Below are 57,671 nucleotides of genomic sequence, written 5' to 3'. Positions count from 1 at the left end.
TTAAGGGGTAGGTTTAGTCTTTATCCGGTATAATAATATTAATAAGAATAAAAGAAGAGAATTTTTGAAAATTGGTGGTCTTACTGGTTTGACTGCAATGAGCGGTTTGACATCTGATATTCAAGCAAATAATTTGAATTCTAAAAATTCTCCTAACTCTTTGGGTTTTAATATTTCTGGATATGCATTGCTTACTTTGAAAAAATTTATAGCAAAGTCCGATGACCTATAGAGAATCCGTGAATACAAGGAAAAAAATGTGTGAAAGAGTCAAAGAGCTGTAATTAACCTATATTGCAGACCCTTGCTTGCTGTAAAGTTTAAGAAAAACACCAATATTTTACCTGCTCACAGGTAAAGTACATTTATATTCTTTTAACAATTTGTTTTAGCCCAATCGGATGATTTTGGTTAAAAATAAATTCAATATCAACAAATATACCTATTAAATGAAGATTTATACTCGAAAAGACCCATCTGAAATGGGTAAGTTAGCTGGAGATCATGCTGCAGCGGCAATTTTGGAAGCGATCCAAAACAATGGTGAGGCCAATATAATTTTGGCTACTGGAACAAGTCAGTTTGAAACGATTCAAACGATTTTAACTCATGACACCATTGACTGGAGCAAGGTCACCATGTTTCACTTAGATGAGTACCTTGGATTACCGATTTCTCATCCTGCAAGTTTTAGAAAATACCTTAAAGAAAGATTTTTGGATCAAGTTAAAGGCTTAAAAGCCTATCATTTTATAGATGGAGAGAAGAATCCTGCTGAGGAAACCAAGCGTTTAAATGACCTCATTACGAAATCTCCAATAGATGTGGCAATGGTAGGTATAGGTGAAAATGGACACTTGGCTTTTAACGATCCTCCAGCTGATTTTGAAATTGAAACGCCATATTTGGTTGTAAACCTGGACGTGGCTTGTCGTCAACAACAATTTGGAGAAGGTTGGTTTCCAACTTTAGAAGATGTGCCTACAAAAGCAATAAGCATGTCTATTCAACAAATAATGAAAGCTAAGAAAATCATCTGTTCAGTACCTGATGAAAGAAAAGCCAAGGCTGTCAAAGCTTGTCTTGAAAATGAAATTAGTCCGGAATTCCCTGCAAGTATATTGCAAAACCATGCTGATTGCGGAATTTACCTGGACGAAGCTGCTGCTTCTCTTTTAGATGCTAATATTACAGTAAATTAAAATTTTATACCAGTTGTCACAAGTGCGTGATTTGAAGATGTATTTAACATTTAAACCCAAATCAATGCACTTGTGATAACTTTTTTAATGACATTACTATGAGGTTTTTATGTATACCCAAAATAAAAGCTAGCACTAATACTTAAATTTCTTGTTGCTACTAGCTATCAAAATGGCTCCAATCTGACTTTCTAAGGGCAATCAAATCCGATGGAGTATCTATATCTATTTTTCCAGCTTCAAAATTGACCAATGCCACAAGCTTTGGATTGGAAATTAATATCTTCTTAGCACCTTCTCCATCTGGCATTAACTTTAATTGATCAAATACCGACTTGTCAAATATAGCTGGGACTCCAGGAGAGTTTTGATAGTAAGAAGCCACTATTGGTAAATTGCTACGTGCTTTTGTATCAAGCAACCGGTGGATCAATTCAATATTAACCATTGGCTGATCTGATAAAAGAATCAAAACCTGATCAGGCAGGTCATTTTCCATCAGCATTTTTAGCCCTAATTTTAAGGAACTGCCCATTCCTTTTTTCCAATCCAAGTTAACTATTTTACTAAGCTTGGGATCGGAGCTGAGAGGGTAATTACTATGCCCTTCTACTACGATTACCGGCCCTTGGGTGGAGACCAAAGCGATATTTGCAATATTTTGCAATAGGGTATGGCCCTTATAATTAATTAACTGTTTGGGTTTTCCTAATCTACTGGAATTCCCGGCAGCCAATAAGATGGTACCTGTTTTCATTAAACTTAGCGTGGAAGATCATTGCCCATAAATGCATTTGGATTGGTCAATGGTATGGTACTGCCCCATTTCCCATTGATAGCCGTAATGAAATAGTTAGCCAAAGCCGCACTTCCTCTTGCATTTGGGTGAACACCATCAGTTGAGAAAACGCCATTGGGAGGACTTATGGAGTTGGTAAGAGGTACATTATTTGAAGAAACCAGCCCTTGTCCTATATCTTCCATAAATTTCCCCGCATCAATCAAAACCAGCCTATCAGTATTGGCTGAAACAGCTGCTGTTATAATTTGATTGAAGGCATTAATTTTTGCGGACATTGCATTTTGCTCAGAAGGAAGCAAAATATATTCATCACCAATAGGCACTGTGACACCATAGATTAAAGTAGGATCATTTCCGGGTGTCTGCCCCAATATTTGTCCGGTGGTAAGTGCAACCTTGTCTTCTGCATTGCTTTGCCTGATTGGAGGTAATCCAAAGCCTGAAAGGTCGGTCAGGGTTTTATCTTCCAAAACAAAACCATTTTGCCCTGAAGTGAAATTAATCATTCTAAGATTTCGTTCACTTTCCTCAATCATTCCGGCAGTTACAAGGTTGTTCAGACCTGTATTGTAACCAGCGTAGGCGCCATTGGCCAAGGAGGCCAACCCATCCGATAAGGGTAAAGCATTCCATGGTACTGTATTAAAATAAGGCAGTGCGTTGATATTAGGGATGTTCCCTATTGCCCCTTTGGCGTCAGGGTTGGCTTGAAGCATGGTTCCCAATGCAACCTGATAGCGTTGGGAAAAATCTTGTTCACTGGTTAATAATTCTGGTATTGCACCTCCTGTAAGCGCATAGGTCAACACATCATTTTTCCCTAACCAAAAAACAAAAAACGTACCTCCATTAGCCAACGCTCCTGCTGCATCTCCAATAGGCGTTGAAGTTCCTGGAGCACTAGCAAACCGGGCATAATAAGGGTTGAACAATGGGTGAGTAGGCTCTTGTAGGTTTCCAGAGGCAGGCAGAAGTGCACCTGCCAGTGCTAGTCCACTTAGTCCGAAATTATTAATGGCAGATTTATCCCCAGTGAATGGGGTTATTGCATTTCCGGGTACAATGGGTGAGGGCAATATGCTCCCAGTATTAAAATTTACCGTAAGGATTAAACGGCCTAAATTTCCACCTGTTGGTGTGAGGATTAAATCACCTACTGGGGCATTAATGTCAGGCACGTAAAAGTCGCCCCCCCCAGCTTCTTTCATTTGATTGGCAAGGATAACTACAAAGGAATTTTGCTGTGACCTATCGTACAATGCCGCATCCATTACACCTGCTGTTATAGAACTCCCAATAGCCACCATCTTAGTGAAATCTGCCTGTCCTGAATCAGGTGATGATGTAGCAGGTGCTGGAAATTCATATTGGCAGGAGAGGAGTAAACCAATGGCCAAATAGGTGAAAAACGTTTGAAATCGTTTCATGATTTTATTGGTTTAGTTTAGCAATTCATCAAATGTGATGGAGAGGTAATAAATGGCTCCTGTAGTAGGCCCACCAAAATTTAGAAAATACCTGTTATTAAGCACATTGGAACCGCCCAATTTTAGGATGGATTTCATGCTTTTCACTTTGTAGGATATCTGAGCGTCTAAATTATGAATTTCAGGAACATCTCCTCTTGCAAAGCTGGATTCCCATCTAAATGAGGTTTGGTAGCGATAGGCGATATTAAAACCCAGCTTATCTGTGAGTTTTCTATTGCCAAAAACGACATTCGTTTTATGCTCCGGGGTATTGAACTCAGAAAGGTATCCTGCTTCAAATTCGGTCAGTAGCTTGTTGTAATTGTAATTACCGCCAATGGTGTAATTACCAGGGAGATTAAAATTGACTCCTAAAACCAAGCCGTGTGCACGAACCTCTCTGTCTACAATATTGGTGTAGGTCTGAAAGGTATTCTCCTGACCTGGGGTGGTCACGGGAGTAAGAAGAGAAGGGGCATTGATGGCATTAATGGCTCCCTCATCGGAATTGGGGTCCGCACCGGGGAATACTGGTCCCGGAGCTTTTCGAATAGCTGTTTGAGAAATGAAATTATTGTATCTATTGTAATAATAGGCGAAATCTATTAGAAGTCTGTTGTCCATTAGCAAGCCCTTATAGCCAACTTCTATGGCTTTAACTTTTTCAGGACTTAATGCCGGAAGAGAAGTTACGGGTTCTAACAGTCCTGTAGCCGAGGCCCCAATTGGGCTGGCTCCTTCAGCTACGGCTGCCGTATATTGTTGGACAGATGACAATGAATAGCCATTCTCATATATTTTGTATTTGTCCCTGTAATATGGCAAGCCAGAAATTAGTCGGGCAGATATTACATTGAGGTCTATGTGTTGGGCTTGAGTAGAAGGCATTCTAAAACCCGTTTGGTAGGACAGCCTGAAATTATGATTTTTTTCAGAGAATACTGCTGAAATTCTAGGGCTAAACTGGCCTTCAAAATTCTCGTTTTTATCATACCTCAATGAGCCAATTAATCTCAATTTTTCCTGTAGCAAACGCTTGGACGCTTGAGCATAGCCACCAATTTCTGTGATGCTGATGTCGTTCCCCTCTCCATCAGCAAAAATGGTCCCATTGGATCTTAATTCATAAAGCCGGTAGGCAGCCCCTACCTGAAGGTCTACAAAATCCACCTCATTTTTGAAGTCATATTGACCTTCTGTAAGGTACATCCGTGAGCGATCATAAAACAGCGATCCACTAGGAATAAAGTCTGCGCTAATGTTTTGGGCTGTTTCATTAAACTCAGTGCTTCCTGGAAGGTACCTTCCTGTATCTGCTTGCTGCCTCGCAAATTGATGGGCGGCAGTTTGCTGCTGGGTAGATCCTAAAGTACCAGGAACCACCTGTTGATTAGCCAGTGCTCCCAGGTAATTTAGGGTATATTCCCCAAACCAAGTTGAATTGTCCTTCCAGGTATCATTGATCAGAATTCCATTTAAATCTGAGATATAGGACTTGCCTGAATTATCCCGGGTGGTATAACTTCGCACGAAATAATTGTCTCCTTTCAATTCCAGCTTGTGCTGGGTGATGAAAAATTCATTTAGAGAATAGCGCTGTGCACCAGTGTAAATAGAAGTACCTGAACCATAATTTAGGGAATAAAATAGCTCAGCATTGTCCGAAACCCGGTAATGCAAGGCGCCATTCAATTTGTAATTGCGAGCACCATAATCCACCAAAGTCTTTTCAGAGTAGCCTGTTCTTGATACTACTTGGTCAGGTATACTTCCTATATAGGCCCCTATACCAAGCGCGTTGGCTTGTTGTTGTATAGCGCTTACATTTCTCAACAAACCTATATTATTCGACACTTCATCGCCAAAGGTATGAACTAGGTTTGCTCCAGGGTTAAAAGGTAAATCTCCTTGGGAAACGGAGTTAAGATCAGTTTCATTGGTACCATACCAATCTTCCGCCCGCATCATCGATGCACTTATTTTGAAAGCCCATTTATTGTTAAAGGCCTTAGCATATCTTATTGCCCCTTCAAACATAGGTTGTGCCGAGCTTGGCTCACCAGGATTTGAGCCGATATGGTTGACTCCTTGTTTGTAATAGGCACTTAACCCTTGATAATCGAAGGGGTCTTTGCTGTTAACAAGTAGGATGCCATTGAATGCATTGGGACCGTAGAGTGCAGATGAGGCTCCTGGTATAAATTCAACGCTTTCTACATCTAGTTCTGAAGGGCCATTAAGATTTCCTATTGGGAAATTCAAGGAGGGAGCCTGCGTGTCCATTCCATCCGTGAGTTGGACAAAACGGGTATTGCCAGTAGAGTTGAAACCTCGGGCGTTTAAGATTTGAAAATTAATTGAAGAACTCGTGATATCCACTCCCTTTAAATTGGAAATGGCCTTGTAATAAGAATCCCCTGGCGCTTCCCTTATGTCAAGAATATCCATTTTTTCTATGGAAACAGGAGATTGAAGAATGCTTTCTTCTACCCTGGAAGCAGACACAACGACTTCTTGTCCCAAAAATGTTTGTTCCGCCATAATGACTTCTAAAGGCGAAGAACTGGCAGAAGAAATGAGGATTTCTTGGCTAGCAAAGCCTACCATTGAAAAGATTAAAGAAAAAGGTGGCGGAGCATTTACGGTAATAGAAAAATTACCATTAACATCGGTAATCGTACCCGAAACTTTTCCCTTAACCAGGATATTTACACCTATCAATGTTTCTCCAGTATCCTGGTCTTTAACGGTTCCAGATAGTGTAGTGGATTCCTGTGCAAAGGAAGTGGTAACAGGGATGATAATTAACCAAATCAATAGTAAATAAAAATGTAGACCCTTTTGTTGCTGGTTAGTTTTCATGGCACTTTGGGATTAGGTGTCAAATGGGGAATGCAATACAATTTTCGTTATTTCACCATATTCTATTGATTTCTAAAACAATAGGACAGTGATGCTACTCGTCTAAATTTGTTCTTTAATTTACAATAATTTTTGCTAATAAATATACTATTAAGTAGCCTAAAATACTGAATATTTAATTGGTAAAGCGAATAGAAGAAAAAAGGTTTTCATATCAAGTGAATTAAAAGGATAATTTCAACTTGAAAAAGTAAAGGTGTTCATTTAAATAATGCTAACCCTGGCTATAGGGCATTGAGGGAAGTTAGGGGAGGCTGCTGCACTGGGAAATTGTATGAAATTCAAAGCAGTGAATAACTGTTTTCTTTTGCCTTAATTTCCCCAAACTTGTTGGGGAGAAGGGCTATATTGATTTATTTAAAGTAAAGGGCTAATTCCTTTAGAATTAGCCCTTTACTTTATTTTCATTGAGAATGAAAAAAATTATTTCTTTTCGTTTTCTTCGTTGACATGTTTCACTAAGCGGTCACAAAGTGCTTTTATTTCTTCGGAATAATATTCATCTCCAGTACTATTTAATATGTTTTGACCCATACCACCCAAGATGTCAATGTAAAATCTTTTCATTTCCGCTACTGACATATCTCCTGTCCAAAGGTCAATCCTTAAGGTACTTTGGTTAAGGTTATCCCAAATATTCAAACTTATGCTTCTAGTTGATTCTTGCCCTTCGGTTTCTTTGTCAGTAGCATCCCACTCGATACTCTTTGGCAGATTACCGTCGTCAAGTGAAACGGTAAATTTGATTTCAGATTTTTTCATTTTTTATTATTCTATTAATTCATGCAAAATTAAGAAAGAATTGGCAAAAGGACTTCACTAATCCTGAGCAAACATTTCCATTTCTTTTATTTCTCCTTTGATTACAAGTCTTCCTTCCGTTTTAGCTTTTATTTCTTCAATAGTTACTCCTGGTGCTCTTTCGCAAAGTTTAAAGCCACCTTCAGGCAAAATAGTAAATACGCCCAAGTCAGTGAATATCTTCTGAACACATTTAATACCTGTTATGGGCATCTCGCAATGCTTGAGCAATTTAGAGCTACCATCTTTGTGACAATGGTGCATGGCCACATAAAGTTTGGCTTCTGAAGCTACCAGATCCAATGCGCCACCCACTCCTTTGATAAGACCGGAAGAAATTTTCCAGTTGCTGATGTCTCCATTTTCAGAGACCTCCAATGCTCCCAAGATGGACAAGTCAATATGGCCTCCGCGTATCATCGCGAATGCTTCTGCTGAATCAAATAGCGAAGATCCCTTTACCATGGTTATTGTTTCTTTACTGGCATTGATAATGTCTGGATCCATGTCTTCCTCTTCAGGATAGGGGCCTATTCCCAATAGGCCATTTTCTGATTGGAAAACCATCTCTAATTGTTCAGGAAGATAGTTGGCAATCAGCGTTGGAATGCCTATGCCCAAGTAAATGTATTGACCGTCCTTGATCTCACTGGCTATTCTCTGAGCTATTTGTTTCTTGCTTAGCATGCTTAGTAAAGATTATTTCCTCACGGTTTTATTTTCTATTCTTTTCTCATAGTTATCTCCCTGGAATATTCGCTGCACATAGATCCCCGGTGTATGAATTTGATTGGGGTCTAACTCACCAACAGGTACTAGCTCTTCGACTTCTGCTATGGTTATTTTGCCTGCTGTAGCCATTATAGGATTAAAGTTTCTGGCTGTTCCTTTGTAAATCAGGTTACCAGCTGTATCTCCTTTCCAAGCTTTAATTAGTGCAAAATCTGCTTTTATCCAACGCTCTAATAGAAACAAACGTTCGTCAAATTCTCTTACTTCTTTTCCATCTGCCACATGGGTACCTATGCCTGCAGGCGTGTAGAAAGCTGGTATGCCTGCTCCTCCAGCCCTGATTCTTTCGGCAAGTGTTCCTTGTGGTATCAATTCTAACTCTAGCGTACCCGCTTTATACTGCTTTTCAAACTCCAAGTTTTCTCCGACGTAGCTGGAAATTAATTTTCTAAGCATGTGTTGCTTTATGAGCAAGCCAACGCCAAAATCATCAACACCAGCATTGTTTGATATACAAGTCAAACCTTTTAGGTTTGTGGTAAGAAGGGCATTAATACTTGCTTCAGGAATCCCACACAGTCCAAATCCACCGATAAGTATAACAGCCCCATTCTCTATATCAGACACGGCTTCTATGCCGTCTTTTACGGTTTTATTTATCATTAGACTTCTAGTTTAAATTTGAAAAGAAATCTACCACTTGTTTTCGGTCTTTACTCAACTGCACTTTTAACGCTATGAGATCTTCGAACTTTTTTTCGGGGCGTAAAAAGGCTACTAATTGTAAATTGATGGTTTTACCATAAATGTTTTGATCGAAATCTAAAATGTTTACTTCAATATTCTTGCGCTCCCCCGAGACAGTGGGGCGCATACCAATGTTGAGCATGCCAGCATAGGATTCCTTACCTATTAGTACTTTTACGATATAGGCACCATCTGCGGGAACTAATTTATGGGGTTCTTCTAATTCGATATTGGCCGTAGGGTACCCTATTGTTCTGCCAATTTGATCTCCTTCTATCACATTTCCCCGTAGGTTATAAGGCCTGCCTAAGAATTCATTTGCCTTCACTATATCCCCTGACTCCAGTGCTTTTCTGATTTTAGTGCTACTAATACCAATATTATCTATGTCCTTTCGGGGGATTTCCTCAAGGTCAAAATTGTAGCGATCTTGCTCAGCATCGAGGTGAGCGAAGCTACCCTCTCTTCCTCTACCAAATCGGTGATCGTAGCCTATTACCAATTTTTTTGTCTTAATTTTTTCAACTAAAATTTTCTCGATAAAGTCTTTCGATTCCATTTTAGAAAATTCTTCCGTAAAAGGTATGCTTAAAAGGTGGTCTACACCAAAGCTTTCTAAAAGCGCTGCTTTTTCATCAAAACTATAAAGCAGTTTAATGCCATGCGAATTGGGAAACAAGACCATTCTTGGGTGTGGCCAAAAGGAGACCAATACAGTTTCTCCTTCAATGTTCTTGGCGATTTTATTGATTCTTTTGAGTATTTTTTGGTGACCCAGGTGTACACCATCAAAAGAGCCAATGGTCACTACAGGTTTTTCTATGTCAGGAAAATCATCAAGAGATTTATAAATTTTCATTTTGCTCTTTTTTGATTTTTTCTATCAATTGATCAAGCTCCCATGCTTTTTCAAGTTTGAAATCACCAATTGCATCACGAGTTAGTGCTGACATATAAGCCCCAACCTCCAGTGTGTCTCCCAGGTCTCTTGCCAAACTTCTAATATAGGTGCCTTTTGAACAAACAATTCTGAAATGTATTTCAGGAAGTTCAATTCCGGTTATTTCAAAAGTTTCTACCGTCACTGGTCTTGGGTCTAATATTACAGTGATCCCTTTTCTGGCTGACTCATAAACTCTTTTCCCATCCTTTTTTATGGCAGAATGATTTGGTGGAATTTGCATAATGTCACCAGTTAGTGTGGAAACAGCTTTTAGTATATCGGCTCTAGTCAAGTGGAATGGATCCGCAACAGTTATTACTTCCTGCTCTAAATCCAATGACTCAGTGGTTTTGCCCAAGACAAAAGTGCCAGTGTATTCTTTTTTTTGTGCCTGGTATTTTTCTATGTTTTTCGTTTCTTTCCCGGCACAAATGATCAACAGCCCTGTGGCTAAAGGATCAAGGGTGCCTGCATGCCCTACTTTCTTTACCTTAAGTGCATTCCTGAGTTTTTTTACAACATCAAAAGAAGTCCATTGGTAAGGCTTGTTAACAAGAAATACTTCTCCGTATGTTTTTTGTTGATTGTCCATTAATAATATGTTCCTGCAACGATGGCTATTATCCCTACTATGACACAATAGACTGAAAAATAGCTCAATTTACTCCTTCTTACCAACTGAATCATCCAAGTACATGCCGCTAATCCGGCGATAAATGCTGCCATGAATGCGATGGCCATGCTTCCAAATTGATCACTCTGATAAGTTAAGTCCCCCGATAATATGTCTTTGCCAATCTTCCCTAAGATGAGTGGCACCACCATTAAAAAAGAAAATCTGGCGGCCCTATTTTTATCTATTCCTAACAAAACGGAAGTGGAAATAGTAGCACCTGAGCGAGAGATACCTGGTAGCATAGCCACCGCCTGAGCAAGGCCTATAACAATGGCATTGACAAAAGACACTGGTTTTCCTGTGTTTTTTGCCTTATCAGCCAGGTAAAGTAAGAGGCCTGTGATCAAAAGCATGAAGCCCACAAAAACCACTTTACCTCCAAATAACTGTTCTAGTTGTTCTTCAAAAAGTAAACCTACAATCACTGCAGGAATCATGGAAACAATGATTTTTAGAGAAAACATTGTTTCCTCATTGTTTTTGAACTGAAATAATCCTGTCAATAAATCTGCTACATCTTTTCTAAATACTACGATGGTACTTAATGCGGTGGCGAAATGGACGACTACGGTAAATAGCAAACTTTCTTCCGGTAATGAGTTGCTTCCCAAAAGGGCTCCAGCTATTTCTAAATGGCCGCTGGACGAAACAGGTAAAAATTCAGTAAGGCCCTGTACAATGCCCAAAATAATTGCTTCAAAAATGGTCATTATTTTTATTTGGTTTTATAAAAAATGGCGTAAAATTCAAAAAGAAATCCCGACAATACGACGATAGGTCCTAAGGTCAAGCCCATAAATCCAAACCCATGTAGGGTATCATCCATTCCCATAATGGTGAAACCAAACACGATAATGGCTATGCCTATAAGCATAAGCTGGTAATTTTTTTTCGAAAAAGGCAATGGATTGTTTTTCATATTCTTAGTATAATTCGTCCAAAGACATGTTGAGGTATTTGTTGATAGAGCGGTAGGTGCTTAACCAGGACATGAGTGCTCCTAATAAAATTAAAGTGCCAAATAACATGGCAAGCAATTCTATATCGTAAAGTAATTGTAACCCTTCAATGAAGTTTTTGCCATATTCCAAAAGGCTAAAAATAATGCCAGAGGCAAATACACCTGCCAAAGCGCCATATAAGAAAGCACGCCATAAAAACGGTCTCCTGATAAAGCCCTTAGTGGCGCCAACCAATTGCATACTTCGGATCAAAAACCGTTGGGAAAATAAGGCTAATTTTATGGTATTGCTGATTAAAATAACCACCGTTACCAGCAGGATTAAAATCAATGTTCCTAAAACAATCCCGACTTTTAGCAGGTTCTCATTAATGGATGAAACAACATCTTGCATGTAAGTGACTTCAAAAACGCCGGGAATACCCTCTAATTCTGCCACAATTTTATCTATTTCTTCAGGAGTTTGAAATTCTTCATGAATTGAAAATGTAAAAGAATCTCTAAGAGGATTGTCGTCAAGGAATTTTGTAAAATCTTCACCTACTTCCTCAAGAAATACCTCAGCCGCTTCATCTTTACTAGTGAACTTTAGTACAGGTACTTCTTCTTTTTGTAGTACATAGGGTTTTTTACGCACCTGTTCGAGGAGCTTATCTATGTTAGCTTTCTCTATTTCTTTGTTTAGAAATACTTGCACCTCTATGTTTTCACGGATGATAGAAGTCAGTTTTTTTGCCTGAATGGCAATTACACCGAACAATCCCATCATCAGCAAAGATAGGGTAATGCTGAATAATACGCTGGTGAATTTATAACTCCCCAACCTTGTTTTTTTTCTCTTTAATTTGGCCATCACATATTAATGTGTTTGTCAAAATTAATCAGGTATATTTACTTAACCAACCTTATTATTTAATTTGATTGGAATTACCCTTTCCGGTGTGGTTACCATTATGCTTTCAGCGCTTTTTACATCCATCGAAAACAGGCCAGTAAATTGGCCAAAAGCAGGCATGATCAATGAATTGTTTTTGTAATAAAATGCAGGTAGCCTGATCCTTTGTTTACTGTTTTTTTTTATCACAATACCTGGATGAATATGGCCACAGATATTCAAAGTGTCCATTCCAAGGCTTGGCTGAGGTTCATGGCTTAATAGTAAATTCCCCAATTTTAACCCGCTAGAATGCATTTCCAAAGGACTGTTTTCATAAATATTTCCCGGTAAAATATCATGATTGCCCAATACCAGTTGAAATCTGATGTTCGGATGAAGTTCAATGAATTCAAGTAGGGTATACCAGCTTTCATTGGCATCACTATGAAACAAATCACCGAGGAAAATAACATTGGAGGCTCCAGTGCTGCCCAATAACTGATGGATGCGAGCAAAATCTTCTAAATGTATGTTTTCGGGAACCGGAATCCCAGCTTTACGGAAATGAGCGGCCTTACCAAAATGGGTATCAGCCAATAAGAGCGTGTTTTCTTTTGCTAAATATATGGCTTTTTCCTTCAACAAATGAAGGGTTGCCAGCTCATGGGTCCAAATGTATTGTCCGTTTTCGGATGCTGTCAAAGTTTTGTAAAATTTAGCTCACAAAGTTAGTTTTTTCTTCGGGTAAAGAGCCATTATTCACCAAATCTTAGGTTTTGAGGAGCATTTTAAATTTTGCTTTAAGGAAATTTGTCCGTAGAAATGAAATCCTAAGTAGGAGGTCACTTAAATAATTTGACTGGATCTTATCATTTTGGAATTTACTTTCCAGCTTAATTGGAATAGAAATTGTATTTCGCATATAGACAACTGAAAGTCAAATCATTTTAATTCTTGATACTTTGAGATTAAAACGCATGAAGAAAATAAGCCTATCCGTCCTAATAAGCTGTTTGTTAATTTTGTCCGGCAAAGCTGTTGTAGCACAACAAGTGGAAATCAGTGGTGGACTTACTCAGAAAGTACTGCTAGGTGAAGAAAAGGATGTTTTTAATCCTGCATTAGGCTATGAGTTTGGCCTTAACCACCATGTCAACGATTACCGAATGGCACATTCACTGAATTATGGCCTTAATTTCGGGATTTTTAATTTGAACAGGGTCATTAGTGAAGAAGGCTATTCTTCTCAATACCAACAATTGTTCGAAACAAAAGCACTGTTTCGATACGATTATTTTATCTATGACTACCTATCTCTTTTCTCCGGAGGAGAAGCAGGTTTCCAATTTATAAATCTAAAATCAGATCAAAAGGTGGTCATATCTTCTCAGAGAGCAACGAAGGTTTTTTCCAAAGCGATTATTGCACCTCAAATAGGCGTAAATTTTGAATTGAGCCCAAATCTGGCCATTTATTATAAGTTGACCTATGATTTGGGTTATTATCTAGGTGATCAGCCTGATTGGGGAGGACCGACCTCAAAATGGAGCTATTTGTTGACCAATTCAGCAGGTGTTAGAGTTAAATTCCGCACGGGCTACTATTAATTTATTTTTTTTGGACTTTTTAAATAGGTCATTAAATCAACCACTTCTTTGTCGGAAAGTGATTCAAATAGGCCTGGAGGCATTAAAGAAACGTTGGTAACCTCTTTGTTTTGAATCGCTGATTTATTGATCTTCACAGGTTCTTGTCCAGCAACCTTTAAAGTAAGTTGCTTGAGATTCTCTGCTACTACATTGCCAGTATAGGTCCGTCCGTCCATTGTCGTAATGACCACCAGTTTGTAGGCGTCCTGAATTTCAGCACTTGGCTCTAATACATTCAAAAGAATATAATCTGTATTTGCACGATTAGAACCAGTTAGGTCGGGCCCAATCTCAGCCCCCTCTCCAAACAGTTTGTGGCAAGTACCGCAAGATTGTGTGAAAAGCTGTTTTCCTGCATTAAGGTTTGCCTTCGCCATCGCATCTGTGGTCAAGATGGATCGGTAGCGTTCGTAAGCAGCTGCATCATTGGGTACATGTTCGATAGGACCCCAAAACTCCACAAACCCGCTTCCTATGACACGGTGAAGCTGTCTGGCTAAGGTGACAGGGATTTCTTTTTTAACAATATTCCCCGCTTTTATCTGGTCCAATAGTAAGTTACCATACTTGGGTCGTGTTGACAGTGTTTGGAGAATTGCAATTTGATTCTCGTCTGAAGCACTAGGATACATTTTTATTAAAGCTTTACCCAAAACATCACTATTAAAAGCTGCTGCAGCCCTGATGGCGGTAGTTTTTAAGCCATCGTCTTCAAATAATTGAGGAAGCAAAGGTAAAAGCTCATCTTTCTGCCTTGCGGCCAATAGTTGCAAGGACTTTATTTTGTCAGTTTGGCTTACCGAACTGTTCTGTAAATTGGCCAAGGCCTTTTGAGTGGCTTCAGCATCACCAAAAAGTGCGTTTATGTCGGCTGCAAGTTTTTCCGTGGAATTGTTGGCTTTTAATTGGCTCTCAAGTGTCTTCCAATTATCGGGTACATTTAAATCTGTTCTTCCTTCCATTCCACTGATCATTCCCTCAAGTAATAAGGTTTTATTTGCGGTGGATTTTTGAATGCTGGCAACTAGCGCATTCAATTGATCCCCATCCACAGCTCTTCTTGCCATGTAGGCAGTAAGCATTGGTATTTCTGACTTGTTGGCCAATGTTAAGAATCTTTCTGCATCCTTCTCTATAAGGTCTGATATGCCAAACCAAATTAACTTGGGGATATTGTGGTCATTGCTGTCCTCTTTTCTGGCTACTAATTCAGCTGACAAGTCCCATTTCCAGTTTTCAGGAATACGTTGTAATGCTGAAGCCAAGTAAAGCCTTACAGTGGGTGAAGGATCGTTATTAGCCATTTCCAAAAATGTTTTGCGGGCTTCCTCTGGTGGGTTTTTGGTTTCGCAGAGCAATTGAATTGACCAGGACCGAACGTAAGGATCAGCATCTCTCAGGTGCTGAATCAAATCGCTAGTTCGCCAATTGCCAGTTTGATGCAAGGTCCACAATGCCCTTAGTCTGATATCAGGATTTTTTTTATTAGCAAAAAGTACTTTTAAAGTTTTAATCGCTTTTTCATCTATTTTGCCATTGGAGGCCCTTTTTTGAAGGATACCCCTGGCTCTTCTGGAATGCCAGTCACTCTTGCTGCTTTGCAACGCTACCAGTTCCAGATCAGACAGTAAGTTGAGGTCAGCATATCGCCCTTTCCAATTTTCTGCCAAGCTCTTGTCAGGCATAATTCTGAAAATCCTACCAGTTTCACCATTAAGCACTTCTTGTCCACAAATATCTGCATCATGCCAGTCCAAGACATAAACACCGCCCTCAGGACCCACTTCCATACTAAAGCCTACCCACTGGGCATTATTGGCCATTAGAAAATTATCTGCATGTTTGCCTATAAAGCCTGACCCACTTGGGAGCAGCTTGTCCGTTAAAACCGCATGTTCATGGATATTGGCCATGAATACTTTTCCTCTTTCATCTTCAGGAAAGGCGTCTGACTGATAGATTCTTGCACCACCATGGGCTGAGCGATGACTGTGATCAGTGATTGTTTTAATGTCCTCATATATGTAGGGATTAAAATGCTGACCTCCTTGTCTATGGTAAATGCCACCAGGTACCACATGCCAGAGGTGGGGTATTACGCATGCGGACATAATGAGTTGGCCTTTTGCATCATAATCTATTCCCCAGGGATTACTGAAGCCATGAGCCACTACTTCAAAATTGTGTTTTGTTGGGTGATACCGCCATACTCCACCATTGATGTCTACACCATTTGCTTCGAGGAGATCTTCAGGGAAAGGGTCTTTGTGGTAATACAATTTTGTTTTTTCTGCCTCAGTGGGCTTTCTTATTTTGGAAGGTGTGGCAAAACCCTGCAGAGCATATAGCCAGCCATCTGGGCCCCAGTGTAAACTGTTCAATGTTTCATGGCGATCTCTTATGCCCCATCCAGTAAGCAAAACTTCGATGTCATTTATATCTGCTTTGTCATCTTGATCTTTATCAGGGATAAATAGAAGGTTTGGTGGTGCACCTACATAAACCCCGTCAAAACCTACTGCCAATGCAGCAGGGAAGGCCAAGCCCTCCATAAAGACTTTTTTTGTATCCGCTTGACCATCGCCATCACTATCTTCTAAAATAAGAATGCGGCTGTTCCCATTATTTGAAAAACCATGTTGTCGAGATTCATAATCCTTGTTTTCAGCTATCCATAATCTCCCCTTATCGTCCCAGCAAAAAGCCATGGGTTGGGTGATCATAGGTTCTGATGCAAATACATTGACCTTAAAACCTGGTTTTATTGTCATTGCAGCTATCGCTTCTTGAGGGTTTAGAAATTTAGCTTTTCTACCTTCGTCTCTGGCCATTTGCCACAAGGAGGCAGTATTGTACATTCCTTTTCTATCTGTATATTCTGCCCAGGCTTCAGTAATGGCTACATCATTGAATGTGTCAGTGTAAAAATACAAGCGGTGTTTGATGAGCTCATGCGCACCGCTATCAATTTTCCAATCTTCGTCTCTAGTATAAGAAGGGCCTATACCATATTGCTTGTCTACCCGCCACTTTTGAGGGTAGCCTTGGTTGTCAGGATGATCAAAGAGAGCAATATTGGCCATGTCTTCTCTGCCTTCTACCTGCATGCCCAAATTGATCCACATTGAATTTTTCCCTTCAGCCATTTCATTTACCTGACGAGCAGTATTGGTGATTTCAGCACCGACGCCTTCTTTCCAGGGCATTCGCACAAATAGCCCTCCATAGTCATATTTGCCTATAGTAAGGTTTTTCTCGGCCTGGCCTTTCCATTCTAAATCCAAGAGGTATTCTTCTCCTTGCGTTTTAAATGTCCAAGTTTGCGTTTCTGTCATTAAAGGATTACCTAAGCTGTCCAGCATTTCATAGACGGTTTGCCAAGACACCCTTTCACCCTCTTCTTCTAATAGGTTCACAGCAACTTTTCTCCAATAGTCTGCTCCAGGGTTATGGAAAAAATCCCTTTGATTCACCCTAGTGAAACCCCAATAAATACCCGTTTGGTGCTTGTGATGACTGGGGCTTTTTTCTGTCAGAATGCCTTTACCATCTGGAGCCACTATTGGATGGAGGTAGGGTCTGAAATCTGCTTCCACTACCTGAGTTAACAATGGTTGCTCCATTTCTCCTTTCCTAAAAATTTTTACTTGTTCAATGGATTCGTCTAATTGGACAATCAGGCTATCGACACCAGTTAATGCTTTCGCTTCTTCATTTTTATTGTTTTGTGCACAACCGAAAACAATGAACACAATAAGGATTAAAGGATAGGTTATTCGCATGGCTTTGGACTTTGTATTGACTTAATAATTGCTTTTGGGTACAATGACTCCGTATTGAGTCTTAATACGTTTTAAGCGATCCGTCATGGCAATCTTGATGGAATCATAGGCTGGTACCATATATACATTTTTCATTTCCATTGGATCTTCTTCAAGATCATAGAGTTCCCATTCGTCCAATTCATAAAAATGCATTAATTTATACCTTTCACTAGTAACACCTTCGTGTTTTCTAACACTATGAACTGCCGGAAATTCATAATAATGGTAATATAAAAAGTCTCGCCAATCTTCTGGAGTTTTACCCATCATCAAAGGTGCCAAACTGCGACCTTGCATGCGGTCGGGGATCGGTACGGCTGCCAAATCCAAAAAAGTCTGAGCAAAATCAAGGTTAGAAACCAGTTTATCACTGATTATTCCTTTTGGGATTTTCTTAGGCCATTGCATTAATAGAGGAGTTCTGAAAGATTCTTCGTACATAAAACGCTTGTCGAACCAACCGTGTTCTCCTAAATAAAAACCTTGATCTGAAGTATAAACAACCAAAGTATTTTCGCTGAGTCCATTTTCTTCAAGGTAGTTTAAAACGCGACCCACATTGTCATCCACTGACCTGATTGTGGCCAGGTAATCCTTCATGTACCTTTGGTATTTCCATCGGATTAAGTCATCCCCTTTGAGGTTTTTAGCTTCAAAATCTGCAATAATAGGATCGTAGGTGGCATCCCAATTGGCTCGTTGGGTGTCATTCATTCTTCCGTAGGTACGTTTAAATACTGGGCCATTTTTGTTTTCATCTGTCCAAATCTTTAAATCCGAAGCCAAATCCATGGTTTTATTGATGCTCATGTCTTGGGTTTTCGCTGCTGTACCTCTGCTAGCATAATTATCAAATAAGTTATCTGGTTCGGGGAAGGTCACGTCTTCATAAAGATCTAAATGCTCAGGGCTTTTTTCCCATTTTCGGTGAGGAGCTTTGTGCTGAAGCATAAGCATAAATGGCTTACCACTAGCCTTATTTTGAGCCAACCAATTCAAAGATTTGTCTGTGATAATATCCGTAACATAGCCTTCGGCAATTGTAGTATCTGTAGCTGAAATCACATCAGGGTTGTAATAGTGCCCTTGTCCGGGAAGAATTTCCCAATGGTCAAAGCCTGTGGGGACAGATTTCAGGTGCCATTTTCCTATCAACGCAGTGTTGTAACCGTTTTCTCTAAGAAGCTTTGGGAATGTGATTTGACTGCCATCAAATGTATCCCCATTTGTTCTATGTCCATTAACATGGCTATGCGTCCCTGTAAGGACCGATGCCCTAGAAGGAGCGCATATGGAATTGGTTACATAGGCTTTTTTAAAAAGGATTCCATTGGCTGCAATACGATCTATATTTGGAGTGGGAGCCAATTTTGCAAGACGACCTTGATAAGCACTAATGGCTTGAAAGGCATGGTCATCAGTGAATATAAACAGTATATTAGGTAGCTTGGGTGTTTCTTCCTTTATTTTTGTTTTTTCTGAGCAGGAGACCAGTGCAAAAAATAAGATAAAAATAAAGGGTTTTATCATCCAAATCAGATAAGGTAGACTTCTCATATTGTTAAATTTAATCTCTTTAATTACCTATATTTAAAGAAGAAACCAATATATAGATTATTGGGTGATCTAGGAATTGTTAGGTGTAAAATATTATTTCAAAATCTAATGTCAATTTTTTCTGTGGTGTATTACCCTTGCAGAATCAGGTACCTTTGTTATATTTGATCCACTAATAATTGATCCACGATGAAGTTTGCACAATTCGCTAATTTTTTAATTCTAGTCGTTTTTCTACTCAGTTGTAAGGAAAGCGATCACTTGACCCAACTTCAAGAAAGAGATGGCCTTGTAGCCGCCTGGGGTTTTAGAGAAGAAGCAGGTCAGGATAGGATGGCTGTAGGCAAGGGAGAATTCCCATTGAAGGAAATGAATGGGAATGTAGAAAGAGTTGCTGAGGGCCCTTTGTCTGGCTATTCGGCCCGAATGGAAAAGGAGGTTTTTTTCTCTCTGCCTCATGAAAACACGGGTGAACTCAATATTCATGGTAAGAATCAAGGTGTTACAGTAATGGCCTGGGTAAAGTGGGAAGGAAAGACTGGTTTTGTAGGTGGCATGTGGAATGAATATACGGATGGAGGTAAACGTCAATATGGACTTTTCGTAGACCTCCCACATTACAATGGCGCAGCTCAGGTTTGTGGCCATATTTCTTATTCTGGTGGTCCAACGCCACCTTTTCCTTACAGTTGCGATTATGCAGCGAGTAAGCAAAAACTAACCAAAGGAAAATGGCACTATATTGCTTTTACTTATGACGGTGAATACATTAAAGCGTTTTTAGATGGGGAATTTCAGGAAAGAGCACCTGAGCCTATCAATAATACCAAAGGTTTCGAAGGGCTTCCTGAGGGATTAACTCACTCTAAAAATCCCTACCTATTTGAAGATGGGATGGGAAACAATGGGTCAGACTTTACTGTTGGCGCGGTGGTACTTTCTAGAGGAATGGGGAATTTTTTTAATGGCCTAATTGGAGGCTTGGCTGTATTTGATCGGGTTTTGGAAGATAAGGAGATGGATGAGATTTTTCAGCAAACAATGGTTGACAATGATTTTGTGACTAGAGAAGATTAATTTAGTTAAAATGGCCTTATTTATTTTACCTTAAATTTAGCACAGCTATTTATTTGCTGTTTTCAACCATTCACTGAATAAAGGTTTTACGGTATTTAGACTGCTCAACTTGTAGATGAGATTGTCCCGATTTCATCAACCAAAAGCTTTTCTGAAAGTAATTTCAACTTCTTTTGCGCTACGGCTTTCCTGGTGTAGGAAAAGGTATAAGTAGGATGTTCAGAAGAAAAAAAGAGTATAATTTCATAACTCAATTTAATGTTATAAAAAGTCGGACTTATTCCATTTGGTACATTGGTGGTTTTTTGCTCTATAGGAACCAACTTAATATCTTTAACGAAAGGAAGATTTCTCCACTCTCCTGTTTTGATACCACAGAATGAAAAGTAATCTTTGATTTTATTGTCATCAAGATTAATCAATGTTCCCTCATAAGTATTGATAATAAGGAGCCCTGCAATGAATGCACTGAGGCCTACCCAAATGGTTTTTTGAAATTTTTCCCCAGCATCAATAAATAGAGGGCTTAATAGGACAAAAATACTAGTCAATACAAGGATAGCACCCAATAAATGAATACCGTTGCGAAGATCCCTTCGCTTATAATTGTATAATTGCATGTTTGGTCATTTTGGGGAAGCTGGTAGAATCAACTACTATAATAGGTTATTACTGTGGGAAAGAGAAATTTATAGCGGGAAATTTTACTTTATAAGGGCTTAATGATCATTGATTTATTAGTAAAGAAGCGTTGTTATTTGGTTTTGATGTGCCCATTTTTATAAAGCGTTATCGTAGCAGCCATTACCTCCCCGATGATTTCAATGTCAATATCCTTATTCGGATCAACACGTAGAATCTTCATTCTACTTCGTTTGCCTTTTTCAAGATTGGGATGGTGAATTTTATTCCCTTCGACAATTCCGATATAAGGTTCATTGGTTTTCTTATCCTTCCACAGGTAGCAACACATTTTATTTTTGTAGCTAAAAAAGGGCATGCCGTATTTTAAATCAGTACTGATATTAGCATCCATTGAAAGTATAAAGTTACTTAATGCCAAAAAAACACTTCTTTCAGGTTCAGGGGTATTGTGGTAAAAGGAATCAATTTTCTTCAACTGGACAGGGAATGATTTAATGGTTTGAAATGTATGAGGCAACTTATACCAATTTACACCCCAAATTGCGTCATGTGATGGTCTAGATGCTTGTAAAACATATTGTTCCATTCTACTATGCTAAGCTTACCAAAGGAATGAGATTCATTGTTGGCAAAACTGCTATCCCCTAGTTGCTGTGTTTGATTCAGGTAATCAATAAGTCTTTTACGTTCTAAAGTAAAATCTCTCGAATCAGTTATTAAGAAAGCCGGAGCAGTTTGGGAATTGCGTTTGTATGGTTTCTCGCCGACAACTATGTTTTTCACAAAGGTTTTTATAATGAACTTCATGAAAAAATTTGGTTTCGGATGTTTGTCTTCGTAGACCATTTCATAGGTCACATTACAGTGGGCAAGCATTTGAGGGGTAGTCATTTTTCCCCATTTAGGCTTTGAATCAGCTTCTAGCTTATTGATTCGTGCAATCATTTCATCCGTTACACTTTTATCAAATATATTGGGTAATGCCATTTTAAATATATTTATGTTTGAAGGTGCTATTTACGATTTTTATAACAAAGCAAGTTCTTTAAATGCGATTCTTTAGGTGCTTGGAAAAGCGCTATATTCGAATTCCTACTGTTTCTTTTAGCTATTTTATTTTTGTCATGAGAATTACCCCAGTTGACCAATCCATTTTGGTAAGGTTAAAATCTTCTCTTTTCTCTAGGTATTTAATTAGGTTTTCAGCTTTCTCCGCATGTCCTATTGGCCAATTTTTTTGAAAGCTCATGTCATCAATGATGTAAAAGCCACCTACTTTGACCAAAGACAGAATCTCATCAATTTGACTGTATTTACCTGGCCATGCATCTGCAAAAACCAAATCGAATTGCGGGCCGGAATAGTTAATTATCCAATTTTCACCCTCTTCACAAAGGATAGAAAGCCTTCGGTCTTCACCAAAAAAGCCATTTGCAATTTTCGTTAATTCAGGATCATTATCAATGCTGGTCAGTACAGAATCCGGATTCAAACCATCCACCATCCATGCCAGGGACAAGCCTATACCTGTTCCCAGTTCTAGTATATTCGCTTTTTGCTTTGAAGATATAAGCGTTTTTAATAAACTACCTATGTATAAATCTGAAGGCATGGTAAAACCAATTTCATTGGATTTCTCAAGGATTCTGGAATAGGTGGATGGTATATCTGTAAAGTGAGCTTGGTTCATAAGTTCATATTTAATCTTTTAAAATTGTTTGTTTCGGGATATTACATAGAATTTGAAATCCTTTGCTTTAGTACTTCCAATTTTTTTCAACTGTCTTTTCCAAGTTTTAAGTTTGATCTCCAAAGGACATTAAGGCTAATTCTATCAACTATTTCCCCGAAATTCTTTTAATCTCGTTGATTAACAATGGAAATGCGGGATGTGTCATTCCATGTCCATAACCATCCATTTCGTATAATACTGTTTCTTTGTGACCTACTACTTTCATCATGCGCATTAAATAAGCATTCTCTTCGTACCTGCCTAATAATTCAAGTTCACGGTCACCAGTAATTAGTAGAAGTGGGGGAGCATCCTTGCGAACATGAAATAGAGGCGCATATTTATCGATGGTAGGCTGTTCCCCAGGAATTCCCTGTTCTCCACGTACAGTGAAATGAGTAATCGTGTGGCCACTAAATGGAATCAATCCGGCGATATCATTGGCGTCAATTCCGTGGGTTTCTAAGTAAGATTTATCCAAGCCGATCATACTTGCCAAATATCCTCCTGCAGAATGTCCGGAGACAAATATTCGTGAGGGATCGCCACCATAGCCAGCTATGTTTTCAAAGGTCCAGGCAACCGCTGCTGCTGCATCTTTTATATAATCGGGTGCTTTTACCTTTGGGGAAAACCTGTAATTTACACCTATTATAGCTATACCTTTGTTTTTCAACGCTTCAGGAATTTCTTTTTCGCCGCTGGTGATTCCACCTCCATGAAACCATACTACAGTTGCAAAATTCTCAACCTCTTTAGGGTAGTAAATATCCAGGACACACCTTTCCGACAAGTAAGTGTCTGATTTTCTTATTTCATCCTCATAATAAGGGACATTGGTAACAGTTTCATATTTGTTTTCTTGTGCATTTGTAAGTATTGCCGTAAAAGCAAAACATAGCACCAGTGCAATTCTTTTCATGAGTACAATTTGGTTAATTATTGGGGGAATTTATAAATGCTAGATATTCCAATAGTTTGGAGTTGAATTTTTAAATTTCTTAAAAAAGTTAAAGATTTCTTAGCAGTACGTTCTTTCCTTTTTTCATTGAAGGATTTTTATTGGCTTAATTCACAAAGTTTTGAAACAGTTTTTAAGTTTCTGGTAGTTGCACTGGTCTTTAGTTTTCCCTCAAAAAAGTTGTTGGTCAACTTGGATTGATGGTATTTCCCATCACAATAGATAAAAATATCCTTCCCTTTAACCAGAAACTTGTCTGGAGGAAATTCCAAGGCTTGAATTTTCTCTAAATTTCCCTTTTCAGGTTCCTTGTTTAAGAATGTTATGTGAAGCTTGTTAATATCTGTATCCGCTTTCCCATAAAAAGGGTTTTCATTAAAAGTATTGTTTAATTCTTGGGCAGTTCTGACGATAACCGGAACATCGAAGCCAAACTTACTTTTTATTGCCTGTTCGATTAAATCGGCCATCTGGATATCACTCATTTTATTCTCAGCAGTGAAGATGACATTACCACTTTGAATATAAGTCAAGACCTCTTTATAACCCAAATCTTCAAACATGGATTTTAGGTCCGCCATTAAAATTTTCCTTTTACCACCAACATTTATTCCTCTTAATATTGCGATTCGTTTTTCCATATTTATGGTATGAATTTATTTAAATTGTGACCAAGCTATTTATCCTGCATGCCTTTTCCATCCAAAATATTGGAGAGATATTTATCTATTCTAGCTACCCGGGTTTTGGATTGCTTTGGTTGGGAAAAATACAAAATATAACCTCTCTGTCTTCCCGGGGTCAATGCATAAAAAGCCAGTTCAAAGTCAGGGTGCTCTATGAATCTTAATTTTAATTCTTCGGGTAAGTTTTTCGTGACTGCTTTATTCATTTTTACCTTTAACCCTGACTTTTCTACGGCCACTGCTTCAAAAATCAAAGTTCGAATTTGCTCCTCATTTACCAATATTTGTTCGATGCTAGTGAACTTGATTAGTCGTGCTGCTTGGGTGTTCTCTCCAGGTTTCTCAAGCATGCTGTCTAAATTTGTAAGTAAGGCACCCTTAAAAAAACTTATGGTGCAATAGTCTTTTAGTACACTCATTATAAGTACATTGCCTTCTGTTTTGTTGCTTTCAGGTACAGGAGTTGTGTAACATGGAACGCCCCATTTTACCTGCTCTGTTAAGCCACAGCTGAGGATGATTTTCCTTAGGAATTTCATCTCCTCCTTCCAGTTATTTACCTTACAGGCAGGAGTTGCTCCCAATGGGCAACGTCCACATCCTTCTTTTAAATAACTGTCAACACCTAAGTTCATGGATGCTATTTTATTGGTTCTATTTGTGGCAAATGGTCTTTTAATCATCCAAGCCTTTTCCATTAAGGATCTTGTCCCTGCATTTTTCAATTCTTGTGGATCGGGTCTTGGATTGCTTGGCCGAAGAGAAGAACAATAGATAGGCCCGCTGCCTTCCAGGTGTTAGCGATTTAAAGCCAACTTGTAGATTTGGGCTTTTGTCCAATTCTTCTTGAAATTCTATAGGTATAGTGTATTCAATGGTTTTTTTCTTGGGTGTTTTTAAGCCTTTTTCCTCTACTGAAATGGCTTCTTTTATCAAGACCTTCAAGGCGGGGGTAAGGTTCAATACTTCTTCTTCATTGGTAAATCTTACTTGCCTCGCTGCCTGTACATTTTCAGTTTGTTGTATAAGGAGCTTATCTGGGTCTCTTAATATTGCACCTTTGATAAATAACACGGCACAGTACTCTTTAAAAGCATGAATCAGAAGCACATTATTATATTTCTTTTCTGCGGTATTTGAGGGCATTGTATAGCAGGGGACGCCCCATTTTAATTCTTCAAATAATGGAAATTCTAAAATGACCTTTCTCAACAGTGTCATTTCTGCTTGCCACTTTTTGCCTTTGGCGAAATAAAAATCGACATCAGTATTCATAGCCACAGGTAATTTGTATAAGTGTACCCTAAAATATCACAATATCTTTAACCATGCAAAAATATAATTTATTGTTTGTGTTTTAGACTGTAAAAATAGAAATGGTTTACTAATAGGAAAAATCATATAAAAGGCATTATGCGATTAGGTGGAAATAAAAAAGGCTTATCAAATCAATTGAAAAGCCTTTTTTATCTTAGAAATAAGTATGGATCATGGTAATAATTTGCTTTTGAAGACCATGAGTTTCTCACGGGTCATTTCATGCATAGAATAAGGAATTCCTCCCATACCTTCACCCGAAGCATCTCTACCACCAAAAGGCATCCAATCTACCCTAAAGGCGGTATGGTCATTGACCATAACAGCGGTAGCATTTAATTGATGAACCGTATCTAAGGCAACGTCTAAATCTTTTGTGAAAACAGCCGCTTGGAAGTGAAATTCAAGACTGTTGGCCAAAGCGATGGCCTCCTCTCTATCGTCATAGGCATATACACAAACTACAGGGCCGAAAACCTCTAGTTTTGAGACCTTGGCATCATTTGATGGGTTAAGTAATACGGTAGGTTCATAACAAGTATCGCCAATTTTATTACCTCCACATAACAGCTCAGCTCCGCCAGATATTGCTTCTTTGACCCATTCATCTACACGATCCACTTCTCCGGTTTGGATCAATGGTCCAACTTCTGTATCCTTCGATAAAGGATCACCTACTTTTAATTTTTTTGCAGCTGAAGCGATGTCTTTTGCCAGTTTTTCTGCAATGGATCGATGAGCAAATACCTTTTGAACAGAAACGCATACTTGTCCAGCATGGTAAAAGCCACCCTTCACTAATAAGGGTAACATGTCTTCCATTACAGCATCAGGTTCAACTATTACAGGTGCTGCCCCTCCGTGTTCCAATGCACACCTCGTTCCTGGTGCCATTTTTGATTTTAGGGACCAGCCAACTTTAGCAGATCCAATAAAGGATAGAAAGTTTATTCGTTGATCACTTATTAATTTTTCTGAAAGTTCATTGCTACAATTGATCGTTTGGACCCAACCATCTGGAACGCCTGCCTCAGCTAGTATTTCTACAAGGGCAAGACAAGAATAAGGCGTTTTACTGGCTGGTTTTACGATGACGGGACAACCCGCAGCGAAGGCTGTTATTACCTGATGAACAATTAAGTTCAATGGGTGATTAAACGCAGACAAGGAAGCCACTACTCCAATCGGTTCGCGAATGGTAAAGGCCAATCGATTCACAGAGGATTCGGTAATTCCCATTGGAATTTGTCCACCCTTCATATGAGAGATTTCTTCAGTGGCGATTTTTAACCCGTTTATGGCTCTTTTAACTTCTACTTTAGAGTCTTGATAGGGTTTTCCACCTTCTTGAGCAGCAGTATTGGTCAACTCTTCTACCTTGGCCTCCATTAATTCACGTGCTTTTTCCAGTATAGCGATCCGTTTATGGGCTGGAATCCATTGAGTTCTATCTTGAAAAAGGGTATGAGCGGTAACTATTTTTTCTTCCAACTCATCAGCACTGACCATAGGTAAAGTACCTATGAGTGTATTGTCATAAGGTGAATATACTTTTAATTCCTCATTCATAACTTCGAAGTTTTTTCTTTTAACATTACATTTAAAATCGGATGATTTAAAGAGTAATCAACTTTCAGGTCGATTACGTGTACCCCCGGACTATTAAGCGCTTTATCCAGGATCTCTTGTAAATCTTTGTCACTTTCGGGACGGTGGCCATGAGCGCCATAACTATTGGCATACTGGACGAAATCAGGATTCTTAAAATCTAAGCCAAAATCTTTAAACCCCATGTCCTTTTGTTTCCATTTTATCATCCCATAGGATTCATCATTGAGGATGATTACCACCATATTTAGGCCTAAGCGAACAGCTGTTTCGAGCTCCTGAGAATTCATCATAAATCCTCCATCACCACAGATGGCTACCACTTTTTTGTCTGGGTTTAGCAATTTGACGCACATGGCTGAAGGAAGTCCTGCTCCCATGGTTGCCAATGCATTGTCTAGTAAAAGGGTATTGGGATGGTAGCAGGTGTAATTCCTTGCAAACCATATTTTATAGACACCATTGTCTAGCGTAATCACATCTTTTTCTCCAAGCTTATTCCGCAATGAATTCACCAATCTCTGGGGTAGGGTAGGGAAGCGTTCGTCCTCAAAATATTTACCGAGATGGGCCGAAACTTCTGTTTTCACTTTTTTGTAGAAATTAAAATCCCAGCTTTTTGACGATTTTACTGCTTCGGATAATTTCTCCACAGAACTAGTGATATCGCCGACTACATTGAGTTGGGGGAAGTATACAGGGTCTACTTCTGCTGGAGAGAAGTTGACGTGGATTACTTTTTTCCCACCTTGTTTCATGAAGAAAGGGGGTTTTTCAATTACATCATGGCCAACGTTAATGATTAGATCAGATTCATCGATTGCAGCATGTACAAAATCATTACTGGAAAGCGCAGCGGTACCGAGATATTGTGGATGTCTTTCGTCTATTACCCCTTTTCCCATTTGAGTAGTGAAAAAATAGATGCCCGTTTTATCTACAAACTCAGCGAGTGCCTTGCATATAACCGTCCTGTTGGCACCTGCACCAATAAGCAACAATGGCATTTTAGCATTTTGAATCATTTCCGCTGCAGTTAAAATCGCAGCATCATCGGGCTTTGGTAATAAATGATTTACTACCTCGAAAACATGGTCTTCAACCTCTTCCTGAGCGATGTCTTCAGGGAGTTCAAGGTGTACGGCTCCAGGTCGTTCTTCCGTAGCAATGCGAAAAGCCTCACGGATGCTTGAGGCGATAACATTGCCATCAACAATTTGTTTGGTGTATTTGGTGATCGGTCTCATCATATCGACTACGTCAATAATTTGAAAGCGCGCTTGCTTGCTTTTCTTGATAGGTTTTTGTCCTGTTATCATTAACATCGGCATGGCACCCAATTGAGCGTAAGCACCTGGAGTAAACAAGTTGGTAGCCCCAGGTCCTAATGTAGACATACATACACCTGGTTTACCTGTTAATCTCCCATAAGTAGCGGCCATAAAACCTGCCCCTTGCTCATGCCTTGTTAAAATCAATTTTATTTTTGAGTGCGTCAGAGACTCTAATATATCGAGGTTTTCCTCTCCAGGGAGGCCAAAAATATATTCAACACCTTCCTTTTCCAGTGCTTTTACAAATAAATCAGATGCTTTCATACAATAAAAATTTTGGTTGGGGTGTCAATTTTAATTTATGGATTGATAAAATCGATATTTGAATAAACAATCCGTGGAGTAACGAATACATCAAAAACCAGGCCTATATATCCCAATCATCAGCGCATCAATTATTTTTGCAATTTCAGAAGGAGGCAAAGATTCAATGAGGTACTGGTGTAAACCATTGGGGTCTTCTTGCCAGGTATTGCTCCCATCTTTATTAACAATTACATTGCCTTTGGAACTCAAATTCCAATATTTTTTTTCAGAAAGTGCGACAAGTATAGAAGTCTGGTCCCAGCTTTGTCTTCCTGAGTAACCATTGAATAATTTGTAGGCGAGGCTTACAGGATGCTCAGTACTTAATGCGTTTTTTAGAAAATCAGCACCAGTGATGATGTCATTTCCAATCTCCCAACCTGAAAAAATCACTTCACCTGGCCAGTTTTTTACAGAAACTTGGGTAGACTGAGGGTCCGGACGGTAAAAATTGGCTTCTTTTCCTTTTGGGAATTGCCCTCCCATACAAGACCATAGTTTAACCTTTTTTTTGATCAGCTCCTTCCCGTCCAATGGGCTTGCGTCATCAGGCTTAGATTCCAATAAATTCCGCACATTTGTCAAATGGCCAATACTTATAATAATAACACTATTGTCCGGAGAATTGGCAAGCAATCTCCGGTAAAGTTGCGTGGCATCTTCAGGCTGTCTGCCTTCCTTTAATGGATGAGGAAAGGTATTGGCTAAAGTTTTCGTGTACTTTGAGAAACTCCTGAGCGCAACCCCGTTCTCAATGCCAATCGGAATATCAGGTTTGCCATAATAAGTGTTGATCGCTGCGGCGCAAGCAGGTGCATCTAAATCATCGCTGGTGACTACCACACCTAAAATTTTGATTCGATGATTGTCTTCTAAGGTATGAAGCATAGCTAATGCGCCGACATCGTCTACGTCAGAATCCAAATCAGCATCAAGGATGATGGGTACTTGCGCATTTAGCTGTATTGAAATGGCAAAAGATAGAATAAAAAGTATTTTAAGTCGATGAATCATTTGTTACCGAGGGTTTATTAATTTCTTTTTATCAGGGAAAAGCAAAGACACTATTGGAATAATTATTAAACTGCAAAACATAGAGAAAGTTCTGAACGGAAATTCTATTCCTGCGAGAGGATCCTCCATAGGGTATGGCAAAAATGGAGATATCCCGAAAATGGGTTCACCACCGCCAAACCTCAAAAATAAGCCTATGATAATTCCTGCAATGGCTCCATATTTATTTGCTTTTTTAAAGTACAATGCCATCACCAATTGAGGGAATAATACGACATAAACAAGGTCGGCGCAAAGATACCAAAGCTCATATACACTTTGAAGGGTTAAGGCAAGCCAGGTAGCTATAATACCGATAAATAATATAGCCAATCTTATTGAGGCTTTAATTTGTTTGTCTGAACAAGAAGGGTTGATCAATGGCCTGTAAAAATTCCAGGTAAACATTGAAGCTGCAGATAATATAGATGAATCTACTGATGACATCACTGCTGCGGCTACAGCTCCAAGCCCCAAAGCTGCAATGATTGGGGGGGTCATTTCTAACAATACATAAGGTAAAACCATGGTCGGTTCGGGAGCTACACCTAGGGTAGATTGCGTCCAATCAAAACCTACACCGGCAACGCCAATAAGTATTGCGGGGATGGCCATTAAAGCACAAAATACCCCTCCCAAAACGGATAGCCTGACTGCCGATCTATCAGAGTTTGAGGACAAGACCCGCTGGAAATAAACTTGCCAAGGAATTCCTCCCATAATTAGGAGCAAGGCAAAATCCAGCCACACCCAAATACTATTTCCCCATGCAGGATCATTTCCAGTAAAGGCATTGAGACTTGGGAATAAGGTAAAGCCGTTTGCTATCTGTTGGTCATAAATGGTTAATGCAGCATCTATCCCTCCGATTTGATCTAAGGCGAATGGAATAGAGATGCCTAAGCCTACTATAATAAATATAAGTTGGACTACATCCGTATAAGCTACTGACCATAGCCCTCCCATCATGGTATAGCCTATGGCTATACTTGCCGATACCATTATTGATGTCTTCAGGTCCAATTCAAAAATGGTGGCGAAGGTTATGCCCAAAGCAGCCAAAATAGCAGCACTCCAGAAAATTTCTCCTATTAGTGCGGGAATAAATAAAATTGCAGCGGTTTTTTTGCCGTATTTATGCTCGAATACATCGATGAACGTGGTAAATCCAAAACTTCTGATTTTTTTAGCAAAGAACAAGCCGCCCAATATTAAACTCAAGGCATAGCCCCAAGGAGCTTGCGCCCAAACCAATCCTCTGGCACTATCATACACGGCTTCACTAGTACCTATGAGGTATCCGCCACCTACCCATGTCGCTGTCATGGTGAAAATCCCGATCCAGGCGGGCATTCGGCGACCGGCTAGTAAAAGTCCTTGGGATGATTGGTCACCGGATTCTTTCTTACTGGCATAGTATCCTATGTAAAGAATAATTAAATAAAACAGTACTGTTATGAAAATTCCTAAGGTCTTGGTATCGATAACTTTGATGGTTTAATTTCCGAACCAGTTTAAAGGCGAGGGGTTGAAATTTTGATATATATGCTTTACTTCTTGGAACTCTTCCAGTCCGGCATGGCCAAGTTCTCGGCCTTGGCCTGATTGTTTGTAGCCTCCCCATGGTGCTTGCACAAAATAGACATTGAAATCATTGACCCAGATGGTGCCAAATCGAAGGGCTTTTGAAACCCTGTCTATTTTTTGAGGATCAGGGGTCCAGAAACCAGCTGATAAACCATAAATGGTGTCATTTGCTTTTTTAATGGCTTCATCTTCAGTGTCAAATTTCTCCACATGTATTACCGGGCCGAACACTTCTTCTTTTACAATCGCCATATCGGAAGTACAGCCAGTAAGCAAAGTAGGCTCGTAAAAAAAACCGTTTTTTAATCCTTCGTCTGTAGGTTTCTTCCCTCCAACGATCAGTTCAGCACCTTGCTCTATGGCTCTTTGGACGTGATTTGTCACTTTATCCAATTGGGTCTGAGAAATTAGTGGACCCATTTGTGTATCCTTATCCAATCCGTTTCCGAGACGGATTTTACTTATTCTCTTCTTAAGATGTTCCACCACCTTGTCATGAATAGAAGAGGCCACCATTACTCTAGTGCCAGCAGAACATATTTGTCCTGCATGGAAAAACACACCATTCAAAATGAAATCAATTGCGGTCTCCCAATCGGCATCCTCAAAAAGAATATGTGGGTTTTTACCCCCAAGTTCCAAGGCTACCTTTTTGACATTACCCGCAGCAGCTTTCATTATTTTTTTTCCAGTAACTACCCCTCCTGTGAAAGAGATCATGTCTACCTCCCAGCTTTCGGCAAGCGCTGCACCTATGCTATGTCCAGGGCCTAAAACAACATTGATAACACCATTAGGAAATCCTACTTCTTCTGCCAAACTGGCCCATAAAAGGGTGGTTAACGGCGTGAATTCACTTGGCTTAATCACCATGGTGCATCCAGCAGCTAGTGCAGGGGCTATTTTCCATGCCGCCTGAAGTAGGGGGTAGTTCCAGGGGCAAATCATGCCCACCACTCCTATAGGTTCCTTTACCAATAGGCTTTTACTATTGGGATTTGGACTAGCGATATTATCGCCTTCGTTTTTGTCTGCAAGCCCTCCATAATACCTGAATATTCCGGCAATATCCTCCATGTCCCAGAGGCTTTCAGCAAGGGTTTTTCCAGTATTTAAAGTTTCTAATTCAGCTAGTTCTTCTTTGTTCTTCTCAATAAGGTCACCTAATAGATAGACCATCCTTCCTCTTTCACTTGCAGGAATATTTCGCCATGCTTCAGATTCAAAAGCAGCTTTGGCACTCTTGATGGCTTTTTGCGCATCCTCTATATTGCCTTCTGCGACTGTGGCTAATGGCTGATTGTCAAATGGATTGTAAATGGTTCTGACTTCTTTTGAAATGGCATCTTGCCAGGAACCGTTAATATATAGATTTGTAGTTTTGATCAATTGGATGAATGGGTTTGTTCTTTTTCTGGAAGGTATTTGTAATAAGGAACCTCTAAAGGAGCCACAGGGGTATTCCCTAGAAGAATGTCGGCAGCTTTTTCGGCAATCATAAGAACTGGAGCATAGATATTACCATTGGTAATGTGAGGCATCACAGAAGCATCTACAACGTACAGGTTGTCTATGCCATGGACTTTTAAATTGGCATCTACTACGCTCATGTCATCATAGCCCATTTTGGCTGTACAACTTGGGTGATAGGCACTTTCTCCCTCTCTGGCAACAAAATCAAGGATTTCCTCATCTGTTTCTACACTAGCACCTGGGGACAATTCCTTTCCCCTTAATTCATCAAAAGCAGTTTGATTGATAATCTTTCTTGTAACCTTGATGGCTTCTATCCACTCTTTCTTTTCCTGTTCGGTGGAAAGGTAATTGAATTTTATACTGGGATACATTCCCGGATCTGAGGATTTTATTTTAACATGTCCTTTGACATCGGTATTCATCGGGCCTACATGTAGCTGAAAGCCATGGCCTTCATTAGGGGCAGAACCATCATATCGAATGGCTATAGGCAAAAAGTGATACTGTAAATTAGGGTAAGCTACCGTATCATTTCCCCGAATAAATCCTCCTGCCTCAAAATGATTGCTCGCGCCAACACCAGTTCCATTAAAGAGCCACTCAAGGCCTATTTTTGGTTGGTTGTAAAATTTCAATGATGGGTATAGACTGACAGGTTTTTTAGCGGCCCATTGCACATATACTTCCAGGTGATCTTGTAAATTTTCACCTACACCTTTGAGATCTGCGACTACAGGTATGCCTAATTTCTGTAGCTCGCTGCCATTGCCTATTCCAGAAAGTTGTAATACTTGTGGTGTATTAATGGCTCCGCCGCAGCAAATAACTTTTTCACCGAAAGCTTTTGCATTTTTACCGTTTTTAATATAATCCACGCCTATGGCGGTAGTACCTTCAAACAAGATTTTGCTAACTTTTGATTTTAAGTGAATGGTTAAATTCTCTCGATCTTTAATAGGGTGTACATAAGCTCTTGCTGCATTCCATCTTTTACCTTTATAAATGGTGGCATCAAACTTTCCAAAGCCTTCTTGCTGGTACCCGTTGACATCGTCAGTCAGTGGATATCCTGCTTCTTGGACTGATTCAAAAAAGGCTTTAAATAATGGGTTGTCACATTTAGGAGTGGTCAGGTAGAGTGGGCCTTTATCACCTCTGTATGCATCACCGCCAACAAGTCTGTTTTCAAGACGTTTGAAATAAGGAAGACAATGGGAATAATCCCATTTTTGCAGCCCTTTTTCATTGCCCCATTTTTCATAATCCATGGCATTTCCCCTAATGAAAATCATTCCATTGATAACACTCGAACCGCCCAATACTTTTCCCCGAGGTTGAAAAATTTTCCGATTGTTCATATGTGGTTCCGGCTCGGATTCGTAACCCCAATTGTAAAAATTATTGGTTAGAGGATAGGTAAGCGCTGCAGGCATATGAATTCTAAAATCCCAACCATGGTCAGGTCTTCCTGCCTCTATAACAAGCACCTTATTTGAGGGGTCTTTACTTAATCTATTGGCCAATACGGAACCTGCAGAACCTCCACCAATAATTATAAAATCATATTTTTCTTCTGACATTCTGTAATGTTTGACAATTGATTTGTCATAAAAAGAAATTGCTGCTAAAAGTTGATTTTTTTAGCAGCAATTGCCATTGTTTGAGCAATTTGGTTTTAATTTCCTTTAGGGACAATTTTGACAATCCCTTTACCATCTATACCAGCATAAATTATTCCGTCAGGGCCTATTTCGACATTTCGAACTCTTCCTAATCCATCAATAATTTTTTCTCTTTTAATAACCTTATTGTTTTCTAAAGTAAGTTTTTCTAAATAACCAAACTTCAAAGATCCTGATAAAACATCACCTTCCCATTGAGGGTATTTGCTTCCAGTTATAAAAGCTAAACCACTTGGTGCAATGGATGGTACCCAATAATACAATGGTTGTTCCATTCCTGGTTTAGAAGTTTCTTCACTTAATATTGTTCCGTCATAATTAATACCGTAAGTGATTTCTGGCCAGCCAAAATTCGCTCCTTTTTGAACAATATTGATTTCATCTCCGCCTCTAGGACCATGTTCATTTACCCATACTTTTCCTGTTTTTGGGTGAATAGCCATGCCTTGAGGGTTTCTGTGGCCATAAGAATAAATGGCCTTTTTTGCACCAGACTGGTCGTAAAATGGATTGTCTTCAGGAACTCTTCCATCATCAAATAGACGATAAACTTTACCACCGTCACGAGTAATGTCTTGTGGATTTTCAAATTTCGCACCTCTTTCTCCTATTGAGAAATACAAGTAACCCTCTTTATCAAAAGCGATTCTAGAGCCATAATGTTGACCAGCTTCTGTATTCGGTGTTGCCTTGTATAACCGTTCAAAATTAACCAACTCATCGCCTTCTAATTGACCTCGGCCTATAGCAGTATGAGCTCCTTTTTCAGGTCCTCTGGAGGATGAATAGGAGATATAAACCCATTTATTGCTTTCAAAGTCAGGATGCAACGCAACATCAAGTAATCCTCCCTGTCCTTTTGCCCAAATTTCAGGTAATCCTTTAATATTGGTTTTTTGTCCATTTTCAAAATGTACCAAATCACCGGATTTCTCCGTGATAAGAAGGCTTCCATCTGGTAAAATCGCTAAACCCCATGGGATGTTGAAACCATCGACTACTGTTTCGATGTCATAGGCATTCCATTCAGGTTCTGTAGCTTCCGGGCCATTGGGTGGTGTTTGACCCATGCAGGTCATATACGAACTGATCACCAAAAGGGTAAGTAATAATGATTTCATAAGGTCTAAGTAAGAATTGGAATAGGTTAGATTTATTTTGGTATTTAAAAAGCTAATTTAAATTTAAAAATGCTCCAAAACAAGTTTTAAGCTAGCAGTTCAACTTGGAGCCGAAGTATTCTGTCAGTCAAATTTTCAGAGCTTATATTGTTTCGGCTTAATCTGTCCACCATTATGGGGAAGGCAAAAGGGCTGATTTTTTTGGTATTTATAAGATGGATCTCATGTTTATTTATGCGTTCAATTACCTGATACAAACGGTTTTTTTCCATTTGTAATTGAACCACTTCATTTTGAGCTTGCTCCAATAACAAATTATCAGGATCATAACTTTCAAAAACGCCGTATATAATTCCTGAACTGGCTTGAAGGTGTCTTGTAGGGATGCTTTTGCCTGGGTATCCTTGAAAGACTAAACCAGCTATGGCAGCAATCTCTCTAAAACGCCTCTTACCCATTTCACTTTCATTGATACTTGCAAAAATGTCCTCCATCAAATTTTCTCTACGAAATAAGTCTTCTTCTAAATTATCCTCGATCGGGATTGGGCTTTCAGAAAGCAATTCAAAGCCATAATCATTCATGGTAATGCTGATACTTATGGGATGACTTACGCTGATTCTGTAGGCGATTAAAGCAGCCAGGACTTCGTGAACGAACCTCCCTTCAAATGGGTAGAAAAATAGATGGTAGCCTTCTTTACTTTGGCATTTTTCGATGAGTAAGGAGTCTTGATCAGGTATTCTTGAAATGGTTTTTTGAAGTGCCAAAATGGGTAAAATCGTTTTCAATTCTACGGAATCCAATTGGTTTAAGGCTGCATTTTGCAATTCCTGCCGGATCATTTCTGCTAGCCTAGAGGATAGAGGCATTCTGCCGCCCATCCATCGGGGAATTGTTCCTTTTTTCTTTTTTGACCGGCGTACCAAGGCTTTCATTTCCTTTATTTTAACGAATTCCAGATTCCTCCCTGCAAAATAAAAGGAATCACCCGGTTTTAATTTGGTGATAAAGCTCTCTTCCACTGAACCAATGTATCCACCTGTAATGAACTTCACTTGAATCATTGGATCACTTACAATCGTGCCAATAGAGAGTCTGTGACGCATCGCTATTTTTCTATCAGTTACCCGATAAAGCCCTTCTTCTGACAGGTTGACCTTTGAAAATTCCGCATAATTTCCCAATGCTTTCCCTCCAACCGTAATGAAAGCCAACATCCATTCAAATTGTTCTCTTGTAAGGTTGCGATAAGCAAAGCAGCTTTTGATTATTAGATAGGCCTTTTCAGATTCAAATCCATCACCTAAAGCAAGTGTGACCATAAACTGGACACCTACATCATAGCAGGCTTCCATGGGGATTTGGTCTTCAAACTCACCTTTGCTTATGGCTTTTCTCAATGCACTGGCTTCTATCAATTCCAGAGAATGGGTGGGAACAAAGAAAATTTTGCTGGTAGCTCCAGGGGAATGACCAGAACGCCCTGCCCGCTGGACAAATCTAGTGACGCCCTTGGGTCCACCGACTTGGATAATGGTGTCTACAGGCCTGAAATCTACACCGAGGTCTAAACTGCTTGTACATACCACAAGCTTTAATTTTTTTTCATGGAGAGCACTTTCTACCCATTCCCGAACCTTTGGATCTAGAGATCCATGATGCATGGCCATTATACCTGCCCAGTCTGGCTTGGCTTCTAAGATTTTTTGGTACCAAATTTCGGTTTGGGATCGAGTATTTGTAAAGAGCAATACGGTTTGGCTATTTTCTATTATTGGGATAATTTTTGGCAAAAGTTTGACACCCAAATGCCCGGCCCATGGGTATTTCTCCACTTCATCGGGTAAAACAGAGGTTACCTTTATCTTTTTCTTAAGCTTACTTCTAACGATTAATGTCGGCGTTTGCGGGCCTAATAATACGGTATGTGCCTGAGACAGATTACCTATAGTGGCTGATATCCCCCATACTTTAAGCGGTTTTCTTATAATAGTTCTCAAATAACTTATGGCAAGCTGTACTTGAACACCTCGTTTATTGGCCAAAAGTTCATGCCATTCGTCAACAACAATAGCTCTAAGATTTTTAAATAAATCTTTACTACCTTTTTGAGCGATGAGTAAATGGAGGCTTTCAGGTGTCGTTATAAGACACTCAGGCATGGACCTTTTTTGTTTTTGCCGTTGAGCAATAGTGGTGTCTCCATTCCGCACAGCTACCCTCCATGGCAAGCCCGTTTCCTGACAGACTTCTTTCATGGCTTGGCTAAGGTCTTGGGCCAGTGCCCGCAGCGGTGTAATCCATATTACCTGTAAACCATTCTTTTTAGGCTTTTTCCAACTGTCTGGGTGTTGGCTTACATATTCGTTTAATATAGGTATCCAAAGGGCCATTGTTTTACCACTACCTGTCGGGGCATTCAATAAGCCACTTTTTCCCGCGCTGTAATTTTTGAGGCAGGCTTTTTGAAAATCATGTGGAGTTCTTCCTCTTAAAGAATACCAATCTTTTACCCAGTTATTTTTCATATCTCCTAACTCCTATAAATTGTGGCCATTCTACTGTTAATAAATAGAGGATTAATGTGAAACAAGGAATATTTTTTGATACCATTAGCAAGGGGCTATAAATCATTATCGGTACAGAACCAAACTTAATTATTCTCAGGATTACAAAACCAAATACTATTAGGTATTTCTAAAACAGCATTTGTAATCGATTGTTTGCTTATAATTTGGCCGGCAGCAAAGGGTATAACAAGAATTATCCCAAAAACTTAGAAAAGATGAAAATTCTTAGGAGAAGGCTGGAGCTATTGCTGACTTAATAGTAAGTTTTACCTTAAAGCAATATTTCTAGAAAAAATAGAGGAGTGAATTAAAATGTAAAAAAAATATCTCAGTATCCACAATGGCACAAACATCATGAGATAGGAACTTGCTTAATTTAATTGGTCAGACCTATGGCACAAATTCTACCCTTAATTTTGTTTTAGGTGGCCCTTGAAATAAAAGTACCTCGCTAAAATTAAAAATATAGAATTTGTGCCTACTAGCAGTTTAAGCTCGGCAGTGTCGTTTTGATTAGTTAACCTTTTTTTACGAATTCAGATTTTAAAGCCATGGAGCCAAAACCTGCAATTTTACAGTCGATATTGTGATCACCGTTCGTAAGGCGTATGTTTTTAACTTTTGTGCCTGCTTTTATAGGTTGAGGGTAACCTTTTACGGGTAAGTTTTTTAATACTATAACAGAATCACCATTCACTAAAGCATTTCCATTTGCATCTTTAACCGCTATTCCGGAGTCTTCAGAAACGCTCTCTTCGGGGTTCCATTCATGGGCACATTCTGGACAGGTCAATAACGGACCTCCGGTTGAATAAGCGAAATCAGATTGACATTTTGGACAAGGTGGGAATTGTGACATATTTTTTAGAGTAATGTTTGCTGCAAATAAGGCGAAAAAAATTAATTTTAACCTGTTAATATTATGAAGTCATTTAAATTAACGCTGATTTTTATTAAATAAAGTATATTTAGAATTTTCTATGGGAACTTAAACGTTAGCTCAATTTGAAGTACCTATTCTAATGATTTGATCATTAATAGATACAGATAAGCTTCTTACCGGTTTTTGCGGTTATTCTTATTTTTGCCTAACCAGAAAATAAATCCTGTGATTGGAAGCGAAGCGCCAATAAGAGATGCAAAAAACACCAATATCCTGCCAGGAAGTCCCATTATTCCACCTAAATGAATGTCATAAACCATTCCGTTTATTAGGCTATAGGAACTTCTTTCATTAGACAATCCATTTTGAAAATCACCATGAATTGGATCTCCACTGTATCGATCATGATAAAAATGATCCACAGCATTGATTCCCTTATATGGATCAATGACTGAAAGGTGGATGGCTTCATTTTTATTATGTGGAATACCAATCCTTACCTGAGAATTGGAGAATTCAGAATGGTATTTCTTAATTAAGCTATTTAGAATCTCGTTGAGATCTGAATCTTGATTGTCCGGAGAAATTGCGGATTGAGGGGTGTCGTAGCTTATATCATTTTCTCCACTGATTTCTTGTGTTAAATCTTTAACGATCTCAAAACCCCAAAATATTCCCGTGGCAATACTGAAAATAAGGATCCATGTGGCATAAAAACCCAAAATATTGTGCAGGTCATAATTCAACTTTTTGGGAGAAACTGACCATTTGATGCAAAATTTATCCTTTTTTGGCCAGCCTCGAATTGGCCACCACAATACCAATCCGGAAATCAGCATAAGCAGTGCCAATAAAGTTACCCAATGCACAATTTCTCTTCCGATGTCTCCAAGTAAAAGGTTGCGATGCAAGTTTTTTAAATGGTTGAGCCACCCTTGTTTCATGTCTTGTAAATGAATGAGCTCAGCTGTATAGGGATTGATTTGGGCCAGGTAATAAGTTCCTGGTACATATAACAGCACTTCAATACTACTTTCTTGATCGCGGTATAGTGCAGTACGAAAATCGCCTTCTGGAAAGGCTTGTTTCATGGTATTTATTAATGCTGAAACAGGAACAAAAGGTTTGGCTTGTTTCTCCACTTCATGCTGATAGATTATGCGACTAACCTCAGGCTCCCAGGTATATAAAGCTCCCGAAAGTGCTATGATAGCGAATAAAATTCCTGTTCCCAAGCCAATAATCAAGTGTATTTTAGCAAGGATTTTTCTAATAGACATCAGGTAATAAAATTTAATTTAATACCTGATTATTTTACAGGAGTCAAAACGATATTCCGATAGCTTACATTCCCATGATCACCTTGCAAATAGATAGGGCCTGAAGAAAGTACATCTGCACTCATGGCTCCACCAGTTGGTCCCCATGCGGGTTGGTTATCTATAATTTTCTTACCATTTAATATTACGGTAACATGACGATCTACAAGAGTGATGTCCATTGATTGCCATTCCCCAGCAGGTTTTTCTGCAGCCTGACTAGGTTGAATACGACTGTACAATGCGCCCATATTGTGCGAATCCAAGTCGTTTCCATAAGAGTCTACCACCTGTATTTCATAGATTCCTCTGAGATAAACCCCACTGTTATTTCCCTTTGGTACATTTACTTCAAGCTTTAGGTTAAAATCTTCAAATTCCTGATTGGTTTTGATATTGCCATAAGAAATGTGTTTTCCGTTTTCAGGTTGAACCGGGTCATTCACCATGATTCCATTCATTACTTTAAATCCATTTTCTTGATTGGGATTCATCAACTCCCAGCCTGTTAAATCTTTCCCATTGAACAATGCTATGGGTTTGTCATAAACTACTTTTGAAAGATCTGGCTTATCTGGCATAGTAGGCATTGGGAAACCAGTGAAATTAGCCACGTATTCTCCATCTCTTCTTGGGCCAGACATGGTTCCTTTTAAAGTGTCGCCTGTCTTAACTATTCTTAGGGTATTGGTGATCGTATGACTTCGGTCATCACTTTTCTTTGAAATGTTTGTTCTTGTAACTACAAGGGTGTTTTCATCTGCTAGATAAACATGTGAAACGGGCAATACACTTCCTCCGATCCAAAGAAGTTCAGCATCTAGAAAACCTTGGTCTTCATTTACATGAAGCCAACCAACACCTCCGCCTTCGACCTCCAGGCCCCACATGCCTAAAAACGGATTGGCCTTTTGATTCTTCGGAAGCGTGTTGCCAAAGCTATTAGTGGCAATCATTAGAAATAGAAAAGCGCTAATTATAGGTTTCATCTTGTATTGTTTTTGAGTTATTGCTAAATGTAATTTCCAATAAGGAGACTAAATAATGAATGTAAAAACTTTTTTCTATTCTTGGTCTTTTTTCCTGAATAAATATTCTGTAGCTAGGTCAGACTTACGTGCTTGAATATTTCAATTTCAAATTATGTTTAATCTAAACTGTTGATGACGTAATTTTTCTATTTACAAGAGATTTTAAATGAAATCAATTCTGAAGCTGTGAGTTGGTTTTCATTTGCTAAATATCTGTAAAGTAAAGACTACTTAATCTATTCATTCGTTAATGTATCGTTTTCAAGGTATAAGTAATATATTGAGGTGTAAATAGCGTATTTATTATATATTCAAAGTTTAATTATCGAATTATGAATAGATCTAGAAGAGTTTTTCTTAAAAACAGTACTTTATCAGTCGCAGGATTGGGATTATTGCAGGCCAACTCTTTAGCTATTCCTAAATTTTCCGCAAACGACAAGATTAATGTAGGCCTGATTGGAGCAAAGAACAAGGGGTTTAATATTTTAAGTCACCTGATGAAAACTGGTCAGGTAAACTGCCTGGGGATTTGTGATGTAGACAAGAATATTTTAGAAAAGCGGATAGCGGATGTTAAAAATGAATACGGGCAAACTCCGAAAGAATATGGCGATTTCAGAAAGTTACTCGAAAACGATGAAATAGATGCCGTGGTTATCGGTACGCCAGACCATTGGCATTGTTTGATGATGGTATATGCTTGTCAGGCAGGGAAGGATGTTTATGTCGAAAAGCCCCTAGCAAACAGTATAGGAGAATGCAATTTAATGGTAAAAGCAGCTCATAAATACAAAAGAGTGGTGCAAGTTGGTCAGCAGCAAAGAAGTGGTGAAGTATGGAATAGTGCCATGCAATACATACATTCTGGTGGGATAGGAAAAATCAGTAGGGTGAATGTGTGGGCAAATTTTGAATATGGAATGGGGGCGAGGAAAGTACCCAATCAAGCCGTACCAAACGAGCTTGATTTCGATCTTTGGCAGGGACCTGCGGAAAAAAGGGCCTATAACCCCAACCAAGTTCATGGAAACTGGCGGCATTTTTGGGATTATGGAGGAGGATTAATGACTGATTGGGGTGTTCATTTACTGGACATGGCGCTTTGGGCTAAGAATATTTCTCATGAACCTAAAAAAGTTCTCGCTTCAGGTGCCAATTATAATACGAATGGTTATAGCCGGGAAACATATGAGGTAATGGATGTTAATTATCCCATGGATGATTACATGATCCATTGGTCACATACTGCCGGAATACAAACAGGTCCATATGACAAAGCTTATGGGGTAGCATTTATAGGGGAGAATGGAACAATCTTGGCGGACAGAGGGGATTGGAGTATCCGGCAGGGAGGTAAAGAAGATGGTGAGCAAGCTACTAAAATTGCAAAGGAAAACTTTAATTATGAAGGTAAAAGCGACATGGATAATCATGTGCTGGATTTTTTAAACTGTATGAGAAATAGAAGTCTCACCAAGTGCACTGTTGAAATGGGAAGAAACGTTGCACTTTATGCCCATATGGGTAATATCGCTGTACGGTCAGGGGCCCAAATACTTGATTGGGATGCAAATTTAGGCAAGTTCAAGGAAAGTAAGGAAGCTGATCAATTTATCTTCCCTAAATACCATGGAAAGTGGGAGTTACCAAAAGTTTAGAAGCGTATTTTTTCAAACTGCCAGACCGAAAAGAGAATGCAGCATGTATAGAAACCACCTAAGTTTAAAATCAATTTTTAGTACAATTTATGCTTCATCGAAAACTATAATTGATCAGGTGTTGATTTCAGTCATAAAGTGAGCTCAATGCCTATTTTTTGATATAGCTTCCTGACTTCATTCAGATTTCAAATCTCAATTAATTTATAAGGGCTTAATTTTGACTTCTATAAATCTTTGTTTGGATTGTGCATTTTATTCTTTTATTTAGCGTATTCCTATTTGAGAATATCCCAAAATTGACCAGTATAATAACCCATAATGACCAAGAACTGCTACAGTTGATTGCAGAACGCCAAAACCATCAGGCCTTTGACGTTCTCTATCACCGTCATTTTGATGCTATTTTTAGGTACGTATACAAAGTCATGCAAGACCGGGAGACTGCAGAAGATGTGGTTCAGAATATTTTTATTTCAGTATGGAAAAAACCGCCTCACTTGAGTCATCCTTCAATGCTCCCTTACCTTTTTGGGGCGGCAAGGAATCAGATAGCGAAAGAATTCCGAAAAAATAAATGGAATAAAGAGCAGTTGGATTTCATTAAGAATACTAAGGGTATTTGCTCTACTGATGAATACCTTGAAGAAAGAGATACCCGAAAGTTATTGGAAAGTGGGATTCAAAAATTGCCAGTAAAATGTAGAAATGTTTTTAGACTCAGCAGGTTTGGTTATTTAAGCAATAAACAGATTTCTGAAAAATTAGGAATTTCAGTTTTTACGGTGGAAAACCACATCAAGAAAGCCCTGTACCTATTAAGGCAATCCTTAGAGTTTATTGTTATTTGTCTGGTGAGTTGGTATTGATTTAATGCCTAATTTTTTCATCCAAAGGCCAGTTTAAATCAAATTCTGCCTTTTATTTAACTCAAACAAAAAAAATCTATTTTTTTTCGACTCCTACTAGCTGATCCTTCGGTTTTATGGTACTTCCCTATATAACCCTTTGGAGTTTTATGCAATTGAAGCAATTAATTAAGTGGGCAAAGAAGTACAGGTCAGGGAAATTAGGTCCCGAAAGGAATGAACAATTCGATTCTTTATTAGATGAATTGGCACATTTAGGTAAGTCTCCTTCCCAAAGTGAAATAAACGCTGCAAAATCGAACGTTTGGAAAAAAATAGGGTCCACAGGCAAGTCAATTTCATCTGGAAGGAGCGTATTCTTGATGGTAAGAAAATTTGCTGCGGTACTTTTGTTTTTTGCCTTGGTAGGATTGGCAGTATGGGAGATGTACAGTCAACCAACTGAAATCCCAATGATGGTGAAAAGGACTGAGCAGGGGATGCGCTCAACGGTTACTCTTTCAGATGGTAGTAGGGTACGTTTAAATGAAAATAGTAGCCTTAAATTCCCTGAAACTTTTAGTGATGAGCTCCGGATGGTTTATCTAAATGGAGAAGCATTTTTCGATATCATGCCAAATCCTGACAAACCATTTAAAGTGCTTACAGGATCCTCAGAGATTACTGTGTTAGGAACCTCATTCAATGTGAATACTTATCGTCGTCCTGAGATCACAGTAACAACTGGGAAAGTCAAGGTAGCTAATTTGATATCCAAAGAAGGAGTTGAATTAAATCCAGGGCAACAAGCCACTATAAATACGGATCAGATCCAGGTAAGTGAAGTAAACCCAGACTTCTATATAGGTTGGCATACTAGGAAATTGGAGTTTGAAGACGAGCCAATAGCTTCAGTTTTCTCCATTTTAGAGCGGGCCTATGGGGTGAATATTGAGGTGGAGATGCCTGAAAAAGAGATTAAATGTGTCATCACTGGCGCCTATACCGGAGAACGAATAGAAACGATTTTGTTGGGGTTGCGACACATATTGGATTTTGAATACCAAACGGATATAAGTACCAAAACAATAAAAATAGCCCTTAAAAACTGTAAATAAATCTTAAAAGCCTATGTAATATTTTGCAAAAAGAAAAGGACCCAGCAACTGCTGTAACAGTTCTGGATCCAGCTCAAAACACTCATCAATTAACTAACCCGAAAAGAATTTTAAGCATTTAAAATTATGGAAATTAATTTACTAAAACTATTGATCATGGTATCAAAGAGGCTATTATATGCCTTCCTTGTACAGGTGATTGCAATGCAATTTCTAATGGCGATCCCCTCAAAAAGCCAAAACTTAGAGGATGTTAGCCTAAGTATTAGCGTTCAGTCGAATACTTTTAAAGAGGTCCTTGGGCTAATCCAGGAGAAAACCCTTTTTAACTTTACTTACAATCAAAAAGTAGTCAAGGATAACAATCGATTTACCTTTTCTTATGAGGAAAGCAACCTAAAAGAAGTGCTCCAACACCTGGCGCAGGTTACCGCATTTGAATTCAAAAGGGTAAACAATACAATTTATGTAAAGCCTGGCCTAGATTCCGAAAATACCTTAGGAAAAGTGTCTGAGCAGATTTCTACTGTAAAGGATTCAGAGAATGCATTTGTACCTATCAATGGAACAGTGGTAGATGAAAGTGGCAATGCTATACCTGGCGCTACGGTAATCATTGAAGGTACCACTACTGGAACGGTCACCGATATTGATGGCAATTTCTCATTGAATGCAGCTACTGGAGCAATAATTAAAATCTCGTTTATTGGCTATAAAAGCCAAACCTTCACTGTAGGAAATCAGACCAACATCTCTATAACTTTATTGGATGACCAAGCTGCTTTGGATGAGGTGATTGTAGTAGGATATGGTACACAGAAGAAAGAAGATGTAACTGGAGCAGTTTCATCAATTAATCAGGAAGCAATCAAGAATCTTCCCGTTTCCTCATTAGACCAAAAAATGGTAGGTCAAGTGGCTGGTGTACAGATCCAGCAAGTATCAGGCGCACCTGGTGCGGGTACTTCCGTGAAAATAAGGGGAAGTGGATCCTTGGGAGCAGGCAATGAACCGCTCTATGTAATCGATGGAATGCCTTATTCTTCAGGTATGAATCAAACTTTAAACCCTTTGATGTTTATAGATCCAAATAATATTGAGTCGATAACAATTCTTAAAGATGCTTCTTCTACAGCGATTTATGGTTCCCGAGGGGCCAATGGAGTTATAATGATCACCACCAAAAAAGGTGAGCTTGATCAAACAACCATCAACTTCTCTTCTATGGTAGGGGTGCAGCAAGCTCCTCAAAAAGGCAGACCACAACTTTTAAATCAAAGAGAATTTGCCCAATTCCAACGCGATAGGATAGATATTGGAGTTAGACAAACTGAAGGAAGAGAACCTACCTTGGCAGATTATCCTGAAGAATACAGGGATTTGGATGCCCTTTCAGGTCAGGGGACGGATTGGTATGATCTCGTACTGCAGACGGCAAAGATTCAGGATCATAATTTTAGCATGCAGAAGGGTACAAAGGATTCCAGAATCAATTTTAGCTTGGGTTATTTTAAGCAGGAAGGAGTCTTAAAACATACCGGCATAGAAAGGTTTAGTAGTAATTTAGGTATTGAAAGCAATGTCACCAACAAACTCAAAATTGGGGCATCTATTCAACCCACCTTCATAAAACAAGACAGGGCAAATACCAATTTAAATCGTAATGATATATTGGGGGTAAGTATTTGGGCCAATCCAATTTCGACTCCTTATGATGCCAATGGAAATATTAAACCATACATAGTAGCGCCTCAAAGTCGATTTCATTCAGCATGGAGTTTTGTGAATCCACTATTTGCTTTACAGGAGATGAAAATGCAGCAAAATACTTTCCAAAACCTTGGATTGGCATTTGCTGAGTTGGAGATTCTGCCAAATTTGAGATTCAGGACTTCTTTGAATACTATATTTGAAGTATCAAAATATGAGCAGTATATTCCAAGTTCTATTGGTGCATCCAACAGGCCACCTACAGCAGGGACTGGTTCATCTTTCAATTCCAGAAGCAATAGTTTTGATTGGTTGATAGAGAATACGTTAAATTATGATCTTACTAGAGGTGACCACCGGATCAATGCTTTGCTTGGATACACCACGCAGAAGTTTACTTCCAATAATATCACTTTAGGAGCCAGCCCTTTTCCAAATGACCTGATTACAACTATCAATGCAGCTCAAAACATTGATACTTGGGGAGAAGCAATAAATGACTGGAGCATGATTTCCTATTTGGGTAGGGTTAATTATGCGCTAAAAGACAAATACTTATTGACAGCTACCTTCCGTTCTGATGGATCGTCTAGGTTTGGCAATCAAAATCGCTTTGCCATGTTCCCTTCCATCGCGGCAGCATGGAGGGTCTCAGAGGAAGATTTCTTCCAAAACATCAATTGGATGGATGAGTTTAAAATCCGTGGAAGTTATGGCAAAAGTGGCAACAATAATATTGGTAATTATGCCCACCTTGCTTCCATTAGTGCAGGATCTTATGTATTTGGCACCAACCAGGTAACTGCTTCCACCGTTGGGCTGGCCAATCCCTTTTTGACCTGGGAAGAATCCAATCAGTTTGACCTTGGACTGGATTTTCAATTCATGGATAGCAGGCTTAGCTTATTGATAGACTTGTACCGTAGGGAAAGCAATAATATGTTGCTGAATGATGTGATACCTACCATCACAGGATTTAATTCTCAAACCATCAACCAGGGTAATGTTAGAAATATGGGGCTTGAAATTGCTTTGGGTGGATCCCCATATGTAGGTGAGTTTACATGGGATGTCAATGCCAATATTGCTTTTAACAGAAACAAGGTTATGTCGCTAAATGACAATACGGTGAGGATTCTTGCAGGAAATAATGATGGTAACCCTACCCACGTTTCAGTTGTAGGTCAGCCTATTGGACAGTTTTACGGATTTGTGTTGGAGGGAGTTTATACTCCTGCAGACATGGACAATCCTGATATTGTAAAAACGCCCCAAGTATATGAAGGAAATGTTAAGTACAAAGATGTCAATGGAGATGGTTTGATTAATGATGTTTTGGATTATACGATTATAGGGAATCCACATCCTGATTTCATTTTTGGTTTCACCAATAATTTCGCTTACAAAAATATTGACCTAGGCATAATAGTCAATGGGCAAAGTGGTGGTCAAGTAATGAATGGTTTGCGGCAGACAACAGATAACCTTCAGGGCTTTTTCAATGTGGACAGAGATTGGGAAAACCGTTGGAGAAGTACCGAGAATCCTGGAGATGGGATACATTCAGGAATTCCTCAAGTAAGACCTAGTTGGGGGCACAGGGTTTCCAGTTTATGGGTAGAAGATGCTTCTTACGTGAGGATATCCAACCTCACTTTGGGATATACGCTACCTGGCGATTTTCTGGAACGTTTGAAGGTGGTAAAAGGATCAAGGATCTACATGACAGTTCAGAATCTGGCCATGTTTACCAATTATAAAGGTGCCAATCCGGAAGGGCAAGCGGCTAACCAGAACAATACCTTGGTTCCAGGATTTGATATGACTTCTTATCCACTCTCCAGAACCATTTCCCTCGGTATTAATTTATCTTTTTAAACGCATTTGTAATCGAAACCTGAGATTCACAAAAATTATTCAGACATGAAAAAGTTACTATATATACTTGTCTTTTTGGGAATGAGTTCTTGTTCAGAGGATTTTCTCGAGATCTTCCCAGAGACGACCTTAAATGAAGGCAATTTTTATCAGACCCAGGAAGAATTTATCCTGTTGGCCAATGGTTGCTACGTGCCCATGAGAAATTACGAAAAAGATTTACATTGGGTATTGGCAGAATTGATATCAGACAATACGAGTTTTCAATACAATATTAGAACTGGTGAGGCTGTAAGAGGGGTAATTGATCAGTTTATCATCACTTCCGATAATAGAGGGTATGCGCAGTTTTGGGATGAATCCTATAATGGCATCACCAGGTGCAATAAGCTGTTGGCAGAGATCGATAGAGAAGGTGTTTCCTGGTCGAATGAAGCGTATAAGGATAGATCAGAAGGTGAAGCTTTGTTCTTAAGGGCCCTTTATTATTTCAATTTGGTGCGTCAATACGGCGGCGTTCCTTTGGTCACCAATCCCATAACGGCTCAGGAAGCTGTGAACATAGACCGATCAACCGAAGAACAGATTTATCAGCAAATCATCAGTGATTTAAAAAGTGCAGTGGATCATTTAAGCAATGCTGCTGCTGTACAGGAAGATGGCAGAGCTAATAAATTTGCGGCCCAAGCCCTTTTAGGAAAGGTATACCTTACCCAAAAGAATTATACTGAAGCCGAAAGTAGCCTCAAGGAGGTGATCAACGCCAATCAATACAGCTTGCTTCCTGATTATGCTGATTTATACGATCCTTCTAATCCGGATTTTACGGAAACGCTTTTCTCAATTCAATATTCTGAAAACAACAGGGAACTTTCCAATCGATTCATATTTATGTTTGCTCCCTGGAGTTCTGAAGGAGAGATCACAGAAAGGCCTAATATAAGCATGGTGTCTGCTGGCTGGAATATGCCTACAGAAGATTTAATAAATGCCTTTGAAGATGGAGACAAAAGAAAAGCGGTGTCTATAAATACCTGGACAGGACCTGATTGGGATGGTGAAATAAGAGAGTTGTCCTATATTGGGAAGTTCAAACCGCCAGTATCTGCGCCTGACGATAGGTGTGGAGACAATATGCCAATATTGCGATATTCAGATGTGCTGCTTATGTATGCTGAAGCATTGAATGGGTTGGGAAGAACAGGAGAAGCCATTCCTTATGTGGAAATGGTTAGAGAAAGGGCTGGCCTGACTGAGGCGCTTGCTGGCTATGATCAAACAAGTTTGCAAGCGTTGATATTGAAAGAACGGCAGGTGGAATTTTGTTTCGAAAACCAAAGGTGGTACGATCTAAAGAGAAGTGGAAAAGCAGTGGAGGTTATGTCAGCTCATGGAATTAGGGAAAAAGAAATGAAGCCTTTCCTTTTTGATGCCTCTTTTAATGTGACAGCAGCTAAATTATTGGCGCCCATCCCTGCTGAGCAGATTTTAATCAACAGGTTGGATCAAAATACAGGCTATTAATTAACAAAAACCAAAATAATTGACAATGAAAAAAGTATTTAGGAGCTATCCTCTAAAGTATGTGTTTATGCTGTTCCTTTTGGTTACAATTACCAAAAGGAACTCACTTGCGCAGGGAGAAAAACCCAATATTATTTATATCCTTTCCGATGATCAGTCATGGAACGATTTTGGGTTCACTGGCCATCCTCATATCGAAACGCCACATATAGATAAGCTGGCTGCTGAAGGACACACTTTCACCAGAGGCTATGTGACGGCACCCCTTTGTAGTCCATCCTTAGCCAGTATTATTACAGGATTGTACCCTTATCAGCATGGAATTACAGGAAATGATCCGGAATTTAATTTTGAGGGTAAGCGGTACAATAACGATTGGCAAATCGCCAGGTCTAGGCTGTATAAAGATTACCTTGATGAATTTCAGAAACATCCTACCATTCCAATGGTTTTAAAAAAATTGGGATACCTTTCTTTTCAGGCAGGGAAATGGTGGGGAGGAAACTACAAAGAGGGTGGTTTTACGCATGGAATGACCCACGGTGACCCATCCAAAGGTGGACGACATGGAGATGAAGGGCTTAAAATAGGAAGGGAAGGAATGGATCCTATATTTGATTTTATGGATCATGCAATAGAGGCTGAAAAACCGTTTTTTGTATGGTATGCGCCATTCCTACCCCATTCTCCTCACAATCCACCGGATTCCTTACTCCAGAAGTATTTGCCTTTGGCACCTACTAAATCAGTTGCCTCCTATTGGGCCATGTGCGAATGGTTTGATATTACTGTCGGGCAACTTTTGGATAGGGTGGATGAAAAAGGGCTTTCTGACAATACTTTGGTAGTTTTTGTAACTGACAATGGTTGGATTCAAGATCCAAATGTACCCAATAAATATGTCGAGGGATCTAAACAAGCACCTCAGGATATGGGCATCAGAACACCCATAATTTACAAATGGCCCGGAAAAATTAAGCCGAAGATGGATGACACAAATCTTACTAGTAGTATCGATATGGCCGTGACAACGATGGCTGCTGTAGGGTTAGAGCCGCTTTCTGATATGCAAGGAATTAATATAATGGATAAGAAAGCATTGAAGAATAGAAAGGTGATCTATAGCCAAGACTTTGCTCATGACATGAAAGGGGTAGATGCCCAAGAAGAAACATTGGAAAGCAGGATTTTGATCACCAGTCCATGGAAGATTATTGTCCCTGGTGTAGCCAATGAGGATACCCAGAAAGTTTTGCTTTACGATATCCTTAAAGATCCATTGGAAGAAAACAATCTTGCTGATAAACATCCTGAGGTAGTGAAAAAACTCACTGCTTCACTTGATGATTGGTGGGGCAAATAACATTAAGGTAGGAAAGGGGTAATTCCCTTTCCTATTTATGATTTTTAACCCAATGGTATTAAGCTTAAGTTTTTTAGAAAATGAATAACTTTTTGTTCGGACATTTCGCAGGGTTTTAATAATTCTTTACTTGAGGTGATATAATAATTTAAGCTGATAAAATTGGTGCCACCCAATTCTTTGGCGTAAACTTTGATGCTATTTCCACTATTAAAGTCCGTTCGCGTCAGCCCATACTTGCTACCAGCATAAAGTACCTCTGAATACCCAATAGGGAGTTTGTGAATAAAATCCAATAGCATACCTTTTCCGATTTAGTTCAATTTTTCCCTAATCCTTACATGAAGCCCTTCCTAGATGGGATTACCCATAGGATTTTCATATTAAGAGCTACAGGACAGCATAGAACAGCCTACTTTATGCCTCGCCCATTCAGGTCGCTTGGCAAACCATTTTTCCTTTTCAGGTTGCTCGCTGTAGGGATGTTTTAGCAATTGATACAACTCATCTATTAATGCATAATCGCCATTGTTCGCATCGTCAATGGCCAATTGTGCCATGTAATTTCGGAGCACATATTTTGGGTTTACTGCATTCATAGCTTTCTTTCGTTCCGAATCCGGGACTGTTTCCATTTGCAAACGGATAGCATAATGTTGAAACCAATCTTGCCATTGTTGTTTTATGGTTTCGGTTACTTCTGTGGGTGTATAAAATGCATCGTTAATCAATTCCAAGCCTTCATTGGGCTTGTCTTTTTGTAAGGAGCCCAAATTTCTGAAGAAAATCGTCATATCGGTTTCCGTCAGCTGAAGGAGGCTTTCCAAATTCTTTATCAAGGATTTATCCTGTTGCTTTTCAGTTTTCAAGCCTATTTTATTGCGCATCATTTGAATCGAACCTAGTTCAAAATCGGTTCTGTACGTATATAGAGCAGCTTCCAAAGGTTCTACTTCTTCCACCAAAGGATACAGGGCATTGGCCAACTGGTATAAATTCCATAGACCTATATTGGGTTGATTGCCGTATCTGTATCGCTTGTGCTGAATATCTGTAGTGTTTGGCGTCCATCCTTCCTCAAAACCTTCTAACCAACCATAGGGACCATAATCTATGGTTAAGCCCAGGATAGACATGTTGTCTGTATTCATCACACCATGTACGAAACCTACACGCTGCCAGTCAATAATCATACTTAAAGTACGCTGTACAACCTCATTGAAGAAAGTGATATAAACGGCTTTGGACGGAGTACCCAAATGGCTGAAGTGTTGATTAATGGTGTAATCTACCAATGATTTTAAAGTTTTAGTATCTTGTCTCGAAGCGAAAATCTCAAAACTACCAAAGCGAATAAAACTGGGCGAAATACGGCTAACCACAGCCCCTTTCTCATATTCGGCATTGCCATTATACAATACATCACGCATTACTTCGTCACCTGTCAATGCCAATGATAAAGCTCTGGTCGTTGGTATGCCTAGGTGGTGCATGGCTTCACTGCATAAATACTCACGGATGGAGGAGCGCAATACAGCCAAACCATCCGCTGTCCTTGAGTAAGGTGTAGCACCTGCTCCTTTAAGCTGAACGACCCATTGCTTGTGATTATGTGCTACTTCAAATAAATTAATAGCCCGACCATCACCCAATTGGCCTGCCCAGTTTCCAAACTGATGGCCTCCATAGCACATGGCATATGGCTTGGTGTTTTCCATCACCCTATTTCCTGTCAGCACATTTAAAAAATCAATTGATGCACTATCTGCTTTTGATAAGCCTAAATTTTCCAGCATATCATCGGAAACGTGTAAAAGCGTTGGCTTTGAAGTTTTTTTTGGGGTAACATAAGAAAAACAAGCTTCTTTGACTTGTCTTCGATTATTATCCAGAACAGGGTCTGCCGGCAATTTTTCTATAAAGCTGTTTTTTATATTAAGTTTCATTCTTTCTTAGGTTAAACCATCTGGATTTTAAAAACTGAACGGTTTTCGTTATGCGACAAACGGAATTTATTTTTTCCTACTTTTGATTTCGGCGCTATTCTATAAACACCAACGGTTAAAGTTTAAAAGTAGTTCTAGCTATGGTTTATAAAGCATTTTCTATTAAATTTCTTTTATATTCTGATTAGGCGTTTTAATTTTCGTTTTATTTCTAGAAATGAATGTAATTTTCACCATTTATTTAAGTTGCTTTTTTTGAAGATGGTTTGCCAAAAAATCGTGGGGTTAAAATAGTTAATTGTTTGAGTAATAAAGTTTTATATTGGTGTCGTAGATGAGCATTCATCAAAATTCTCATAATATGATTCATTTTATAATACCATGAATAATCGATTAAGTATAATGTTAGTTTTAGGAATGTGCAGTTTTATCTCCTGTCAGAGCCCTAAGAAAAAGCCAAATATTATTTTGATCATGACCGATGATCAAGGCTGGTATGATGCGGGATTCAACGGGAACACAGAAATAAAGACCCCTTTTCTAGATGCCCTTGCCTCTGAAGGAGTTGTTTTTAATCGATTTTATTCGGCTTCTGCAGTTTGTTCACCCACTAGAGCTAGCCTAATTACGGGTAGGAACCCATTAAGAATGGATATACCCTATGCCAATACTGGACATATGAGGGTTGAGGAAATTACTATTTCGGAAATTTTAAAGGAGGAGGGATATGCTACGGGGCATTTTGGAAAGTGGCACCTTGGTACACTTACTAAAACCATCCCTGATGCCAATAGAGGAGGTAAAGAAAAATATTATAAGGATTATACCATTCCTTCTGAGCATGGTTATGATACCTTTTTTTGCACAGAATCAAAAGTTCCAACGTATGACCCTATGGTCTCGCCAAAGGAATTCATAGCCGGAGAAAGCATGAGATATGGGTGGAGAGCTGTAGAAAATCATGATTTAACAAATAACTACGGCACCGTATATTGGAAGGGAGAAAATCAAATGGATACCAGTAATGTGCAAGGAGATGATTCACGTGTTATCATGGATCGTGTGGTTCCATTTATAGAAAATTCCGTAAAAACAAAACAGTCATTCTTTTCCACCATATGGTTTCATACACCTCATCTACCGGTGGTTAGTGACAGCTTAGACAGGAGTTTATATGCAGACATGGATTTACCTAAGCAATTGTTTTATGGGTCCATTTCGGCAATGGACAAACAAATTGGACGATTATGGGAAACTTTAAAAAAAGAGGGGATTGAAGAGGAAACTATAATTTTCTTTTGCAGTGACAATGGGCCTGAAGACCAAACCCCTGGTAGTGCAGGGATGTTTCGAGGCAGAAAGAGGAGTTTGTACGAGGGGGGAGTAAGGGTGCCTGCTTTCGTGACTTGGAAAAATAACTTAGAAGGGGGGATAAAAATTGATTTTCCAGCATTTACAAGTGATTATTTGCCTACTATTCTGGACATTTTAGGAATCCAATATCCTGAGGAAAGGCCATTAGACGGCATTAGTATATGGGATGCTTTAGAAGGAAATGTAAAAGAAAGACCAAGCCCAATGGGTTTTATATGCACACCAAATGTATCATGGGTTACCCATCAGTACAAACTTATTGGTGATGAAAACCTTAAGAATTTTGAACTTTATGATTTGCTGAAGGACAAATCAGAAAAGAACAATATTATTAAAGAATTTCCTGAGCTTGCTGAGCAGTTAAAAACGGAGTTGTCTGAATGGTTAATGACAGTTGAGAACAGTAAAAATGGAATGGATTATAGGGAATGAATTATTTGATTATTTAAACCGTAATTAGGTGATTGGGATTCTTTATTTCTCACCTGAGAAGCCTCCTAAATAATTTAGGATAAAGCTGGGGATACTAATTTCAAAACTATTAGAATGCATGGATTTCTTAAATAAACTCTTGGGGATTGACCCAAATTACATTATTATTGGATTGATCGCCTTGTTCTTTTCCTTAGAGCAGCTGACTAAAACAAGGTTTAGTTTTAAGGATCGGATGAAACACTTATTTCAAAATGGGCTGTTTCAAATTGTACTGGTAGGTCTCAATTTCTTTTTTGTGAGTTTCCAAGTTTTTCTCATCGACTGGTTGAATGGTCAGCAAATTGGATTACTTTACCTAATCTCCTTACCTTTGTGGGCAAAAATTCTTATTTCGGTTGTCTTGTATGATCTTACGGCCTATTGGATACATAGAGGGACACATAAAATACCCCTGCTATGGCGCTTTCATAGGGTTCACCATAGCGATACAAGTATGGATTCCTCAACAGTGTTTCGATTTCATCCTATGGAATTAATTTTGGTATTTGGTCTGGGAAATATAGTCACAGCTTTTTTATTCGGGACAGATGTTTTATCAATGGCTTTGTACTATTTTATTCTTTATATATTTTTCTTTTTTGAGCATGCCAATTTAAATTACCCCAATTGGTTAAATTTCACTCTGGGGTTAATTTTTGTAATGCCGGACCAACATAGGGTGCATCATCAGCAGGATCAATTTTATACAGATTCGAATTATGCTGATATATTTATCATTTGGGATCGAGTATTCGGCACCTATAAAACGATGAATGCAAATAAAATGAAATACGGATTAGCCGAATTTGATTCCGATAACAAACAAAAATTTTTTTATCTTTTAAAAAGTCCCTTCATTCACACACAACCCATTAAACACGAACAAAAAGACCGAAAATAATACTAAAATTAAATTGGTTTTTCGCTGCTGTAAAATTTAAATATTTTTAAATACATCGCTCAAATAAAATAGGATGTGGGAGCTATTAACAAAGAAATGTCGGAGGGTTTTACCCTTTCTAAAACCGACCTTTAATTTTGAAAGAAATTAAATTAAAGCTCTTTTTCAATTAGCTTTTCAAGCATATCTTTTGAAAGTGGTTTACTTAGAAATCCATTGATATACCCTTTATTTAAGGCTTTCTTTTTATCATCTGGGTTAATAGAGGTAGTCAACATAACGACTACTATCTTTCCTTTAATTCCTTCATCTAGTTTATTGTATTCTTCTAGAAATTCCCACCCATTCATTGCTGGCATATTAATATCAAGAAAAATGAGATCCGGCTGAGGATACTTACCATTTTCTTTAAGCTCTAAATATTCTAAGGCTTCATAACCACTTTGCACGGCTACAACTTTATCAGCTACACCACTGTCTTCGATAATGATTTTATGCAGAAAATTTGTTGGTTCATCATCATCAATTAATAAAATGCAATTAACTTTTTTTCTCATGACTTTGCGTACTTATGGTGAAATTAAAAATACTTCCTTCGTTTAATTTTGAGTCGACCCAAATTTTGCCACCATGTAAATCTACAATTTTTCTACAATGGGACAGTCCGATTCCAGAGCCTTCGTATTTATTTTTATTGTGTAATTGTTGAAAGATGACAAAAATCTTTTCATAGTGTTTAGTAGAAATACCGATTCCATTGTCCTTTATGGAAAATAACCAACCGATATCATTTTGAATTGCCGAAATCCTTATTAGCGGTTTTATCCCTTCCTTTCGAAATTTAATAGCGTTGGAAATTAAATTTTGGAAAAGCATTTTTAAAGGGGGTTCATAGCCTGTAATAGTAGGTAGTTTTTGTACTATAATGGTTGTTTCGGTATCAATGATCTCCTTACTTAGCTCAATTTCTATTTCATGTATCAATTCATTACAATCTACTAGCGTTAAATTATTATCGTTGTCTATACGGTTATAATCCAATAAGCTATTGATTAATTGGCTCATTCGTACTGTGGCCTCCTGAATAAATTGTAAGCTTTTTAAACTGACTTCGTCGAAATGATCTTTTTTCTTTTTTGACAGCAAATCTGTAAAGTTGATAATCGTTCGTAATGGTTCTTGCAAGTCATGGCTCGCCACATAGGCAAACTGCTCTAATTCTTTGTTTTTATATTCAAGTTTCAAAAGATGAGCTAACCTCAATTCTTCAGTTTTTTTTCGTTCTGTTACATCTTGTCTGAGGGCCATAAATTCAGTTATG

At 38.9% G+C, this 57,671-nt stretch carries 48 protein-coding genes (1 of these 48 cut by a window edge); 11 read left to right on the top strand and 37 right to left on the bottom strand.

Annotated elements, in window-relative coordinates; all coding sequences use genetic code 11:
* Positions 1-449: 449 nt before the first annotated feature.
* Entirely contained in the window at positions 450-1,202 is a 753-nt protein-coding gene (locus tag AAC073_RS00975; protein ID WP_339921958.1) for a glucosamine-6-phosphate deaminase, read from the top strand.
* A gap of 160 nt (positions 1,203-1,362) precedes the next feature.
* Here the strand turns inward: AAC073_RS00975 and AAC073_RS00970 are convergent, their stop codons facing one another.
* The 12 genes from AAC073_RS00970 to pdeM form a co-directional block, all read right to left on the bottom strand.
* Complete coding sequence (locus AAC073_RS00970) at positions 1,363-1,959, bottom strand: nucleotidyltransferase family protein (RefSeq protein WP_339921957.1); 597 nt, start codon at positions 1,957-1,959, stop codon at positions 1,363-1,365.
* A 5-nt stretch (positions 1,960-1,964) separates the two neighbouring features.
* Entirely contained in the window at positions 1,965-3,431 is a 1,467-nt protein-coding gene (locus tag AAC073_RS00965) for a hypothetical protein (protein WP_339921956.1), read from the bottom strand.
* Between the two features lie 12 nt (positions 3,432-3,443).
* Positions 3,444-6,335: a carboxypeptidase-like regulatory domain-containing protein gene (locus AAC073_RS00960; RefSeq protein ID WP_339921955.1), complete on the bottom strand. Its 2,892-nt coding sequence runs from the start codon at positions 6,333-6,335 to the stop codon at positions 3,444-3,446.
* Positions 6,336-6,818: 483 nt separating this feature from the next.
* Positions 6,819-7,157 carry a gliding motility protein GldC gene (gldC, locus tag AAC073_RS00955; protein ID WP_020890366.1) on the bottom strand — a complete coding sequence of 113 codons (339 nt, stop codon included), beginning with the start codon at positions 7,155-7,157 and terminating at the stop codon, positions 6,819-6,821.
* A 57-nt stretch (positions 7,158-7,214) separates the two neighbouring features.
* Positions 7,215-7,883, bottom strand: a complete 669-nt coding sequence (locus AAC073_RS00950) for a 3-oxoacid CoA-transferase subunit B (protein WP_339921954.1) — start codon at positions 7,881-7,883, stop codon at positions 7,215-7,217.
* 12 nt (positions 7,884-7,895) lie between these two features.
* Positions 7,896-8,591: a CoA transferase subunit A gene (locus AAC073_RS00945; RefSeq protein WP_339921953.1), complete on the bottom strand. Its 696-nt coding sequence runs from the start codon at positions 8,589-8,591 to the stop codon at positions 7,896-7,898.
* Positions 8,592-8,598: 7 nt separating this feature from the next.
* Complete coding sequence (locus tag AAC073_RS00940; protein WP_339921952.1) at positions 8,599-9,534, bottom strand: bifunctional riboflavin kinase/FAD synthetase; 936 nt, start codon at positions 9,532-9,534, stop codon at positions 8,599-8,601.
* The gene (gene truB, locus AAC073_RS00935; RefSeq protein WP_339921951.1) at positions 9,521-10,210 is read right to left on the bottom strand and encodes a tRNA pseudouridine(55) synthase TruB; all 690 of its coding nucleotides are present in this window, start codon (positions 10,208-10,210) and stop codon (positions 9,521-9,523) included. Before truB ends, AAC073_RS00940 begins: the two co-directional genes overlap by 14 nt.
* Positions 10,210-11,004 carry an undecaprenyl-diphosphate phosphatase gene (locus tag AAC073_RS00930; protein ID WP_339921950.1) on the bottom strand — a complete coding sequence of 265 codons (795 nt, stop codon included), beginning with the start codon at positions 11,002-11,004 and terminating at the stop codon, positions 10,210-10,212. Before AAC073_RS00930 ends, truB begins: the two co-directional genes overlap by 1 nt.
* Before the next feature lie 5 nt (positions 11,005-11,009).
* Positions 11,010-11,213: a DUF3098 domain-containing protein gene (locus AAC073_RS00925; RefSeq protein WP_339921949.1), complete on the bottom strand. Its 204-nt coding sequence runs from the start codon at positions 11,211-11,213 to the stop codon at positions 11,010-11,012.
* Positions 11,214-11,217: 4 nt separating this feature from the next.
* On the bottom strand, positions 11,218-12,108 hold the full coding sequence (locus tag AAC073_RS00920; RefSeq protein ID WP_339922236.1) for a permease-like cell division protein FtsX: 891 nt from the start codon (positions 12,106-12,108) through the stop codon (positions 11,218-11,220).
* A 42-nt stretch (positions 12,109-12,150) separates the two neighbouring features.
* The gene (gene pdeM / locus AAC073_RS00915; RefSeq protein WP_339921948.1) at positions 12,151-12,834 is read right to left on the bottom strand and encodes a ligase-associated DNA damage response endonuclease PdeM; all 684 of its coding nucleotides are present in this window, start codon (positions 12,832-12,834) and stop codon (positions 12,151-12,153) included.
* Between the two features lie 275 nt (positions 12,835-13,109).
* Here pdeM and AAC073_RS00910 point away from each other — a divergent pair, with 275 nt between their 5' ends.
* Entirely contained in the window at positions 13,110-13,739 is a 630-nt protein-coding gene (locus tag AAC073_RS00910) for a hypothetical protein (RefSeq protein WP_339921947.1), read from the top strand.
* Here the strand turns inward: AAC073_RS00910 and AAC073_RS00905 are convergent.
* Both AAC073_RS00905 and AAC073_RS00900 read right to left on the bottom strand, forming a co-directional pair.
* The gene (locus AAC073_RS00905; RefSeq protein WP_339921946.1) at positions 13,736-17,563 is read right to left on the bottom strand and encodes a PVC-type heme-binding CxxCH protein; all 3,828 of its coding nucleotides are present in this window, start codon (positions 17,561-17,563) and stop codon (positions 13,736-13,738) included. The genes AAC073_RS00910 and AAC073_RS00905 overlap by 4 nt on opposite strands.
* 21 nt (positions 17,564-17,584) lie before the next feature.
* Complete coding sequence (locus AAC073_RS00900; protein WP_339921945.1) at positions 17,585-19,162, bottom strand: sulfatase; 1,578 nt, start codon at positions 19,160-19,162, stop codon at positions 17,585-17,587.
* Positions 19,163-19,351: 189 nt separating this feature from the next.
* Between AAC073_RS00900 and AAC073_RS00895 the strand changes: the two genes are divergently transcribed.
* Entirely contained in the window at positions 19,352-20,239 is an 888-nt protein-coding gene (locus AAC073_RS00895) for a LamG-like jellyroll fold domain-containing protein (protein WP_339921944.1), read from the top strand.
* Between the two features lie 104 nt (positions 20,240-20,343).
* On the opposite strand, the gene AAC073_RS00890 is transcribed toward AAC073_RS00895, so the two are convergent.
* The 19 genes from AAC073_RS00890 to AAC073_RS00800 form a co-directional block, all read right to left on the bottom strand.
* On the bottom strand, positions 20,344-20,859 hold the full coding sequence (locus tag AAC073_RS00890; protein WP_339921943.1) for a hypothetical protein: 516 nt from the start codon (positions 20,857-20,859) through the stop codon (positions 20,344-20,346).
* 134 nt (positions 20,860-20,993) lie between these two features.
* Positions 20,994-21,359, bottom strand: a complete 366-nt coding sequence (locus tag AAC073_RS00885) for a DUF1801 domain-containing protein (protein WP_339921942.1) — start codon at positions 21,357-21,359, stop codon at positions 20,994-20,996.
* Between the two features lie 53 nt (positions 21,360-21,412).
* The gene (locus AAC073_RS00880; RefSeq protein WP_339921941.1) at positions 21,413-21,871 is read right to left on the bottom strand and encodes a DUF1569 domain-containing protein; all 459 of its coding nucleotides are present in this window, start codon (positions 21,869-21,871) and stop codon (positions 21,413-21,415) included.
* 121 nt (positions 21,872-21,992) lie between these two features.
* Complete coding sequence (locus AAC073_RS00875) at positions 21,993-22,574, bottom strand: SAM-dependent methyltransferase (RefSeq protein WP_339921940.1); 582 nt, start codon at positions 22,572-22,574, stop codon at positions 21,993-21,995.
* Positions 22,575-22,722: 148 nt separating this feature from the next.
* On the bottom strand, positions 22,723-23,538 hold the full coding sequence (locus AAC073_RS00870; protein ID WP_339921939.1) for an alpha/beta hydrolase: 816 nt from the start codon (positions 23,536-23,538) through the stop codon (positions 22,723-22,725).
* Between the two features lie 137 nt (positions 23,539-23,675).
* Positions 23,676-24,218 carry a DUF1697 domain-containing protein gene (locus tag AAC073_RS00865; RefSeq protein ID WP_339921938.1) on the bottom strand — a complete coding sequence of 181 codons (543 nt, stop codon included), beginning with the start codon at positions 24,216-24,218 and terminating at the stop codon, positions 23,676-23,678.
* Between the two features lie 35 nt (positions 24,219-24,253).
* A complete protein-coding gene (locus AAC073_RS00860) occupies positions 24,254-24,961 on the bottom strand; it encodes a DUF1801 domain-containing protein (RefSeq protein WP_339921937.1) in 708 nt (235 codons plus the stop codon).
* The gene (locus tag AAC073_RS00855) at positions 24,939-25,538 is read right to left on the bottom strand and encodes a DUF1801 domain-containing protein (RefSeq protein WP_339921936.1); all 600 of its coding nucleotides are present in this window, start codon (positions 25,536-25,538) and stop codon (positions 24,939-24,941) included. Before AAC073_RS00855 ends, AAC073_RS00860 begins: the two co-directional genes overlap by 23 nt.
* A gap of 213 nt (positions 25,539-25,751) precedes the next feature.
* Entirely contained in the window at positions 25,752-27,149 is a 1,398-nt protein-coding gene (locus AAC073_RS00850) for an aldehyde dehydrogenase family protein (RefSeq protein ID WP_339921935.1), read from the bottom strand.
* Positions 27,146-28,786, bottom strand: a complete 1,641-nt coding sequence (locus tag AAC073_RS00845; RefSeq protein ID WP_339921934.1) for an acetolactate synthase large subunit — start codon at positions 28,784-28,786, stop codon at positions 27,146-27,148. Before AAC073_RS00845 ends, AAC073_RS00850 begins: the two co-directional genes overlap by 4 nt.
* Positions 28,787-28,876: 90 nt before the next feature.
* Positions 28,877-29,842 carry a nucleoside hydrolase gene (locus tag AAC073_RS00840; RefSeq protein ID WP_339921933.1) on the bottom strand — a complete coding sequence of 322 codons (966 nt, stop codon included), beginning with the start codon at positions 29,840-29,842 and terminating at the stop codon, positions 28,877-28,879.
* Between the two features lie 3 nt (positions 29,843-29,845).
* A complete protein-coding gene (locus AAC073_RS00835) occupies positions 29,846-31,306 on the bottom strand; it encodes a sodium:solute symporter family protein (protein ID WP_339922235.1) in 1,461 nt (486 codons plus the stop codon).
* Between the two features lie 72 nt (positions 31,307-31,378).
* A complete protein-coding gene (locus AAC073_RS00830; protein ID WP_339921932.1) occupies positions 31,379-32,857 on the bottom strand; it encodes an aldehyde dehydrogenase family protein in 1,479 nt (492 codons plus the stop codon).
* Positions 32,854-34,524 carry a choline dehydrogenase gene (betA, locus tag AAC073_RS00825; RefSeq protein ID WP_339921931.1) on the bottom strand — a complete coding sequence of 557 codons (1,671 nt, stop codon included), beginning with the start codon at positions 34,522-34,524 and terminating at the stop codon, positions 32,854-32,856. The genes AAC073_RS00830 and betA overlap by 4 nt, the downstream gene beginning before the upstream one ends.
* A 95-nt stretch (positions 34,525-34,619) precedes the next feature.
* Positions 34,620-35,747 carry a PQQ-dependent sugar dehydrogenase gene (locus AAC073_RS00820; protein ID WP_339921930.1) on the bottom strand — a complete coding sequence of 376 codons (1,128 nt, stop codon included), beginning with the start codon at positions 35,745-35,747 and terminating at the stop codon, positions 34,620-34,622.
* A gap of 86 nt (positions 35,748-35,833) precedes the next feature.
* Entirely contained in the window at positions 35,834-38,278 is a 2,445-nt protein-coding gene (locus tag AAC073_RS00815; RefSeq protein ID WP_339921929.1) for a ligase-associated DNA damage response DEXH box helicase, read from the bottom strand.
* A gap of 559 nt (positions 38,279-38,837) precedes the next feature.
* Entirely contained in the window at positions 38,838-39,179 is a 342-nt protein-coding gene (locus AAC073_RS00810) for a zinc ribbon domain-containing protein YjdM (protein WP_339921928.1), read from the bottom strand.
* 197 nt (positions 39,180-39,376) lie between these two features.
* Positions 39,377-40,483, bottom strand: coding sequence for a PepSY-associated TM helix domain-containing protein (locus AAC073_RS00805; RefSeq protein ID WP_339921927.1), 1,107 nt, complete (start codon positions 40,481-40,483; stop codon positions 39,377-39,379).
* 29 nt (positions 40,484-40,512) lie between these two features.
* The gene (locus AAC073_RS00800) at positions 40,513-41,511 is read right to left on the bottom strand and encodes a DUF1080 domain-containing protein (protein WP_339921926.1); all 999 of its coding nucleotides are present in this window, start codon (positions 41,509-41,511) and stop codon (positions 40,513-40,515) included.
* Between the two features lie 374 nt (positions 41,512-41,885).
* Between AAC073_RS00800 and AAC073_RS00795 the strand changes: the two genes are divergently transcribed.
* The 6 genes from AAC073_RS00795 (at position 41,886) to AAC073_RS00770 (ending at position 51,655) form a co-directional block, all read left to right on the top strand.
* Positions 41,886-43,214 (top strand): Gfo/Idh/MocA family oxidoreductase, encoded by a 1,329-nt coding sequence (locus tag AAC073_RS00795; protein ID WP_339921925.1) that lies wholly within the window; start codon positions 41,886-41,888, stop codon positions 43,212-43,214.
* A 299-nt stretch (positions 43,215-43,513) separates the two neighbouring features.
* Complete coding sequence (locus AAC073_RS00790; RefSeq protein ID WP_339921924.1) at positions 43,514-44,083, top strand: RNA polymerase sigma-70 factor; 570 nt, start codon at positions 43,514-43,516, stop codon at positions 44,081-44,083.
* Positions 44,084-44,232: 149 nt separating this feature from the next.
* Positions 44,233-45,180, top strand: a complete 948-nt coding sequence (locus AAC073_RS00785) for a FecR domain-containing protein (RefSeq protein ID WP_339921923.1) — start codon at positions 44,233-44,235, stop codon at positions 45,178-45,180.
* 126 nt (positions 45,181-45,306) lie between these two features.
* Complete coding sequence (locus AAC073_RS00780; protein ID WP_339921922.1) at positions 45,307-48,768, top strand: TonB-dependent receptor; 3,462 nt, start codon at positions 45,307-45,309, stop codon at positions 48,766-48,768.
* Positions 48,769-48,813: 45 nt separating this feature from the next.
* Positions 48,814-50,292 (top strand): RagB/SusD family nutrient uptake outer membrane protein, encoded by a 1,479-nt coding sequence (locus AAC073_RS00775; RefSeq protein ID WP_339921921.1) that lies wholly within the window; start codon positions 48,814-48,816, stop codon positions 50,290-50,292.
* 25 nt (positions 50,293-50,317) lie between these two features.
* On the top strand, positions 50,318-51,655 hold the full coding sequence (locus AAC073_RS00770) for a sulfatase (RefSeq protein ID WP_339921920.1): 1,338 nt from the start codon (positions 50,318-50,320) through the stop codon (positions 51,653-51,655).
* A 44-nt stretch (positions 51,656-51,699) separates the two neighbouring features.
* Here AAC073_RS00770 and AAC073_RS00765 read toward each other — a convergent pair whose 3' ends face one another.
* Together AAC073_RS00765 and AAC073_RS00760 are read right to left on the bottom strand one after the other, a co-directional pair.
* Complete coding sequence (locus tag AAC073_RS00765) at positions 51,700-51,957, bottom strand: peptide methionine sulfoxide reductase (protein ID WP_339921919.1); 258 nt, start codon at positions 51,955-51,957, stop codon at positions 51,700-51,702.
* 81 nt (positions 51,958-52,038) lie between these two features.
* Positions 52,039-53,601: a YdiU family protein gene (locus tag AAC073_RS00760; RefSeq protein ID WP_339921918.1), complete on the bottom strand. Its 1,563-nt coding sequence runs from the start codon at positions 53,599-53,601 to the stop codon at positions 52,039-52,041.
* A gap of 381 nt (positions 53,602-53,982) precedes the next feature.
* Between AAC073_RS00760 and AAC073_RS00755 the strand changes: the two genes are divergently transcribed.
* Positions 53,983-55,407, top strand: coding sequence for a sulfatase-like hydrolase/transferase (locus AAC073_RS00755; RefSeq protein ID WP_339921917.1), 1,425 nt, complete (start codon positions 53,983-53,985; stop codon positions 55,405-55,407).
* Between the two features lie 118 nt (positions 55,408-55,525).
* Positions 55,526-56,350 carry a sterol desaturase family protein gene (locus tag AAC073_RS00750; RefSeq protein WP_339921916.1) on the top strand — a complete coding sequence of 275 codons (825 nt, stop codon included), beginning with the start codon at positions 55,526-55,528 and terminating at the stop codon, positions 56,348-56,350.
* 152 nt (positions 56,351-56,502) lie between these two features.
* On the opposite strand, the gene AAC073_RS00745 is transcribed toward AAC073_RS00750, so the two are convergent.
* Both AAC073_RS00745 and AAC073_RS00740 read right to left on the bottom strand, forming a co-directional pair.
* Positions 56,503-56,907: a response regulator gene (locus AAC073_RS00745; RefSeq protein ID WP_339921915.1), complete on the bottom strand. Its 405-nt coding sequence runs from the start codon at positions 56,905-56,907 to the stop codon at positions 56,503-56,505.
* Positions 56,891-57,671: the 3' portion of an ATP-binding protein gene (locus AAC073_RS00740; protein ID WP_339921914.1), read on the bottom strand. 560 nt of this gene lie beyond the right edge of the window; only the last 781 of its 1,341 coding nucleotides appear in the window; its start codon lies off the right edge, out of view; the stop codon is at positions 56,891-56,893. The genes AAC073_RS00745 and AAC073_RS00740 overlap by 17 nt, the downstream gene beginning before the upstream one ends.

Origin of the sequence: uncultured Cyclobacterium sp., from assembly GCF_963977555.1 — a bacterium.
Classification (GTDB): Bacteria; Bacteroidota; Bacteroidia; order Cytophagales; family Cyclobacteriaceae; genus Cyclobacterium.
This window is presented reverse-complemented; position numbering and strand designations above follow the sequence as displayed.

Bases quoted from the DNA above. Each gene is read 5' to 3' on its own strand.
- AAC073_RS00975 (WP_339921958.1), top strand. From the start codon at position 450: ATGAAGATTTATACTCGAAAAGACCCATCTGAAATGGGTAAGTTAGCT.
- AAC073_RS00970 (WP_339921957.1), bottom strand. From the start codon at position 1,959: ATGAAAACAGGTACCATCTTATTGGCTGCCGGGAATTCCAGTAGATTA.
- AAC073_RS00965 (WP_339921956.1), bottom strand. From the start codon at position 3,431: ATGAAACGATTTCAAACGTTTTTCACCTATTTGGCCATTGGTTTACTC.
- AAC073_RS00960 (WP_339921955.1), bottom strand. From the start codon at position 6,335: ATGAAAACTAACCAGCAACAAAAGGGTCTACATTTTTATTTACTATTG.
- gldC (WP_020890366.1), bottom strand. From the start codon at position 7,157: ATGAAAAAATCTGAAATCAAATTTACCGTTTCACTTGACGACGGTAAT.
- AAC073_RS00950 (WP_339921954.1), bottom strand. From the start codon at position 7,883: ATGCTAAGCAAGAAACAAATAGCTCAGAGAATAGCCAGTGAGATCAAG.
- AAC073_RS00945 (WP_339921953.1), bottom strand. From the start codon at position 8,591: ATGATAAATAAAACCGTAAAAGACGGCATAGAAGCCGTGTCTGATATA.
- AAC073_RS00940 (WP_339921952.1), bottom strand. From the start codon at position 9,534: ATGAAAATTTATAAATCTCTTGATGATTTTCCTGACATAGAAAAACCT.
- truB (WP_339921951.1), bottom strand. From the start codon at position 10,210: ATGGACAATCAACAAAAAACATACGGAGAAGTATTTCTTGTTAACAAG.
- AAC073_RS00930 (WP_339921950.1), bottom strand. From the start codon at position 11,004: ATGACCATTTTTGAAGCAATTATTTTGGGCATTGTACAGGGCCTTACT.
- AAC073_RS00925 (WP_339921949.1), bottom strand. From the start codon at position 11,213: ATGAAAAACAATCCATTGCCTTTTTCGAAAAAAAATTACCAGCTTATG.
- AAC073_RS00920 (WP_339922236.1), bottom strand. From the start codon at position 12,108: ATGGCCAAATTAAAGAGAAAAAAAACAAGGTTGGGGAGTTATAAATTC.
- AAC073_RS00910 (WP_339921947.1), top strand. From the start codon at position 13,110: ATGAAGAAAATAAGCCTATCCGTCCTAATAAGCTGTTTGTTAATTTTG.
- AAC073_RS00905 (WP_339921946.1), bottom strand. From the start codon at position 17,563: ATGCGAATAACCTATCCTTTAATCCTTATTGTGTTCATTGTTTTCGGT.
- AAC073_RS00900 (WP_339921945.1), bottom strand. From the start codon at position 19,162: ATGAGAAGTCTACCTTATCTGATTTGGATGATAAAACCCTTTATTTTT.
- AAC073_RS00895 (WP_339921944.1), top strand. From the start codon at position 19,352: ATGAAGTTTGCACAATTCGCTAATTTTTTAATTCTAGTCGTTTTTCTA.
- AAC073_RS00890 (WP_339921943.1), bottom strand. From the start codon at position 20,859: ATGCAATTATACAATTATAAGCGAAGGGATCTTCGCAACGGTATTCAT.
- AAC073_RS00880 (WP_339921941.1), bottom strand. From the start codon at position 21,871: ATGGCATTACCCAATATATTTGATAAAAGTGTAACGGATGAAATGATT.
- AAC073_RS00875 (WP_339921940.1), bottom strand. From the start codon at position 22,574: ATGAACCAAGCTCACTTTACAGATATACCATCCACCTATTCCAGAATC.
- AAC073_RS00870 (WP_339921939.1), bottom strand. From the start codon at position 23,538: ATGAAAAGAATTGCACTGGTGCTATGTTTTGCTTTTACGGCAATACTT.
- AAC073_RS00865 (WP_339921938.1), bottom strand. From the start codon at position 24,218: ATGGAAAAACGAATCGCAATATTAAGAGGAATAAATGTTGGTGGTAAA.
- AAC073_RS00860 (WP_339921937.1), bottom strand. From the start codon at position 24,961: ATGGAAAAGGCTTGGATGATTAAAAGACCATTTGCCACAAATAGAACC.
- AAC073_RS00855 (WP_339921936.1), bottom strand. From the start codon at position 25,538: ATGAATACTGATGTCGATTTTTATTTCGCCAAAGGCAAAAAGTGGCAA.
- AAC073_RS00850 (WP_339921935.1), bottom strand. From the start codon at position 27,149: ATGAATGAGGAATTAAAAGTATATTCACCTTATGACAATACACTCATA.
- AAC073_RS00845 (WP_339921934.1), bottom strand. From the start codon at position 28,786: ATGAAAGCATCTGATTTATTTGTAAAAGCACTGGAAAAGGAAGGTGTT.
- AAC073_RS00840 (WP_339921933.1), bottom strand. From the start codon at position 29,842: ATGATTCATCGACTTAAAATACTTTTTATTCTATCTTTTGCCATTTCA.
- betA (WP_339921931.1), bottom strand. From the start codon at position 34,524: ATGTCAGAAGAAAAATATGATTTTATAATTATTGGTGGAGGTTCTGCA.
- AAC073_RS00820 (WP_339921930.1), bottom strand. From the start codon at position 35,747: ATGAAATCATTATTACTTACCCTTTTGGTGATCAGTTCGTATATGACC.
- AAC073_RS00815 (WP_339921929.1), bottom strand. From the start codon at position 38,278: ATGAAAAATAACTGGGTAAAAGATTGGTATTCTTTAAGAGGAAGAACT.
- AAC073_RS00810 (WP_339921928.1), bottom strand. From the start codon at position 39,179: ATGTCACAATTCCCACCTTGTCCAAAATGTCAATCTGATTTCGCTTAT.
- AAC073_RS00805 (WP_339921927.1), bottom strand. From the start codon at position 40,483: ATGTCTATTAGAAAAATCCTTGCTAAAATACACTTGATTATTGGCTTG.
- AAC073_RS00800 (WP_339921926.1), bottom strand. From the start codon at position 41,511: ATGAAACCTATAATTAGCGCTTTTCTATTTCTAATGATTGCCACTAAT.
- AAC073_RS00795 (WP_339921925.1), top strand. From the start codon at position 41,886: ATGAATAGATCTAGAAGAGTTTTTCTTAAAAACAGTACTTTATCAGTC.
- AAC073_RS00785 (WP_339921923.1), top strand. From the start codon at position 44,233: ATGCAATTGAAGCAATTAATTAAGTGGGCAAAGAAGTACAGGTCAGGG.
- AAC073_RS00780 (WP_339921922.1), top strand. From the start codon at position 45,307: ATGGAAATTAATTTACTAAAACTATTGATCATGGTATCAAAGAGGCTA.
- AAC073_RS00775 (WP_339921921.1), top strand. From the start codon at position 48,814: ATGAAAAAGTTACTATATATACTTGTCTTTTTGGGAATGAGTTCTTGT.
- AAC073_RS00770 (WP_339921920.1), top strand. From the start codon at position 50,318: ATGAAAAAAGTATTTAGGAGCTATCCTCTAAAGTATGTGTTTATGCTG.
- AAC073_RS00765 (WP_339921919.1), bottom strand. From the start codon at position 51,957: ATGCTATTGGATTTTATTCACAAACTCCCTATTGGGTATTCAGAGGTA.
- AAC073_RS00760 (WP_339921918.1), bottom strand. From the start codon at position 53,601: ATGAAACTTAATATAAAAAACAGCTTTATAGAAAAATTGCCGGCAGAC.
- AAC073_RS00755 (WP_339921917.1), top strand. From the start codon at position 53,983: ATGAATAATCGATTAAGTATAATGTTAGTTTTAGGAATGTGCAGTTTT.
- AAC073_RS00750 (WP_339921916.1), top strand. From the start codon at position 55,526: ATGGATTTCTTAAATAAACTCTTGGGGATTGACCCAAATTACATTATT.
- AAC073_RS00745 (WP_339921915.1), bottom strand. From the start codon at position 56,907: ATGAGAAAAAAAGTTAATTGCATTTTATTAATTGATGATGATGAACCA.